Raw genomic sequence first — 57,671 nt, 5'->3', positions numbered from 1 at the left:
ATTTATAATGAATTTTATTCAGGGCTGGACCTACTAAAGATTGATGTGTGAGGTTTTTAACTAGCGCTTTGTGGTATTTGCATTGACCAAATTTATGGAGGGGGAAAGCTTCGGATTACGAAGCTTTTTTAGAGTTGAAAACGTAATTAAACGTTAAAAGCTATAGCCAACATCTAAACTGAACGAGCGACCTGGGGCTGGGACTTTTCCTGCAGGAGATACATCTAATCCTCTAAAGAAGTACTCATTATCAAACAGGTTGTTGACCGATAAGCCGAGCTTTAGACCACTGTTATTTTGCTTAAATAGTTCCGTGGCGATATTGAAGTTAACCACAGTATATTCTGGTATTTCACCCGCTGTGCCTGAGACGTTTTCTTCAACGGTATTGGCTAAATCGGCAAATGATTCGCTGTAGTAGAAAGCCATCAGCCCTAGATCAATATCTTTGATGCTGTATAGCGCACTCGCTGACAGTTGATGCTTTGAGGCGAAAGGCAATTGATTACCGGCGTATTGCCCTTCTAATTGTTCGGTATCTAGGTAGTTATAAGCACCTGTTAACGTCAGATCGGGCAATGACATCGGCGAGTAGGTACCCTCGAGTTCGATACCTTGGTTTTTGGTTTTACCGATATTAATGAACATACTGATATCTCGGCTGTACTCCGCTTTGTTCTCAAAGTCGATTCGGTAAGCAGCTAAGTTTAGGTTGCTACGCTCTGTTGGGGTAAAACGCACACCTGCTTCATAGTTCCACGATAATTCAGATTCCAGTGTTTGCCCTTTAGGCCACAGCTGTGAGATTTGCGGCGTTCGCAGCGAGCGCTGTGCATTGGCGTAACCAAACCAAGTATCGGTGAACTCATAGCCGACGGTAATACCCGGCAGCCACTCTTGTACATGGTTATCTTGGCTGTAGTCTTGTCCTACGTTGGTGAAGGTCATACGTACATCTTCAAAGCGGATCCCTGGGGTGACAGATAATTTATCATCAAGGAAACCAATTTTGTCACTGATGTAATATGCCATGGCATTAGTGTCCATCTGCCAATCTCGAGGACGGACAGCGATTTGAGTCGTTTTGTCGATTTGATTAAGTTGGTAGCTAATGTCTTCATTAACATAACGAACGCCGACAATGATGTGTTGGGAAATATCGCCATCAAGTAACAAACTTGCTTTGGGTTCAATACCATAAACGGCAAACTCACGCGGTGAGTTACGTAAGTGTGTCGCTGTTTGCGTGGTATCAGCCCAATGTGAACCTAAGTTGCCATCAGTGTCACTATTTTTGTTATAGAAGTCCCATTGAAAATTACGCTTACTTTTATTGCCGAACACGGTTAGGTCGAGTTCACCGTAGTCAATGGTTTTTGAGTCATCAAGTACATGGTTATAGTTAACCGAAACACGCTTGGTATCAGCTTTAAACTCATCATTAGGACGCAGTGATTGATTACGGTCTTCATCATAGGCCGCTGAGTTCAGCGCCCCTGGGAGCTCGGAGAAAGCATCGTAATATTGTAGTGTGGCATCGAGGCTATTTTGCTCATCGATGTTCCAAACCGTTTTTAGTATAACGTTGGTAACGTCGGTTTCGGAGTGCTGCCTAAACGATTCACCTTTAATAACGTTGGCGTCCAAACGCATAGAAACATCGTCGTTAACAGCGCCACCAGTACTGATATTAGTGTCATACAGATTGCGACTATCACCAAAGAAGGTGATGCGCTCATTAAGGCTGGTTTGCCAATCTTCGGAGATAGGCTTGGATACTAAATTAATCACCCCGCCGACATTATTTGGGCCGTATTGAATTGAGGCGCCACCACGAGCAACATCAATTCTGTCAATCATAGACAGTGTTGCAGGAAACAATGATTGACCGGTATGACCGTAAGGCGCAAGCGTCATCGGGATGCCATCTAGCAAGATCTGAGCATAACCACTACGGCTGCTATCTAAGCCGCGTACCGAGATATTGGGCAGCACACCTGTACCACTTTCATCTTTGATTTTTAGCCCAGGTATCTGTTGCAGTGCGGTATCAATCGAGCGCACTGCAGTACGCTCTAATTGCTCTGAAGTGATGATAGAGCGGTTGCCGGTGTAGGTTTTTAGATCGGCCACTTCTGAGTCACCCAGTAAGCTACCTGTGACAACAATAATTTCTGTTTCTTGTTTGGTTTCAATTGTTTCTGCAAAGACTGTTGAGCAGTACAAGCTGCTTGAGATGGCGACAGCAATTGTACTCAAATTGAATAATTTCTTGTGGTTTAACATATGTATCCTTACGGGTTGCCTAGTACTTATTCGTTAGCTGGATTTGCTGAATAAATACACCGAACTTTTTTGGGGTGAAAATAATGTACTGGCCTGCTGGTTAAATCTGTTGCTGATTAGCTTCAAAAGTAAACTAAGCTAGTCGATCACTTGGTAGATTTAGCTTATGGCCTTAACATGCATTTAATGAGGTTGATAATTATTATCACTTGTGGCGGCGAGTTCAAGTAGCGGAATGTAAAGCTTGATATCTTTTTTAATGGCTGCATTGTGTTTTTTATCAGTCACTTATGGCGTCTGCTGCTTTTTCTATGTAAATAGTAATTAAAAACCTCTACTTGAGGTCGGGTCATTTTTTACTATTTGGCTTTTTTAGCCATATCTACAGCTTTAACCTGCATCAATTGATAACTGCTTATCTTGGGTGTTAATTGTTTTTATTGGTGAGCAATGGGTAATCATTCAATCGTGCCTAAATGGCCTAAGTGTTTATTTTATTGGTTAACATGGCTCAGCCAATATTTGAAGTGGCTGGGAAGTTGCCCTGTCCAGCGTTTGAAAGAGCGCCTAAAGTTATTGCTGTCGGCAAAATGGAGTTGCTTGGCGATAGTTAAGTTACTTGCACCAGATACGGCTAACAGGAAGATAGCTTGTTGCATATTGGCTTCATCCTGTATCTGCTGAAAACTGATATCGTAAGCCTTTAGTCGACGTTTTAATGTTGCTGGACTTAGCGCCAGCTGTGCAGCTACTTGTGGCAATGTATAGTGGCGTGTTTTAGCTCGAGTCAGTAATGAGCGAATCGCTGCAGGAAGCCCTATTTGATACTTGGCCGCTTGTCTTTGTTGATTAACCTGTTGCCTAGCGAGCTTTAGTCCCTGTGAGTTTGCTAGCTCGAATGGAGCTTGTCTTGTGGTCGCATTATAACTAATGACGCAGATAGGTTGGTTAAATGATAAGTCATGACCTAAGTATTTGTAGTATTGGTCTAATAATTTAGGCTCGGTGTAAGGTAGGGCAAAATGACCTTGCCACGCTTGATGAGTCAACCTCTTATAGGTTGATACTAGGCTTGAAAGTGTTAATTCAGTAAAGAATCGCCGCTGGCGCTGGGCACCGATATCTAGTTGCAGCAGTAAGTGTTGCATCTGCTTTGTACGCCAATGCCAGCCTTGAAGCCAAGGTTGGCTGGACCAGTGATACCTATGCCAAAAGTGCTGCATTTGCGTAAGGCTATTACAGCAAAAAAGGCCATTAGTGAGTGGGCCGCTTTGGACAGGTAACCATTGCTGGCCAAGTAAAAATGCTAAATCATCTCCCGGCCAAAGTGCTATTGCATTGTCGATTAAACTCATGAGTTGAAGAGGGCTGATCATGTGCTCTATCAGTTGCAAATCCTGCTTGAAAATTCCAGTTCCTTTCAGTAAACGGTCTACATTAAGCCGTCTATATTCGAACATCGCCACAATACTGGCCGCAAGTAATTGGCTATCAATACACTTGTCTTGGGCATAGGCGATGGGTTGCATCTAAATAGCCTGAGGCCAAGTTCTTGCTTGTTTGACGCGCTCCATCTGTTGATTAATCTGATTGATCAATCCGTCAGTATCCAACGGATGCTGCTCTGTATCTGGGTCGAAATGAATATAAGCACTGCTGGCATGGCAACCAAAATGTGCGATAACGCGTTGTAGCTCAGCTGCCATCGCTTGCGAGAATGGTGCAGAGCAGTTAGGCAGCAATATAATGAAACGGTCACCAGCAAAACGGCATACCAAGTCTTGGGAGCGTAGTTGGCAGGTGAGCATCTGCGCAATATTAGTAAGTAGCTTATCCCCTTGATTAAAGCCGTCGCGCTGATTTATTTCAGAAAAATTATCGATGTCTAACATGATTAAACTTAATGGCTTACTGCTGTTGAGCGCAATTTGTTGCCTTAGTGCCCGGGCATCATAAATCTTAGTTACTCGATCAACGAGTTTGTGCTGGCGGAAAAACTGTTCTCGAGTGCGTAGCTGTTCATTAATGGTGATCTGCTCTTCGCGCCACAGCCATAAGCCAGCAGTTAGCGTAAGCAGGCCGATAGGTGTCGGCAGCTTTTCAATCAATGCGAACCAAGAAGGCAGACTGTGGTTGATAAAAAACTCATCGAGCAGATCCATATAGCAGCCTAAGCTGTATCCCAGTAAACCGAAGATGAGCAGTTGAGTGACCTTGCCTCCAGGGCGAGCTTGCAACACGAGTGCAAGCCAGCTTAACCCTAGCAGCAGCAAAGCCCCCTCCGCCGCGACATCAAGCCAATCGATGCTGTCGCTCGCTTTTGTATCTGCCTGCAACAAGCAGAGGCTGAGTAGTATGCCGCTAAGCAAAGCTATGCCAAGGGTAAACTTTGAGCTAACAAATTTATGCATGCTGTGTTTGTTGGTGAACGAAGTATTATGCTTAACGTACTGCAATTTTATGACGACTTTATGATCCTTTAAGTAGTCAAATTGGCTCAATGGATGTTCAGCATAAGGGGGACTTTTTTGATAGAACGACTACTCGAAGGTTGCTGTATAACTACTTGCTTGAATTTATTTTGTTTAAATACAGCTGGTTAACTTCTGTTTTTCTTTTTATTACTTGGCTGCTATTCGGCGTTTGCGACTGTTACTCGCAGTCAAATAGGCTCAGTTGGCGGTAAAGTAATTGAAAACCCCGTCTTTTTTGTCCGATCTAAATATCGGCGTCACCTTACTGTCATCTATCTATTTTAGTTTTGCCTGCAAATCACCCATATAACGCAAACTAAAATAGGAACTCAACAACATGAAGCAGCTTGGTTCGCTTTCACCGCTCTACCTTGCACTTTTTGCCGCCAGCTTGGCTTTTCCATCCACTTCATGGGCTGGAAAGGTCGAGGGTGCGATTACTGATGAAGCGACCCAAATGCCATTGGAAGGTGCGCTCGTCAGCATTAAAGAGCTTAATCTGAAGCAGGAGTCGACTCGAGACGGTCGCTTCTTTTTTCAGGAAGTACCGCAGGGCGAATATACTTTGGTGGCAGAGTACTTAGGCGGAGCAACGTACACTCAACGGATTAAAGTAGGCGAAGTGAGCCTAATTAATGCTCAAATCGAGTTAAAGGGGCAAGGGATTGAACATATTCAGGTTGTCGGCCAACGCGGCTCATTGAGTAAATCTTTAAATCGCCAACGGGCGGCCGACAATTTAGTGAGTGTGTTGTCTGCCGATGCTTTAGGTAATTTTCCTGATACCAATATAAGTGAAGCACTACAAAGAGTACCAGGGATCTCTATTGAGCGTGATCAGGGGGAAGGTCGCTTTGTCAGAATTCGGGGGATGGCGCCAGACTATAATGCGGTATCCATGAACGGAACCCGATTACCGTCACCCGATAGTGATCGCCGCGCGGTGGCATTGGATGTTGTCCCGGCAGACTTACTGCAATCTGTTGAGGTGACTAAAACCTTAACACCAGATATGGATGCTGACTCTCTGGGCGGTGCGATTGAGGTTAAGAGTTTATCTGCTTTTGACCGTGATGATACCTATGTGAATGTCAGTGCTGAGGGTAGTTATGACGCAATGACTGACAGTGTTAACCCTAAGCTAGCGGGGAGTTATAGCGATATTTTTGACGATAATATTGGTATTGCCATCGCGGCTAGTTGGTATAACCGTGACTTTGGTTCTGACAATGTTGAAACAGGAGGCAAGTGGGACTTTGAAGATCCGGCTTTGCTCGAAGAAGTTGAACAGCGTGATTACCAAATTAATCGAGAGCGTGTTGGCTTGGGAGCCAATTTAGACTTTAGACCCAATGACGACAATGACCTATTTATCCGCACACTTTATAGCAGCTTCGTCGATACTGAAACCCGAAATGGTAACGAAATTAAGTGGGACGAAGGTGTCTTACCTAATAGCCCTGCAGAGGCTGAAGCGACCCGCTCATTAAAGTCCCGTGAGGAAGACCAGGCTATTTATTCGGTTGTCTTTGGCGGTGAATCTCGATTCGATACTTGGACGCTAAACTATCAAGCTAGTTGGAGCCGCGCCGAAGCCGATAAGCCGCGCTACATTGGTGGTGCGGACTTCGAAGGTGAGTTCGATGATGTTGCATATCAAGATAGCGCAGTCCCCAAAATTTCTGCAAACGAAGATTTTTACAGTGCTGACAATTACCTGTTAGATAAAGTTGAAATTGCCGAATCCAATACCGTTGATACCATGGCATCAGCCAAATTTGATTTGAGCAAAACTTGGTTGTTAGCAGACAGACCTGTCGCGCTTAAGTTTGGCGCAAAATACAGCGCTCGTGCCAAGGAAAATCGAGAAGATATTTGGATATTTGAGGATTTTGACGAGCAAGGTATTACCGAGTCGCAGTTGCTGATGAGTCAATTTTCAGCTGCTGAACCTGATTATAATTTAGGGCGATTTGGTCCATCAATTAACGCCGCACCAGTGTGGGATTTAGTCAATGGTATGGATAGTGACGCAGCCAAAGACGAGGTTGAGTCACGGATTAATGACTTTAATATTGATGAAGACATTACCGCTGCATATGTCATGGGGCACATTGATATTGATAACTTGAGACTGCTAGCTGGGGTGCGATTTGAGCACACCGCAATGCAGTCGCAAGGCTCAGGTTTTGATGAGAGTCAGGATGATTTTATTGCCAACAATACTGACCGCGATTATCAGCATTGGTTACCGGGTTTGCACCTTAACTATAAGTGGAGTGATAAAACCGTGGTGCGAGCATCTTGGAGCAATACCATTGTGCGACCTACTTTTGGTCAGCTGGCGCCTGGATTCCTTATCGAGCAAGATGATGACGAGCTAGAAGCAAGCTTTGGTAACCCAGATTTAGAAGCACTTGAGGCGATGAACTGGGATATCAGCATTGAGCATTATATGGGAGGCTTGGGGGTTATTTCTGCTAGCGGTTTCTATAAAGATATCACTAACTTTATCTATGAAGCTGATCTAGGCGGACGGGGTAACTATCAAGACTTTGATAAAGCTGAGACATTTGTAAATGGCGATGACGCCGATATTTTAGGGCTAGAACTTGCGTATGTGCAAGAGTTTGGCTTTATGCCTGAAGGCTGGCGTGGCCTTATCTTTACCAGCAACCTAACGCTGAGTGATTCTACTGCACACATCAGTTGGCAAGATGATGGTGTACAAGGTCGTGATATTCCACTGCCTAGCCAGTCAGAGCTCACCGCAAATGCCTCTTTTGGCTATGAGAACCCTTACGTAAGCGTTCGCCTCTCTGCGGCCTATAAGTCTGAATATCTGGTTGAGGTTACCGAACTCGATGATGCCAATTTTGATATTTATCAAGATGCACATACTCAATGGGATTTCGTTGCTAAAAGCTATCTAACTGAAGATATTACCCTCTATTTCAAAGCGATAAACATTACTGATGAACCTTTCTATGCCTATACCGGACAGAGTCGCTATAACGCTCAATACGAAGAGTATGGTCGTACATTTCAACTCGGTATTCAGTTCATCAACTATTAAGCTTAGGGACTCACATGATTAACAATAAAAAAATAATAGCGTTAGTGGCTCTTTTTAGTTGCCAGCTAGCGGCACAAGATAACTTTGATACGCAGCAGAACAGAACGGTTTTGCAGGGGCCTATAGCGGCGAGCGAAATGTCAATTTGGCAGCAAAGAGCACTGTTTGCCAGTGAACAACAGGGATTGGTGTTGGCAGATAGGCAGCAGTTAAATGTCATCGTCCCTGGGCAGTTTGAGTATCTGGCTGTGCATGGCGATATTGCACTGACTTACGATACTCAAATTGATCAAGTGCAGGGGGTTAGCTTAAGTCTCAGCAATACTCAGCGGATGTCACTGCTGCCTAAGCGCGCATTCCAAGTGGAGTGGCTCTGTTTACAACCTCGACAAGCAGATAACAATCTCTATGCTTGGATAGGCGATGATGCAGGTCATTCCGAGCAATGGTTATTATCATCTGCTGGTGAGTGGCAACCACAGTTGGTGCGTAGCTTGGCGGTATCAATGGGGGCGTTAAAGTGTGCTGTCGATAATAACGAGCAGTTGTATGTACTGGATAATCAGCACGGTTTATGGCGTTATCCTGCTGCGCCGCATATGGCTGCAGAGTCTGAGTTGGTAACTTATATCCCCGATAACAAGCTATCAGGGTTAGCATTCAACAGCGGCAGCATCTTGATGATGGATGAGGTTGGACAAATTTATGATATTGAGGGAGCTAAAGTCGCTACGCCCTTTAAAGGTCACGAGGCGCTCGAAAGCTTATATGTGGCAGATACACAGCTTTGGGCATATTCTGATGATGACGATCAATTCTATCAAGCTCAATGGCAGCCAAAACAGAACACAACCGTAAACTCCACTGCGCTCATAACAGAGATCCCCACTGCAGTTGAGAGTGATGTTTCAGATAGATCTGGCGATACTATGGATGATCCCGCGATATGGGTCCATCCCACTGAGCCAGAAAAAAGCCGGGTACTAGGCACCAATAAGCGCTGGGGGTTACTGAGCTTCTCAATGCAAGGTCAGCAGCTGCAAGCGGTGGCCGCTGGGCGGGTCAATAATGTTGATATTCGACAGCAAGTTTTGTTGGGCGGTAAATATCGTGACATTGCCGTCGCCAGTAATCGTGACCGTGATAGCTTGAGTATTTTCAGTATTGATAGCGATGGTTTGCTGACGCAACTACCAGAACAAGAGACCATATTGACTGATATTTACGGCCTTTGTATGTATCAACCGAGCGAAGATGAGCTGTATGTTTTTGCCAATGAAAAATCGGGGAAAGTGAGCCAAATACAACTGAAATGGCAAGATAACCATCTTAAAGCGACAGAGGTTAGGCAATTTAGTGTGCCAAGCCAGCCAGAGGGTTGTGTTGCTGATGACGTCAATAAGCAGCTGTTCTTAGGCGAAGAAAATGTTGGTATCTGGACATTTAATCTTGATGATAACTCTGCCGAATTAAACGGTGACATGATTATTAAAGCTGGTGGGCCGCTAGTGGCTGATATTGAGGGAATATCGCTGTATCAAGCCAATAGTGAAGCGGGTTACTTAGTGGTCTCGAGTCAAGGTAACGATAGCTATGTACTGTATAACAGCACACCGCCTTATGCTTACGTTGACCGCTTTAGGATAGGGATCAATGGTAAGCGAGGGATGGATGGCAGTGCAGAAACTGACGGGTTGGATGTTACCGCAAGCTCAGTAGGTAAAGGCAGGTGGTCACAAGGAATGATGGTGGTGCAGGATGGTCGTAACCGCATGCCTGATCAGAACCAAAATTTTAAGTGGGTACCTTGGAGTGAGATAAGCCAGCAACTGCAGCTAGAATAATTGCAGCTTGAGCGCACAACCACTAACGAGCTTATGCTTGTTAGTGGTTGTTTAGACTATTTAAGGTCTTTCGAAACTTAAACTATCATCAATTTCGTCATCACCATCTTCATCGAAACTTAGTGTTAAAATATCGTCATTGATAGATAAGAATAACCCTAGTTCAGAGTCAAGGCTAAAATCTGTAAGTCCTGTATCACCATTGGCATCAAAAGTAATATTTATGGTTACCTTGCTTGTGTCGCTATCTATATTATAGGTTCCCCACTCCATACCTGACTCTTCTGTTTCGTCTTCGAAATCTACTTCGGCGTGTACATAGGTGCCGTTGGCATAAAACACAAGCATGAGCAGATCATTTTCATTCTCTTCAATCGTTCTTACTTTCCAACTGCCGAGCTCGTTTGTCTTGGTAAGCCTTTCAAATACTAGCGTTTCATCTACTGTACCATCGGCATCTTCATCAACATCAAAACTTAAGTTGCCGTCGATGATTTGTGCAAAAAGTTGTGGGTCTTGGGTGTTTTTGCCGAAATCATTAAGGCCAACACCATCATTTTCATCAAACTCTTGGCTTGCGTAAACTCGATTAGACTCACTGTCGCGTTCATATGAGCCCCATTCCATGCCTGATTCTTCGTCTGAATCATCAGCATCGACCTCAAAGAGTACGTATTTCCCATTATTAAAGAACACGATGCTCAATAGGTCGTTGTCATTGTTGATTGCTTGCCAACTTCCCACTATTCCGATCTGTACATCTGCCTCGCTGAGTTGTTCAGCCAGGTGGGTAATAGCTTGGTGCTCATCGATTAACTCCGTAACTGCGTTATCCTGCCCACCGTTTTGAATTGTTGCTTGTACGGCATTAGCCGCAGCAAAATCTGCGGTCGACATATTGAAGTCGACCGGTTCAGCACTATCAATTGCGGTTTGGGTGATAGTGATACCATTACTTGGGTCACCATCTTGATCCAAAGTCTGCAGCAATCTTGCCATATTGATAACGCTAGCATTGGTGACATCTTCGCTATTAGCTAAACTCATCGGAGTGACTACGCCTGTCGCTGCCGTAGCGGGAAACTCTAACCCTCCAATAAAGAAGGTAACAGTTTCACCCGGAAGGTACTGGTACATCCCATCTGCATCGGTTACGCCATTGAGTGTTTCGGTGCGATAGCCTATGCCGATAACGGCACTATCTAGAAATACACCTGTGTCCGGTGTAACGGTGACAGGAATGGGCTGTGGCAGTACTTCTGGCTCAGGATCATCATCACTGCTGCCACAGGCAACCAGAGTTAATGAAATTAATAAAGCGGTAGTGGCCGAGTAATTAAAATTGGAATTACAGGCAAGACTAGACTTAAACATATCAAGCTCCTTTACAGATCTAGTTAGACGATTTGCTGCTGTGCCTCATGCTTAGAACATCCATCTCAGAAGCGACAACATAATTGAGTTCGCTCTAGGTTTAACACAAAATTTTCTCGACAAAATTATGTCATCACCGAATTCAAGACATTTCAGCAACTTTCATATTTATTGCTACCGCTGTAATTGTGAATCAATAGCTTAGGGGGTATTTAGTCTTTTCTGGCAACCTCGGCTTTGGCTTTAACTATTTTCATGATCGCTAATTGACAACCTAAATAGGTGCCGATGACCACTTTCTCTGCTGCTCCCAGTTTTACTGTCAGGTTTTATGCCTTCTATGAGAAAGCCTATTTTTGCGCTGTGTATTGCCGAAAACTGTCTTATAGCGAAATTTTTTGCCTGAGCAGGCGGGAGATCTTAACGGATGTGGATATTGAGATATTACTTATGATGTTTACCAGCTAACAATATCGACTGCCATGAGATTTATTGTTGCATCTCTGATGCTTTAAAATAACTTTCTGATGATTCACTTTTAGTGAATATATATTTAGTTATTGGGTGAGGTTAAAGCAAGAGGTTCTCTGAGGAAGTATCGATAATATTTTAACAGTGGCTTAATCTATAAAGAGTATGCTGGAAATGAGGAGTTAAACATGAACACTTGTTTTAAAACCGCCTCAATAGTTAATCTTTGAAGCGGATTTTTGCTTAATTGTAACCAAGAATATAACTCGGTGTTTCATCCTCCTGTTCGTAGGTGTATAGCTGGCTTTCATGCAGTGTTGAATCCTCTTCTGTGGTTTTTGAATGTTCAATTTCACCCTGTTTATAGTTATTAATGATATATTTTTCCATTACAACGTCCTTTAATTTAACTAGCGCTCTCCTTATATATAGTTTAAATAATTTACTTTGCTTGTTTCTATGCTAATTAATTTCATATTTGCTAATTTAAAATATAGCTTGGGTAATAATTAGTCTTGTTTATGACGAAATATTCACTACGGAATGATATGAATTTTTTTGTGGTTTTAAGTTTATTATTTTTATTAAATGCCTGTTCAAGCGCGCCTGAACGTAATGAAAAAGGCTCTGTTTACTCTGGAGGAAAGGGTAATCTAGAAAACATTAGTGCAGTAAAAAGTCAATTAATGCAATTACATAAAGAATGGAAAGGTACACCTTATCGACTGGGTGGCCTGAGTAAGCAAGGTGTTGACTGCTCTGGTTTTGTGCAAGTAGGCTTCCAGCAAAAATTTGGCCTAACATTGCCGCGCACCACTGATGAACAAAGAACTGTAGGCAAAAGTGTCAGTAAAAATAACTTGAGGCCAGGGGATCTGGTTTTTTTCAAAACAGGTTGGAGTACACGACATGTTGGGATCTACATAGGCAACCATCAGTTTTTACATGCTTCAACGAGCCAAGGGGTGATGATCTCCAGTTTGGACAATAGCTACTGGAAGCAAAAGTACTGGCAGTCGAGAAGGCTTTAGTTGTGTGGCTTTAGCCATTGCTCTAACGCATATTCTGATTACTCTCAAAGCTGCATCCTTAAGTTGGATCGGTAACTATTAGATATTTATCAAATCTCGCTAGTTAACTTTATGCTACTTTAAAGCCATTCTTGCTGGCATCTATTTAGTCAGAGTTTATGCACGCTTAGTAAGAACTGATATTATAGCCTCAACAGATTTATTACATTCGAAGCAGGTTGGCGGCGGATGTACTCGCAACAGATTAAAGTGAAAGGATTAAGCAATGAGCAAAGCAAAAATAGGTATTGTTACTGTCAGTGATCGCGCTAGTGCTGGTGTGTACGAAGATCTATCAGGTAAGGCAATTATTGACGTACTTAATGAGTACCTTACGTCTGAGTGGGAGCCTGTTTATAAGGTCATTCCTGACGAAACTGATGCGATTGAAGCAACGCTAATTGATATGGCGGATGTGCAAAACTGTAGCCTAATTGTCACCACTGGCGGCACAGGTCCTGCTAAGCGTGATGTTACCCCTGAAGCAACTGAAGCGGTATGTGATCGCATGATGCCAGGTTTTGGTGAGTTGATGCGTGCTGAATCATTGAAGTTTGTACCGACTGCGATTTTATCTCGTCAAACAGCAGGTCTTCGTGGTGACTCTTTAATTGTTAACCTACCAGGTAAGCCAAAGTCTATCCGTGAATGTTTAGATGCGGTATTCCCAGCAATTCCTTACTGCATTGACCTTATGGATGGCCCATTCCTTGAGTGTGATGAAGCGGTAATTAAGCCTTTTAGACCAAAAGCAAAGTAGCTCGCTTAAGCTGGTTTTAAATACACATAAGCCCGAATCAACTCGGGCTTTTTTGTGTCTAGCCATAAATGTTCCAGACATTTAATGGCATTTCCTCCATCCTTGGAGGTCAGAACACTTATGCCAAAACCCATGGATGGGTAGTTTTGGTATTTGTGTCTGGCCATAAATGTTCCAGACATTTAATGGCATTTCCTCCATCCATGGAGGTCAGAACACTAATGCCAAAACCCATGGATGGTTAGTTTTGGCATAAGTGTCAGGCCATAAATGTTCATTCGGTAACTGCGTCCTGCGTTACTCTATTTGCTGCGTTCACAAAGTTGCTAGCATTTGTTATTGCATAAGCTGGCGGCATTAAGCCCAGTGATGAGTAGCAAAGCAGGGATCATTACGAAGTGCACCATCGCATTGGGCTCGATACTAAAATTGAGCCAGACCAATAGTGCCCAGCTCAATAGCCAATAACTGACGCTGAATAGATGTTTAGTAGAGAATGACTTCATAACGAACTCCTTGTTTTGTCGCTGGTGCCTGTTTGGTTGGACTCATAACAACTTGGATACAGTTTAAATTCTGGACAATGAGTAGATAAGTGGCATTATTGACAAATTAAAGGTGATTAATGACAGGTGAGTTGCTATGAAAAGAATCGTAGTGTTAGCTGCAGATAATGCAGTTGCTGGTGGCATCATCAGTTTTATGGATGTATTTAGCTTCTGTAATACTTACTGGAAGATGACACAAGCCAATGCTGAAGAGGATCTGTTTGAGTGTAAAATTCTGTCACCTAACGGAGAACCAATTCGCAGTGACTATGGTTTATCGTTGCCTGTCGTGCCTCACGCAGATGCCGAACATTATTTATCACACGCCGATGCGGTAGTCGTTGCTTCATCCACCATCACCAACCGCACAGAGTTAGAAAGTTACTTAAAAGCATTTCATCCACATATGTCGAGCCTGCATCAGTTCGCTCAAACGGGTAAACCAATAGCTGCCTACTGTTCCGGTACGTTGGTGCTAGCGGCAAGCGGTTTACTCGACGGTAAAACCGCGACTTGCGTCTGGTGGTTGGCTGAGCTATTTAAACGTCGATTCCCCAAGGTTAATTTATGCATGGATCACTTAGTCATTAACGATGGTCAGCTGCATACAGCGGGTGCCACGACAGCTAACCTGAGCTTGGCGTTACAGCTAGTTAAGCAGTTAGTGGGTGAGCAAATTGCCATGCAAATGGCTAAGGTCTTGCTCATTGACCCTAACCGTATCTCGCAACAACCTTTTATGACTTTAGATGCTGAACCACAGCATAAGGATCAACTCGTGAGTCGCATTCAAGATTGGATGCAACTGCATTTAGCTCAGAGTTTTTTATTGGATGATATTGCCGATAAGTTTGCCATAGGTAAGCGTACTTTAATCCGCCGCTTTAAAAAGGCACTCAATGAAACGCCCGCAAGCTACATGCAACGACTTAGAGTGGATGAAGCCAAGCGCTTACTGGAAACCACTGAGTTAGCATTAGAGCAGATAGTGATTAAGGTCGGCTATGAAGATGTAAGTTCTTTTAGAAAGTTATTTATTCAGTTAACCAGTGTGTCGCCCAGGGCCTATCGGCAAAAGTTTAATACTCACAGCTGCTGTGAGTATTAAATTCATTCACTGGCAAGAAAGTGAGCTCAAGCTTGCTTCTGACTCCGATTGGCGTACTTATCGATTGCTTTTCCTGTGGTAGCCCAAACCAGCACGCCACCCCAAGCAATCAGTGAAAAGCCTGCAGGAATACAAGCGAGTAATATTAATTTGAAATGTTTGCGGTTGAATACTAGTGCCAGTAGCGCTGGCAGGAACCAGATAAATACCACTACAACGGCGAGAATTGCTAAGAATAAATAGTTATCACTAGCTAAAATATTATCGATAAATTCCATTTTATTCCTCCTGATAATGGGCCTCTTAAACGATTGTGTTTAAGAGGCATTCCTTTTATCTAAGGCTATAATCCAAAGACTATTTTTTCGCTTTTCAGTGACTTTTGCATACCCATTGCTAAGCCTGCCGAAATCACCAATGTGGTAATGGACGACACTGCGAGTTGCACGACAGGTAACTCACGGCCTTTGATAAACTCCATCAAAGCCTGTAGCTGGCCTGATACTGGTAGCCACTGCAAAGTATCGGGAGCAATATCATAGCTGGCTGCCATTGCTAACATCATGGGTAAAATGAGCACTATGGTGAGGTACGACTGGGCTTCTTTGAAGCTCTTAGCCATAAACGATACAAACAGCTGCAGGCAGGCGGCCATAATAGCGACGGGCAGGCCGATCACCATCATCATACCGATAAAGCTACCGTTAACGCTGACGCTAAAGCCAAGTTCCTGCCAAGGTACAAAGCTGTAAGCAAACTTCGACACAATTAAGGTCAGTAGTAGACCTATCATGGCAAAGATGGTCACGGCGAGAATCTTAGATAGCACTATCTGTCCAGTTGATACTGGATGACTGAGCAATAACGCTAACGAGTTACGCTCGCGCTCACCCGCACTGGTATCAATAGCGAGGTTCATGCCTGAAATAAACACTGCGTAGATCATCGTCATCGTCGCAATGCCTAAAATCATGCCAGCTTTTGAATCCGGGGTGGCTTGATCTTCAACATTGAGCTTAATCGGTTGCATCACTCTCGGGTCAATACCGCGAGCAATTAGTCGTAAACTGCCCATCTCTGAGCTGTAGGCTTGCAAACGTTTCTCAAGGCGGCGAATTGATTTCTGTAGTTTCTCATTGGAAGCATCGGCGATAAGGGTAACGTCGGCGCTGATCCCTTTAGCCATATTGCTGGCGTAATCATCACTGATGACTAACAAAATGTCCTTGGTATTCTCACCGTCGGTTTGGTTAATCCCTTTGCTAGATAAGTACTTCACTAGATCAGGAGCACCTTGCGGATTGTCGATGTTAATATTTAAATCTTCTGGACTCGTCAGCTGGCCGATCAACATAAAGAACATGCCGCACATCAGTAGCGGTGCCCCCATTGCGTAGTAAAGCCCTGCCATTACCGAGCGTTTGTCGCGTGCGGCATCAATAAGCTCTTTGCGGAGCATGGTGATTATTTTATTACTCATTTCAATATCCTTTTGTTGCCGTTGCGCTGTGCTGCATAGAGTGTTTCGATTGATGACTGCATCATGCGGCAATCCCTTCATCAGTACCGATAAGCTGAATAAAGGCATCCTCGAGTGAGGCTTTGCCCGTTTGTTGGCACAAGGCGTCAGGGCTACCGACGGCAACCACTTTACCTTCAGCCATCACAATCACTTGGTCGCAGAGTGCGGCAACTTCCTGCATCACGTGGCTGGAAAACAGTACACAGTGACCTTGGTTTTTAAGGTCTCGCAATATGTCACGCAGCACCCGAGTGCTCATGACATCTAGCCCGCGAGTAGGCTCATCGAGAATGATATTGGTTGGCTGGTGGACAATGGCTTGTGCCAGTGCGGTTTTCATTCGTTGCCCTTGAGAAAACCCTTTGCATTGCCTGTCTGCAATATCAGCTAAGTGCAGTTTATCAATCACATTGCTGGTGGCTTGTTTGGCATCTTTACGTGATAAACCATTGAGCTCGGCAAAGTAACTGATGTATTCCCGTGGGGTTAAGCGTTCGTACAGTCCAAATGGATCTGGAAATAATCCCAGTTGTTGTTTGGCTGAAACCGGTGATTTGGCAATGTTAATCCCATCGATTTCAGCGATGCCATTGTCGGGCTTGAGCAGGCCAAACACAGTGCGTAAACAGGTTGTTTTACCCGCGCCATTTGGGCCAAGTAGCCCGGTAATTTGGCCATCGAGAGCAGAGAAGCTTAAATCATTTAGCGCCTGCACATCTCCGATGCGTTTTGACAAGTTTGATACGTTAATCATCAGTGTTTCCTTACTTATTCAGGGCTTGTTGTGGGCTCAAAGCTTTATCTGCATCGGCACTTAATGTGGTTTCTTGCTCATTACCATTGGCTGGAATGGCTTCAACAGTACTGGCATTCAAATAGAAATTACGGCGAGTATCCTTGCTTAAACACTCAGCGTCGATGTCGGTTACCGCACCTTTTTCGACAAGTTCGGCAATTAAGTTATTGCCACAAGATTGGTAGGCAACCCCATGAGTCGCATAAGGGGCGATAAAGTGTTTGGCATTGGTTAATTTTTCCATCGCCATCTCTCCCCAACTTGGCGGTGTGGCAGGATCTAATTCTCCAGATAACAACAGAGTCGGAATATCACTGGCGATGGCTTGGCTGAAACTGTCGTCAACGGCAGGCATGTTCCATACGGCACACGACTGCTCAAAGGTCTTGAGCATCTCTTTACCGAAATAGTTAGTTGCGGTTGTAGCACGTAGTTCAGGGGTTAATCGCTGCCAGTCTTCGCCACATACCACCGAGGCATGCATGCCCATAGCGATGCCTGTACTGTCCATTGACATGGCGTAGAGACCGGTAATGGGTTGGAAATTACCTTTTGAAGCTTGGTGAATGGCGTGGGGGATCAACGCACGGACGCTGGGTGAGTAGAGTGCCATGCGCAGCGCGCCTTTGAACTTACTGCGCGTCATGGTGAGTTGGGTTGCTTCACCAGTGGTGGGATCGGCAATGGTGCTTATTTTCGGCGCTTCAGCCAGTTCGCTATCTACCTTTTCCAGATCGGCGGCTAGCTGTGGAAATTGCTTATGACATAAAGCGTTGTTACTACAATCTTGGAGCATCAGTTCAAAAGCTCGGGCAATCGCATCACCAATCGCTAATACACTTTGCTGCATCGGCACGACACCATCTAAGGTGACCGTGGCTAAATGTTCAGGGTAGTGACGCATATAAAGCTGTGCCATGCGCGTACCGTACGAAACGCCGTAAAGATGCAGCTTTTGATAGCCTAGATGGGCTCTTACCGCTTCAAAATCTTGCAGTGCGGGTAGGCTGCCATATTGGGTAACATCGGCGTCTAATTCATCTAAACACTTTTGGGTTTCGACTCGAGTATCAAAATCACTTTCGTTAATCGCTAATGCACTATCAAAGCCGTCACCGATACATTGCAGTTGGTTTGATTGCCCAGTACCACGCTGATCGATCAAGATAACGTCTCGGGTTTGACGCACTTTACTCAGCATTTGATCAAAGCCCTTGGCGTTCTCTATCGCTGATTGCCCTGGCCCGCCTGCAATAGCTAACAAGGCTTCACTTTTACCACTGCTCTTAATTGCAGGCATGACCACGTAATGTATTTGAATCTGTTTGCCGTCTGGCTTGGCATAGTTTTCCGGTACGCTGACCGCGCCGCAGTTCATCTGCTCTGATAGCCCGTCAACATAACAGCTGCTCGCAGTGCTTGAGGCTGACGTTGTCGTTGTCGTTGAAAGCGTAAGTGGCTGCGAATGAACAGAAGGAAGCAGTACAGCTGCCCAAATGGCAACTGCGATGGCAACTTTTTTACGGCGTGTCAGAGTTGGACAAACTCCTGCTCGTAATTGCGAATACATTCCGTGGTGCATGATACTGATTCCTTTTTGCAATTTAGCGGGTATATGTTAACTTGTTACTGTATCGGTGTATCAATGTATTAATACAGTGACTAAAGGCTAATGTTAGAGCAACTAAATGTCAACCCCAGTAGTGGTGAACCAATTTATAAACAATTAAGCGAGCAGATCGTGCGCTTGATTGTGGGCGGCCAGCTACAAAGTGAACAAGTATTGCCGTCAGTGCGGCAGATGGCAGAGCATTTAACGGTAAACCCAATGACAGTGAGCCGAGCAGTGCAACAGCTGGTGGAGCAAGGTTGGCTGGAGCGCCGCCGTGGCCAACCTACTCGTGTGGCACAACGTGAGCAAAGTGATGTCACCTCCAATGAACAATTATTACACCCGCAGATTGACGCGGTTGTTGAGCAGGCTAAACAACTCGGTATCAGCTTAGATGCGCTAAAAACACTGCTTGGTGATCGCTGGAAGTAACATTTAAAGGATTTTTTTCGATGGATATGAACGAAACACCAATTTTAGTCTGCAAGCAGCTGACAAAAAAGTTTGATGATAAAGTCGCGCTTAATGGGTTAGAGATGGCGCTGTACCCTGGAATGGTTGTGGGTTTACTGGGGCAAAATGGCGCGGGTAAATCGACCTTAATGCGCTGCGCTTTAGGGATTATACAAGCCAGTTCTGGCAGTATTGATGTGCTAGCAACGCCCGTTGAGCAGATGACCTCTGAGATAAAAACACAAATAGGTTATGTGCCGCAGCAACCTTTTGGTTATGAAGGCTTTAGTGTATCTAAAGCGCTGGATCTGCATCGTAGCTTTTATCCTGAGTGGGATACATCGCTAGAAGCTGAATGGCTACAACGATTCGATCTTGATGCTAAACAGCAGGTGCAGCGTCTATCCGTTGGCCAGCGTCAGTCGTTAGCACTGATTATGGCAATGGCTTATCGACCTAAACTGCTGATCCTTGATGAACCTGTTGCCAGTCTAGATCCTATCGCTCGACGTAAATTTATGGCCGATCTATTTGAATTAGCACTCGAGTCAGGCTCTTGTGTGCTGTTCTCTTCTCATATCACTTCCGATCTTGAACGGGTTGCTAGCCATCTCGCGCTGATTAAGCATGGCGAGCTGGTGATATTTAAAGAGATAGATGAGCTGAGAGAACAAGTGAGACTATTAAAGCTGAGTGAGTCTGCCACGCTTCCCGCTGAGCTAAATATACTGCATCGCGCTGGCAATAATGTGCTGGTTGATAACTATCAACAGCAACAGTTTGATGGGCTTATCAGTGCAAACTCATTGAATTTAGAACAGCTGTTTATGGAGCTACACTCATGAACTGGGCATTTATAACCTCGGGTAAGTGGTTAAAAGGCTCTGTTCGGCTGTGGTTATTTGATCTTGGTTGCGCCAGTTTTCTGGGGGTTGGCTTACTGGGATTAGTTATGGCATTAGCTATGCCTTTTATGCTCCCTGATGACGCTGAGCGCAAAGTCGACACACTAATGCTATTGATGAATATGTTTGTCGCTTCAACTTGCGTGGCTATCGGTTGGCAGATGAACCGCTTAGCCGCCACAGAGTGGGCCGCTATTGTGCCCCAATATCGGCAAAGTGTAATGCTACAAGCACTTGGCTTATTGATAACCAGTCTTCTAATCGCAACCACTTTTCTGGCTGCACATAACGCATTTGATAAGTTTGATGAGCTACTGCTGACACTATTATTTGGGCTCGGTTTTCTCTATTTTAGCTTGAACAATAGCAGTGCTTTCCATCTGTCATTTGTATTGTTTATCTCTTTGCCCATGCTGCCTTATTTGGCTGATCTGTTGCCTGCAACAGGGAGTGCTTTGTTATTGTTTACAGATCTGGTTTTGGCAGCGCTTTTATGGCGCAAGCTATCAAGGTTTGGTTGGAATAGTAAAGCGCGCATTGTTTACCTAAATGGCCTGGAGATGGGCTGGTTTTGGTTGCCATCACTTAAGTCTTCCAAGCTGCTTAACCGGTTCGAGCGTTATCTGCACCCTGCCAACTATTTTATTGGACCGATGCTAACAATGATGTTGTTGGCTATGCCGCTAGTAACGCTGTTGTTAGCACTTGGGGCATATATGCTCGATGTGCAACTACCTGTGCTATTTCTGTTGATTCAGTTTAGTAGTATCGCTTGCGCCATGTTGCACTGGAGCCGTATTCAACGTTGGCGCGCGGTAGAAAGTTTATTTGTATTACCGGGTTTTGATGGCAAAAAGGGCATGATCGATGCCTTTATGTTAGCCCAGTACCGTTTACTGGCTATATTAACGGTTAGCATGATGGTGACTGCAGCATTAGTTAGCCTGTTATCACCACTGGTGAGTTTGTCGGTTTGGTCGCACATCGTTTTGAGTAATGTGATTGGTTGCGCGGCGATATTAGGGTTAGGGTCTATGTGTCGTACTTCAATGCAGATCTCCGCCACAATCTTTTTTGTCGCGTTGCAATCTGGTTGGGTATCATCTTCGCTTTCTACTGTGCAAAGTGGCGGAGATATTTGGCACTGGGTAGCTTGGGACGTTCCGTTGCTAATATTAGCGTTTTTCTGCCTTTGGTACGGCAAATATCGCCTATGGCGTGGTGACCTATTGTCTAGCTAACTGTTTGAAACTGTTATCAACCTGCTGGTTTTGTTGTGTTGCGGATGACAGGTTTTTATTGCCGGGCACTTAACGGTTATGTTTGAAATCAATATTGAATCAATTAGCCAGCCTCTATATGACTCAGTTAGGTACACTTGTTGCTAAGGTGTTTCTGTTTTAATTGAGCTGGTTAGCTTAAGACAATTTTTGTTAATCGAAGGCTGTTCATCACCATGGGCAGCCTTTTTTGTGTTTGACTTAACACTAATAGAGCAAAAGCTCTTAGTTTTTGAGCGAACTTCGAGTAAACTTACTTTAAAGCGGAACACTTGTAAGCTAAAAGGTAGTTATTTTATGTCACTCGAGTCATTTCACGTTATACGTCTTATACAGCAACAGAGCCAAGCACTTGGCGATGCGATAGCACTCGAAGGATTCGAAATGGCCGCGCCTTGGCATCAAGTTAGTTGGGGCCAGTTTGATGTTATCACCTCAAAAATTGCACGGGTGTTAATCCAGTTTGGCATAGAGTCGCAAGACCGTGCGGTGATCCTTTCACAGAATTGTCCGCAGTGGACTTGCGCAGATTTAGGCTTATTAAAGGCTAAAGCTGTGGTTGTGCCTATCTACCCAACTAGCACTTTAGAACAAGCTGCTTACATCGTTAACGATGCTCAGGCTAAACTTATTTTTGCTGGCGATGCCGAACAATACGCTATGGCGTGTGATTTAGTTGCCCAGTGTGACTCTGTATCGCGCATTGTGGTTTTCGATAAGAGTGTGCCGCTGCAAGATAGCCATAATCACTTTTACTTAGATGCACTACTTGAGCGAGAGCTCGATAAGGTCGCCGATACTGAGTTGCAAAAGCGACTCGCGGATACCAGTCTTGACGATCTACTCACGCTTATTTACACCTCTGGCACCACGGGTGAACCAAAAGGGGTGATGTTAGATCACCGTAATATTGCATCAACTGTGCGCCAACACGATCAAAAGATGAACTTTGAAACTGGCGATACTTCATTGGCATTTTTGCCATTAAGCCACGTATTTGAGCGTGGCTGGAGCTTCTATGTGCTTTGTCGCGGTGGTCACAATGTTTACCTGCAAGATCCAATGACGGCAAAAGACGCCATTACGGCTGTGCGTCCGCATACACTGTGTGTTGTGCCGCGTTTCTTAGAGAAAGTTTACAGCGCTGTACAAGATAAAGTGAGTAAAGCACCCAATGCACGACAGAAAATGTTTGCTTGGGCGATGTCAGTGGGTAAGCGCCAGTTTGAAGTTAGCCAAGGCCGAACTAAAGGCTCTGCAATGTTGAATTTGCAGTGGGCAATAGCCAACAAACTCGTTTATAGCAAGCTGCAACAGGTATTGGGTGGTCGTCTTAAATTCATGCCCTGTGGTGGTGCAGCGTTAGACACTAAAGTGGCTAGCTTCTTCCATAGCATTAATGTACCTGTGCTGTGTGGTTACGGTATGACTGAAACCACTGCAACAGTGACCTGTAATACGTTGGGTAACCGAGTGACTGGCTCAAATGGACAAGTATTACCTGAAACCGAGATTAAGCTTGGTAAAGACAACGAAATTTTGGTTCGTGGTGATACCGTTATGCGTGGTTACTATAACCGCCCGCAAGAAACTGAAGAAACCTTTGAAGATGGCTGGCTTAAAACCGGCGATGCGGGTCATATCGACGCAAACGGTAACCTGTTTATCACTGACCGTATTAAAGAGCTAATGAAAACCTCAAACGGAAAGTATATTGCCCCGCAGCGTGTTGAGGGCAAAGTCGGCTGTTGTCCATTCATCGAGCAGGTGGCGATTATTGCTGATGCGCGTAACTATGTTACCGCATTGATTGTGCCTGCATTTGAGTCTTTAGAAGTATGGGCAAAAGAGAAGGGCGTACATTATGAGTCACCACTTGAATTGTTGCGTCATTCCCATGTTGTAGAGCATTTTGAAGAACGCTTAAAGTCCTTACAAACAGAGCTTGCAGGGTTTGAGAAGATTAAAAAATTCACCCTACTGCCAGATGCATTTTCAATGGAAGCGGGTTTAATTACGCCAACAATGAAGCTACGCCGTAAGGTTATTTACAATAAATATGCGCGTGAAATCGATAAGATGTATGCTCGTTAAATTGAGCTAATACATCAACACAAAAGGGATGCCATGCATCCCTTTTTGTTATCTGGCTTAAAGCAAGTAGAACGGGTATAACTCAAGATGAGCAAATACTGCGTTGAAATAGAAATATCGGTAGAATAGTGGCACTGCTGTGAATAACAATAAATAAAGGACAGATCCCGTGAAGGAAAGTGAATTTAGCTTAACCATACAACCGCGTTTTTGTGAAACCGATGCCCTAGGTCATATCAATAACACGGTGATCCCAGTTTGGTTTGAAGCGGGCAGAGAGCCGATTTTTAAGATCTTTAATCCACAGCAAGACTTGTCGAAATGGAATCTCATTGTCGCAGGTTTTACCATCGCCTTTAACGCACCAACGTACTTTGCCAGTGACGTGACGGTAAAAACGTGGGTCAGTCGCATTGGCAATAGTAGTTTTGAGCTCACTCAGAGTTGCTGGCAAAACGGCAAAAAAACCGCAGAGGCGCAAACTGCGATGGTGCATTACGATTATGCCACCGAGAAAAGTGTGCCCTTGAGTGAAGAGGTGCGGCAGCAGTTAGCAGCACTCACTGGTGCACCTAGTTAGCGACAAATTACTCTGCTTCTATGATAATAAAGTGACAGTTTAACGGGGTAAACTCGACTTCTTTTAATGGAGTGAATAGTTGCGCGGGGCTATCGCCTCGCCATGTGGTTCGAGTTATATCGCTCCGACTATAATGTTGTTCCTGCCCTAGCAACGCAATGGATAGTCGCTCACCATCAAACTGCCACTGGCCTTGATAGCTATCTAGCTGCTCTAATTCTGTATCTAACGCTTCATGTTCGAGGGTTACATTTCCGCCCGGGCTTAATGCTAATAGCGTGTCCCCCTCTTTACAGTTATCGCTCCTTAGCCAGTTGGGTGGCATTACTGCGGGCTGACTGCCACGGATATAGAGGCCGATATTATCGATACTGTAAAAGTGTTTTCCCTCAGCAAATTTATAGGTTTGCGGCTGGTTAAACCCAAGCTGTTGTAACAGGGTTATCAACTGCTCGATAGCATCTTGATTTTGTTGGGCGGGGTTGATGGCGATACTGGTATCTGAAAATTCCGCAGGGATCTCCAGTTGTGTCAAGGTGATCTGCCAGCCCTGCGCTTCAAGTTGTTGACTTAGGGCATCAAGTTTAGTCGGCTCAACCCCATTAGCACTGATAAAGGCATGCCGCTGCACGCAGCCCGTTAGCAAAACAAGGCTGGCTAAACTAATCATTACTAGCTTAACGAATCTAAAGGAATTTCTGTACATACCAGCAACTAGCTTCTATCTGTAATCCTTGCGATTTTGCCCACGCTATACCATGTCTAACCAACTGCTCTGCGAGTCCTTTACCGCGCAATTCGTTGGGGACAAAGGTATGAGTGAAGTTGCACAAACCTTGATTATTTAGCGCAGCGTTATTGGTTAATAACTCGTAAGTGAGCACTGCTTGCGCCGTACCAATATTAATCACAAATTGTTGCTCATCAGGCAGATGGGTAATGTTTTCAGACATTTCAAATCCTTTGAATTTACTTAAACTTCAAAAGAAAACCATACAGATATATCGGGCTCGGAGCTACTGCTGATAAGTTTTTAGCGCGTCCAATAGCTGCGGCGTTAGCTGTGCTTTTTGCCCGGTTTTGAAGTTAAACATCACCACTTGAGATGAACCCATTGTTGTAATTGCTTGCTGAGTTTGACTGAAAACATGATAGTGCATCATGAATCGGTCATCATTAATGTCACTAATGCTGACACCAACGACTAAGGTATCAGGGAAGGTCACTGGTCGCTTATAGCGGGCTCGGTTTTCGCTTATTACAGGACCGACAGCTGTTTTTTGCAGATCTTCGAGCAGATTGATTTGGTTAAAAAAGTCGATTCTGGCGGTTTCGAAATAGCGAAAATAAACCACATTGTTGACGTGTTGTAGGGCATCCATTTCGCCCCAGGCAACGTTTATTGAAGTATTTATCGGGTATTGCTCGAGAAATTTATCCATCATGCTCTCTTATTTCGTTAAATCGACATTCAAACGACTGTTTGATTAATAGCCAGCATAACAGCATGTTTTAGTGACAACAAGCATTGATAAATGGATTTTTAGGCATAAAAAAAGGCATTCAATGAATGCCTTTTATCTGCTGAGAGTGAGTTAGATCTCTAGCTCTGCAAAGTTGCTAATCTGCTTAAAGTCGCCTGTACGTTGGCTATCATCACGCACCATTTGTACCACATTTAAACCCGCTTCGCTGGCGGCTTTCAGCTCTTCCAGTACATCTGAAACAAACAGGATCTGCTTCGGACTAAGGCTAATGGTATTGAGGATATTGCAGTAGGCTTGCTTAAAGCGTTTGTTACCCGTGCGGGTGTCAAAGTGGCCGTTAAACTTATCAGTTAAATCGCCAGCATCGCTATTACCAAATAGTAATTTCTGTGCATCAACAGAACCCGATGAAAAGCTATATACTCGCAGGCCTTGCTGCTTGTAACCGTCTAGCGCTTCGATAAAGTCTGGGAAGATATGCCCTTTAAACTCACCGTTAGCGTAACCTTGCTTCCAAATTAAACCTTGAATGGTTTTAAGTGGTGTCGCTTTGCGGTCTTCTTCAATCCACTGCAACAATATTTCGGTGACTCGAGCCAGATCGGCATCAGGCTCTAGTGCGATATCTTGTACATCACAAATGCAGTTTTCAACTAAAACATTGTGTTGATTTTCTTCAAGAAAAGCGGGTAGTACCTTAGCAGAATAAGGAAACAGAACGTCCTCAATAAAGTTAAGATCGGTAGTTGTACCGGCTGTATCTACGACAATGGCTCTGATACCCATGATGTTTGGTTACTCCGCAATGTGCTATTGATCTGTTTATTGCTCAGATCCTAAGCTGAAACGGCCTGTTTGGCTAGTTTATTTGGACTGCAAATCGTAGTTAATTTTCAGTCATGTAGCCTAACGAAACTTTTCGACGATATAGCTATCGATTTTTTCTAAAGTTAAAAGAGATGTACGGTTAAATTTTGGTTAGTTTTTCCGTGGTTTGGTTTGCAGGTTAGGGATAAAAAATTGATAAGATTTATGCTTTGGGTAATGACAAGAGTAAGCAGATAACAAATAAAGCCTTGCTTACTCTAGTCATCAATAACCGGGTTATTCAGTGATAAAACCAAAGAAGCTGAGCAGCTTTGCGGTATCTTGCCTTACACTCAAGGTGACAGAATAGTCATCAAGATCATCGGGGCCTAAGTTTGCTTTAAAACCTAATAAAAATGGCTTGTCTGCAACCAGTTGATATTGTGCTTGTATCACCCAAAGATTAACGTCTGTCATTGCTCCATGGTTTGTTGTTCTAACAAAATAGCCGCCAACTCTAGCTCGAGGAAGCGCATTACTGTTTTCTTCTACACCCGTGCTGTAAAGGTTGAACTCTAGACCACCGCCGTAATACCTTGCTAACTCATTACCTTGGGTTGCTTCATCTAAACTACGAATACCAGCTAATGCAGCAAAACTAAGAACGGAATCTCCACTAGCGGTTGCCATAAAATGACCTGGCGAATATAAATACTTCATGTAACCATCAATAGTATCGGTGACGTCGTTAAATCCAGCAGCGTCGGGATCAGGTTTTTCTTCATTAACAGTTGGGTTCTGGCCAAATGCGACTCCAACTTCAAAGTTAGTGACTGCGTCACTCCATCCCCAGCCATTCTTCCAACGACCATTTAGCTTGAGTGAGCCGGTAACCCCGCCTTGATCAAAACCAGTACGTTTGCCGTCATCGTCATAGCCATTTTGTTGTTTATAACCTAGCTCGAATGAGCTGATCCAACGCTTGGTAGTATCATTTTTTTCCTTAGCTGTTTTCCCTTTAGTTATTTGGCTTCTAGTTGCTATTTTGCTGGCTGTTAATTGCGTAAGAATAGCATTGTCTTGGGAAGTCAACGCTACTCCTGAAGCCGCTATCTCAGAAAGGCAGTTAGCGAAAACATTAGCAGCGAGACCATCATTCTTGAGTTTTACCTTATCTATACCGTCAATACCGACATTGTTCGATGACGGACAGTTAATGATGATTTGTTTGGTTGGATCTTTAGCATTCAGGCAAGCATCGATAGTTTTTGTGCTATCTAATGCACTAATACTGGGTTTGAGTGTGCTGAGTGAGTTGTAGCAAGTTTGAGTTTGTGTTGCTCCTGCGCTATTTAGCGTTTGCCCTGCAAATACTAGTGGCGACAAACCGCAAAGTAGCAGCGGAGTTATTTTTAGTAAGTTCATCATCAGTCCTTTGTGTGGTTATTTTTATTAAATAAACCAAGACTGCTGGAGAGGCCTCCACTTTGGCACAGACAATTTACACGTGAGAAAAAACCAGTAAAGTGAGAAATGACTTTTAATTGTTTAATCAGTCTTTAGTGCTACTCGGCTGTAGCTGTATTGGTGGTTGATAATTGAATTTTAATTGTCATCGCACTAACTTTTACCTTGGTATCGCGATAGTGTCTTGGAATGCTTCGTCATATCGTTCTGTGTCTGCTTGTAATTTTGTGAGTATATCAGGCCATAGTCGTCACAGTTTCCTCTTAGTAACGTTGATGAATAGCGACTTGAATTATAAAGCGCTAACACTGCGCTGTGCCGCAGTGTCCGGTTTGTTCTAATCGGTTACTACTGATGAGTGGAGAAACGATCCACCTAATACTGAAGCTTTTGACTCATTGGTTTGAAAGTAACTATTCGGGTTACGACTGTTAGGAATTAATATAATGGTGCTGTTTAATATATTGCCATTTTTCCTAATAGTATTTAGGTTTTGTCGTACTAAATGATGGCGGTTGGCTGTAGATCCTAGCTAAAAGAGCAGTAGATAAGTGAAGTGATAAAGATAGAATGATAAATGCTAGAACATTCTATTAAAATATAAGGGATAGACAATGAACATGAAAAAAGGACTTTTAGCTTTAATAGCAACTGCTGCAGTAACCACAGCGGTACAAGCTGCCTATTGGGAGTTTTCAATCTACGCTTACGTTGATAGCAATGGCGCCGAAGTTGGCAGGTTGTATATCCCATGCTTTAACCGTCAAGCGGTTAGTCAAGGCACAGTAACAAATAAAAAGGTACTGGTTGAACGAGGCACCTGTAAATAAAAGTTAACTTGAATCGCCCGCAGCATCGGCGATTTTTATTTGCTGACAACCGCTATTCTATTAACTAAACGTTATCGGTTTAGTGCGCTAAATAACCTCTACAATGATATAGATCTTAAGAGAGACCGCTGCAAAATTTGACAGTTTGGGAACCATTGGTTTTAGCTGCATCAGGCTGGTTGTCGTACAAAATCAAATAATCCCTATCTAACTTTAATATCGAAAGCGATTAGCTGCAACCGTTAAGCACACTCTGCTTTGTGGCGGAAGTCCAATGCTGAGCGATGACAAAACATCATCGCTTTAGGCATCCAACTCTTGATAGAAAGCTACTGATGTACCAAGCGGCCATTTTTAACCACTTCGATACAAGAGCCGACCCCATAGGTGTAGGAAAGCTCTGCCGGGGTACTGATATTCCACAGGCAGAAATCGGCGGTCATGCCCGCTTCGATAATCCCAACCTCAGCATCAATCCCCAAAGCTTTAGCGGCATTGCGTGTCATGCCGGCGAGTGCCTCTTCTGGGGTTAAGCGCATTAAGGTACAAGCCATGTTCAGCATCAAAAGGCTAGAACACATTGGCGATGAGCCTGGGTTATAGTCACTGGCAACCACCATCGGAACTTGGTATTGGCGTAGCAGCTCAATAGGAGGTAGCTGGGTTTCCCGTAGGAAGTAAAAAGCACCGGGCAGTAAGGTGGCACAGGTGCCGCTTTCGCTCAGGGCTTTGACGCCGGCTTCATCAAGGTATTCGATATGGTCTACAGACTTGGCGCCTAGCTTGGCTGCCATGGCTGAACCGCCTAAATTTGATAGCTGCTCAGCATGCAGTTTAATATCGAGGCCAGCATCTTTAGCTGCAGTAAGCACGCGTTCGGTCTGCGCTAAGCTAAAGGCGATATTCTCGCAAAACACATCGACGGCGTCAGCAAGGTTCTCTGCAATCACTTTAGGCAACATCTCATTGATCACTAAGTCGACATAAGCATCACTGTCATTTTTATATTCTGGTGGGATCGCATGTGCACCTAAAAAGGTCGTTTTCACCTCTACATGATGGTGTTTACCTAGCTCGCGGGCGACCCGCAGCAGCTTTAATTCGGTTTCAATATCTAAGCCGTAACCCGATTTGATTTCAACTGTGGTCACACCTTCTTTGGCGAGTGCATTCAGGCGTTGGCGACCAAGCTCAAACAACTCGGCTTCATCGGCTTCTCGGCAGGCTTTTACGGTTGAAATAATACCGCCACCACTGCGAGCGATCTCTTCATAGCTAGCACCTTGCAAGCGCAGTTCAAACTCATTGGCGCGATTACCAGCAAACACGAGATGAGTGTGGGCGTCGATGAGCCCTGGGGTGATCCAGCCACCTTTACCTTTGTAAATTGGCGTGGCGAGTACATCAAATTCTGGCAGTTCACTGCGTTTTCCTACCCAAGCAATTTTGCCATCTTTAACCGCTAACGCAGCATCTTGTATCGCACCGTAAGGCTCTGAAATGCTTGGTGACATAGTAGCGATATTGATATCAATCCAGACTTGATCCCACGACATACTGCACTCTCTTTTTGTTGTTTTAGCTAGTGGCTGAATACTAACACTAAGCATCGTCACTAAAAATATTTTGTGAGCTAGCTTGTATTTACTTGTATATACAAGCTAGGATTGTAGCCGAGTTTTTGATCATTATAAATAGCAGACCGTTGCTAAATGGCCGCAAATACCCAGCATAGTGTGTCGGTCATCAAAAATGAAAATCGCGACAGCAAAGCAACCAATAAAGGTAAATAAACCTGATATGGCAACGCCAAAGTTTGAAGAGATTAAGCAATATATTTTAGCGCAGATTGAATCTGGACAGTGGGCGGAAGACAGCCGTGTGCCGTCGGAAAATCAGCTGGCTGAGCTGTTTAGCTGTAGCCGAATGACCGCAAGACGCGGCTTAACTGAGCTAACAGAATCTGGCGTATTAGAGCGTTCTCAAGGGTTGGGCACTTTTGTTGCGGGGCTTAAAAGTCAATCTTCGATGATGGCAATTCGCAATATTGCCGATGAGATCAAAGACCGTGGCCATGGTTACAGCGTGCAGCAAGTGTCCTTAACGCAAACAAGTGCCACAGGTGCTATAGCCATTGCATTAGGACTAGAAGAGGGTAGTGCTGTCTATCAGTCGGTGCTGGTGCACTGCGAGCAGGGGACACCGCTGCAATTAGAGGAGCGTTTTGTGAACCCCAAATTGGTGCCTGAGTATTTAGCGCAAGATTTTACCCAGCAAACGCCGCACGAATATTTATCTATGGTGGCACCGCTAACGGAAGCCAAGCACACCATTGAAGCCAAAATGGCCGATGATGCGCAGCTAGCACTGCTCAACATCGAGGCCTCAGAGCCATGTTTACAGATTACTCGCCGCACTTGGTCACGCCAAGGTGTGGTGAGTTTTGCACGTTTAGTGCATCCAGGAAGTCGATTTAGATTAGGTGGTCATCTGACCTTTAACTAGAGGTTGGTTTGCTACAGCAGTACAAGTAAAACGCTCAAACAAATGAGCTGAAAACGATTTAAAAAACAAAAAGACAGTTATAAAAACAAGCATATAAAAACAAATCGAACGAGGTAGACCCATGGATAAGAGACACGATCCAAGCCGCCGCATCATTGCGCCGACAGGAACAAAGCTAAGCTGTAAGAGTTGGTTAACCGAAGCGCCAATGCGTATGTTAATGAATAACTTACACCCAGATGTTGCTGAGCGCCCTGAAGACTTAGTGGTTTATGGCGGTATCGGCCGCGCCGCACGTGACTGGGAGTGCTACGACAAAATCGTTGAAGTACTGCAGCGCCTTGAAGAAGACGAAACCTTAATGGTGCAATCGGGTAAACCTGTCGGGGTATTCAAGACCCACAATAATGCCCCGCGAGTGATTATTGCTAACTCTAACCTAGTGCCACATTGGGCTAACTGGGAGCACTTTAACGAGTTAGATAAGAAAGGTTTGGCGATGTACGGCCAGATGACAGCAGGTTCTTGGATCTACATCGGTTCGCAAGGCATTGTGCAAGGGACTTACGAGACGTTTGTCGCGATGGCTAAGCAACACTTCGGCGGTTCGTCTGCTGGCAAATGGATCTTAACCGGTGGTTTAGGTGGTATGGGTGGCGCACAGCCTCTTGCAGGCACTATGGCCGGTTACTCAGTACTGACCTGTGAAGTGGATGAAACCCGTATCGATTTTCGTCTACGTACTCGCTACGTAGATAAAAAGGCGACCACTTTAGATGAAGCATTAGCGATGATTGAAGAAGCTAATGCGAGTGGCAAGCCTGTATCAGTCGGTCTACTTGGTAATGCAGCCGATGTTTTCGCTGAGCTGGTTGAGCGTGGAATTACACCAGATGTGGTTACCGACCAAACTTCAGCGCACGATCCGCTAAACGGTTACCTGCCACAGGGCTGGACGCTAGAGCAAGCGATTGAAATGCGTAAAACTGACGAAGCGGCAGTGGTTAAAGCAGCTAAGCAATCAATGGCAGTTCAAGTTAAGGCAATGCTAGCGCTGCAAGCTGCAGGCGCCGCGACAACCGATTACGGTAACAACATTCGCCAAATGGCATTTGAAGAGGGTGTAGAAAACGCATTCGACTTCCCAGGTTTTGTACCTGCTTATGTGCGCCCACTATTTTGTGAAGGTATTGGTCCATTCCGCTGGGTAGCGCTATCTGGCGATCCTGAAGATATCTATAAGACCGACGCTAAAGTTAAAGAGCTTATTCCTGATAACCCCCATCTGCACAACTGGTTAGATATGGCGCGTGAGCGTATCGCGTTCCAAGGCCTGCCATCGCGGATCTGTTGGGTAGGTCTTAAAGATCGTGCCCGTTTGGCTTTAGCCTTTAACGAAATGGTTAAAAATGGCGAGCTTTCTGCGCCAGTGGTTATCGGCCGTGATCACTTAGACTCTGGCTCTGTAGCCAGTCCTAACCGTGAAACTGAATCTATGCTTGATGGCTCAGATGCGGTATCTGACTGGCCACTAATGAACGCACTACTTAACACTGCAAGTGGTGCAACTTGGGTGTCGTTGCATCACGGTGGTGGTGTCGGTATGGGCTTTAGCCAGCACTCAGGTGTAGTGATTGTGGCAGACGGAACCGATGACGCCGCAGCGCGCTTAGGTCGAGTGCTGTGGAATGACCCTGCAACAGGCGTGATGCGTCATGCTGATGCTGGATATGAAATCGCCAAAGATTGTGCCAAAGAGCAGGGTCTAGACCTGCCGATGCTTGATACCGCCAACACAGAGGGTAAGTAGAACATGAGCCATTTAGTATTAACGCCGGGTAGCCTTACCCTTAAGCAAGTTCGTGAAATTAGCCGCGGAAAAGTTACCCTTGAGCTGGCTGAGAGCGCTATTAGCGACATCAATAGCAGTGCCGGTCTTGTACAACAAGTACTGGATGAAGGGCGTACCGTTTATGGTATCAACACCGGTTTTGGTTTACTAGCTAACACTAAAATTGCCGCTGAGGATTTACAACTGTTACAGCGCTCTATTGTACTGTCGCACGCTGCGGGTACCGGCCAATACATGCAAGACGCTACAGTGCGTTTGATGATGGTATTGAAGATCAACTCGCTAAGCCGTGGATTCTCTGGTATTCGTTTAGAGGTGATTAACTTCCTTATTGCATTGGTGAATGCTGAAGTTTATCCCTGTGTACCAGAAAAAGGCTCTGTAGGTGCATCTGGTGATTTGGCGCCACTATCTCACATGTGTTTACCACTACTTGCCGAAGGTGAGATGAGCTACAAAGGTCAGCTGATCACTGCTGCGGAAGGTCTTGCAATCGCAGGTCTTAAGCCGCTTGAACTAGCGGCTAAAGAAGGCTTAGCACTACTTAACGGTACGCAAGCTTCAACCGCATTAGCGCTAGAAGGTTTATTTAACGCAGAAGACCTGTTTGCGGCAAGTTCTGTTATTGGCGCCATGAGCGTTGAAGCTGCGATGGGCAGCCGTAGTCCGTTTGATCCGCGTATTCACGCTGCTCGTGGCCAAAAAGGCCAAATTGACTCAGCAGCTGTATTCCGTCATCTACTGGGGGATGAGTCAGAGATCAGCCTTGATCATGTTAACTGTGAAAAGGTGCAAGATCCTTACTCACTGCGTTGTCAGCCACAAGTATTGGGCGCTTGTTTAACCCAAATTCGTCATGCAGCAGAGGTGCTAGGCACTGAAGCTAACGGTGTTACCGATAATCCATTAGTGTTCCAAGATACTGGCGACATTATCTCTGGTGGTAACTTCCACGCTGAGCCTGTGGCAATGGCAGCAGATAACCTAGCGATCGCGATTGCAGAACTGGGCTCTATCGCTGAGCGTCGTATCGCACTGCTTATCGATTCAAACTTGTCAAAACTGCCACCGTTCCTTGTCGAAAATGGCGGTGTAAACTCAGGCTTTATGATTGCTCAGGTAACGGCTGCGGCATTGGCATCTGAAAACAAGACTTACGCGCATCCAGCGTCAGTTGATAGCTTGCCAACTTCTGCTAACCAAGAAGATCACGTGTCTATGGCTACGTTTGCGGCGCGCCGCTTGCGTGATATGTCTGAAAACACCCGTGGCGTGTTAGCAGTTGAACTACTAGCTGCGGCGCAAGGCTTGGATTTCCGTCGTCCACTGCAACCTGCAGTCGCTGTGGCGAAGGCTAAAGCTGAGCTACGTGAACTGGTGACATACTACGATAAAGACCGTTTCTTCGGCCCAGATATCGAAGCCGCGACCGACCTGTTGATCACTGCCAGCTACAACGCTTACTTGCCAGCAGATATTCTGCCGAGTCTGTAAGCTACCTCTGTGATTAGGTATTAGTTACAAATACTAAAAGGGCTATCTTTGATAGCCCTTTTTTAATAGTACAATTAAGCATTACGATTGTGACTTGGAGTAGAGAAATGCTCTATGCATATGTGAAACGCCACAAGCACCTCCATGTGGGCTCGACGATGGCATCCATGCCATCAACGTCCACAAATGCACTAGAGCATTTTGATTGCCATTAATAGCTGTTATTAAAAAATGAAACCTAATACTTTTCAAATACACTGTATCGATCCTTTAACGCATTGCGCAAAAAATTCTTTAGTCTTAAGCCTAATGTCTGCATTGTTGAAACTGTTAATGTGTAATAGCGTAGTTTGGAGTTGATGGTCGTTGAAGCGAATTTAAGGTGCAGTAATGCAAGCATTTCAAGATTTATACCCAGAAGATCTCAGCCATTGTTATGGTTGCGGCAAAAATAATCCTCACGGGCATCAACTCAAAAGCTATTGGGACGATGATGAAACTATTGCCTTGTTCACTCCTAAGCCTTTTCATACCGCTATTCCCGGATTTGTTTATGGTGGACTGATTGCTTCATTAATCGATTGTCATGGCACAGGTAGTGCCAGCGCCGCCGCTGCACGGGCTTTTTCGGATAACACTCAAGCGCCACCAAGGTTTGTTACCGCGGCGCTGAATATTGATTATTTGGCACCCACTCCAATGGGCATTGAGCTCGAACTGCGTGGCGTTATTCGACAGGTAAAACCTAAAAAGGTATTAATTGAAATAAGCTTGTCAGCACAAGGCAAGGTGTGTGCTAAAGCGCGTATGGTGGCAGTGAAGATGCCTGAGAGCATGATGATTTAACCTACGCTTTTTAGTTATCGATTATCGCTGCTTCGAGCAGGTTAAATTATTTTTTATAAAGTAAGAGTAATGTTAAGCTATTGATTTTTGGCTTGGGGTTGTGATGATCTGTTGTAAGCTAAGTCGCCAGAACTTTTTTATTCAAGTTTTCGTTACTTTATTTTTTATCGCAATAGGTATTGAATTTTACCTAAATATAGAGACACTTCGCTCTAGTGAGACCTTTGGAAAAACCCTAATAGTTATAACGATGGTGCCTTTATTCGTTTTATATTTATTGGTTATTATCGTGAGTTTTATAGATAGCCCAAAAACAATAAGGTTAGACCTTGCTTCAGAAATGCTCTTTATTGATGATAAGAAACTGGAGCTAAGTGAGCTAGAAAGCCTCTCTTTTAGCTATGAAAAAGAGCGAATTTTTATTGAGGTAATTCTTCTCAAGGGTAATATTTTGCTTAAAAGCAAAATAAGCTACCTATGCAATATGTCTATTAATGAGATAGACGAGAGCACGTCAGAAATCGAGAATGTTGCAGTCTATCGTCATTAACAAGGCCTAGTTACAAGAAGAGCTGTTACTCTGTGCATCTAGGCCTTAACAGTTAGATTCTCTAGCCATTAAAGTGTTAATTTTTATATTTTTTCCAAGACAAAAAAATGGTAGCCAAACTCTGCGGCAAACTGGCTGCAAATATCCACTTCATGTTTGATATCTTTCAGCGCTGCGGAATTAGGCATTGCTGATTCAAGCTCTTTTGCTCGCTCACCTAACGGGCCGTAATAATCTAACCAAGCCTGTTTGCTCTGAGGGAAATGCGCTACAACACGATAGCCAGCGTGCTTCATTTGCTCGATTCGGGTTGCGACAGGCTGAATGTCTGGATAGTTATGCTTCCAAAACTCAACAGATTCACTGTTTGGATTATCCGTTTTCCAAACCAAATCACTAATCACTAAGCAGCCTTGCTTTGGTAGTAATGGTCGCCATTGCATGAGAGCTTTCTCGATCCCCATTATGTAGGCACTGCCTTCTGCCCAGATAAGATCAAAGCTCTCATCAGAGAAAGGGAGTTCTGTCATGCTGGCGCAAATTGTTGCGAGTCGTGCCGAGAGACCTTGCTGTTCAAAACGTTGTGCTAGTCTATCTAGTGCAACTTGTTCATTGTCGACGGCGGTAATACTCGCCTCGCTATGTTCTGCTAATACCTGAGTCGCCAGTCCCTTACCGCAACCCACTTCTAGTATGTTAACTGCCGTGCTAGGCACTAATGACAAAGCTTTTTGTGTATCAACTTCACTGCCTGGACCCCAACGTTCTAAGGTTTCGAAAACCTTCATAAAGTCTGCGATGTATAAATCATGTTCGTTCATATCTTTTGATAACCATTTCAGTCGCAAGGCTTCTTTCTCATTGAATCCTTGCTTTATTAACCACTCGAGATGAGCATCTGGCGCAAGTTTATCCAAATTTGCGTGCCATGCTTTAAGGTCACCCTCACCGAGCATGGATGCAAGCAACTGTCTTGACTGCTGCTTTTGCTCTATCTCCTCGTCCAGCGCTTGTAGGCGGCTTTGCAATAATTGCCTATCAACTTTAGCTTCTAGGCATATTTTGCACTCTTGTAGTGTTAACCCGCCGGCAAGTAATTGCTGGATTAATCGCAAGCGTTGCAGATCTTTATCGCTGTATATTCGATAGCCATTATCAAGCCGATGCCCAGTGATAAGCCCTTGCTTCTCATAATAAAGCAGCGCCGTTCGAGATAGCCCAACCTTTGCTGCAAGCTCAGATATTTGATACATGATCACCAGCCTTATATCCGTTGATGGTTAAGTACCTTAAACTATAAAGCTATAGACAGGTCAAGTTAGTGTGTTGAAGATAGTCAATAAAACACCGAGAAAAGGTAGAGAATGGAGGCTAGTGTTACAACACTATCTTTATGAGTCGGTAGCCTTATCTGTATACTATTATCCTGATTATAATGGAAATAATGCTCTTTAATTATCAGGAAGGGCAAAGCACAAGGAAGAAATACAGATCATGATTAAGTTTTTTTTATTCTGTTTGCTGGCAGTAATTTTTGTTGGCTGTAGAGCTACTGAGCAGATTTTAACTGTTAAAGCTGGTGAATGTTACGGCGTAGAATACACCGTCAAGCCGCAATACAGCCCTAGTGTTTCTCGTAAAATAGTTGTCGCTATAAATAGACTGAATAACTGTGATTTTGTAGAAGCACAGACAACTCTAGCAGCAGCCGCGCCACAAACAGATAAAGATAGGTATCTTGTTGCGTCATATAGAGCGCAGGCTGGAGCTGCTGATATGGTGAGGAGGAGTTTGCATAATGGCAATTACCAGCAGGTGGTGGATTCTGCTTTATTGTGGAGTAATTTTGTAAAAGTAGACAATGATCCGCTTATTAGTAAAGAGCTATACATTGCTTACAAGATGCTGGGAAATTTTGATAAAGCTGAACATTTGGCGGTTATTGCTTTTGAGTCACACGCTGCAGCAGAGCTACATTTTACTCAATGGCATCAAAAGCAATTCCCCGAACGATATAAACAAAAAGACAACGTTGATTATGCAAAGCTGAGCCGAGATCTGTTATTACTGGAAACTGAGCAGTCTATAAGTGACAGCTTAAACTTCCGTCGTCGGCAGGGTGTCGATCCCGTCGTGACAACAAGAACAGATTTAAGTGTTCCCTTTTCAATCTATCGAGTCGCACCTACTGCTGTGCACCCAGGCTGGGTAGTATTAAGCTATTCGGTTAATAAAGAGGGGCGAACTGAAGATATAGAAATCATTGATGTGAGTCCTGAAGGTGCTTTTGAGGCAGATGCCATCAATACATTATCGAAATGGTTATACCTTCCTGCTCAATCTGAAAGCGGTACACTCATCAAAACAGTAAACCTCAAGGTTAGACTTGAGGTTTCAGTGGCTGATTAATCCAGTTGCAGCCTCTCAAACCGATTTATCATAGGCTGCTGTTAACCAATTAATGACTTCATCATCAATGTCAGCTAACGTTTTAAGCTGAATTCGATGAGTACACATGGCGCCGAAGGGGCCTGAATCTTCTAGCCGCCCTTGTACATCAACACCTTTGAGCTTTAAGCCCAAGTCTATTCTCGTTTTAGTAGCGGGTTTGATTAGTGCAAACTGGTTTTTTCTTATTAAGCTGACGCTGGCTTTTTTGGGCGTTATAGTGACATCATCACCGAAGCTATCGGCGATAGCGATTAGCTTTTGGTAGATCGGTTTAAGGCTTTCTTTCCCGGTATATTGAGAGGCAACTAGATCTTCTGTTGGCTGATCTTTTTGTTGCGATAAGGTCACAATGGTATTGGCAAATCCATGGGTCACGCTATGCTCAGTTTTGAGGTACTTGACTGCCGCGCTATGTTTATCGAAGTTCTCTTTTGCTAATACTTGAATCCACTGCTCGAGACTTTTCCCTGTTTTTTCAGGCATATTGTTAATCATGGTCTGTAATGCTTTATCCATATTATTCAACCTTTATCCATAGCGTATGAATGTTCATTTATGCATTAGTTTAGCAAAGAAGCAATCTACTATTGTTTTGCTGGGGGCAGAACAGCAGGCATTATTTAAATGATTATTGGATTTAAAAAGGGAAATGACTTCGGCTTTAGGGGGGAAACAAAAAGACCTAGCTTATCGCTAGGCCTCTAAAGCGGGAATTAAACTAATGAGGTTACATACGTGAGTCCATCTCTTTCATCTTCAGGCTCATTAGCTGCTTAGTCCATTGCGCTTTGTCGATACCTTCAATCCAGAATACTCGGCTTTCGCGGGTTTGGCCTTTACGCAAGTATGTATCAGGCATTCTGAATATCGCTTGCCACACCTGTACGGTTTCGCGCTTTATCAGCGAGCCGGAATCGGCAAATAAGCTGACTTCAAGCTCAATCATCACGTAGTGCTCTGAGCTATTGCTTGAGAGCTCAAAGGTTAGCCCTAGTCGACCATCATCATCCCACTGGCTGTTTAGGTAGCTGACTTTTACGCCGCTTTTTCCAGTTGATTTTAATAGTGCGGACTGAGCGATAGCACTTGAGGTGAGGGCTTCGCTAGTGTTTGTTGTAGCAGGTACGTTTGCTGGAGCTGCACTCTCTGCGGCTGTTACTGCGGCTACCGTAGCTGGTAGGGTCACAGGTGTTGCTGTGTCCGGTTTAGCCTGACTTTCTAGGATCACATATTCCCAGGTGAAGTCATCGTTAAGTTTAACTGTTGCGCCATTTTCTAAAGTAACTCGCGCCACTTCATCGGCATAGGCGGGGATTGAGAGCGAGAATAGAGCAATGCAGGCATAGGCCATTAGCGTTTTGTACATGATTGTTAACCTTGTAAAGGAGATTGCCCTAGCATAGACAAACTCCTGTTAGATTAACACTGACAAGATCAAAATTAGTGTACTTATCGTCGTGGGTTTACATGGTGTAACCGATACTAAATACCGCTGACTCAGTGGCGCTGTTGTAGCCTGCAGCCATTGTGAAGTTAGGCCCTAACACATATCGAATACCTGCCTCGGCTCCCCAAGTGGTATCTTTGTCGGTTTCCCATACAGGCTCGGCGCCGACAACATAAGGGACAATATTGGTAGTAGAAGAGACTTCGTGGATATAGGCCGTCGCTCCGCCATAAAGGCTTAAGCCCGCAGCGAGTGGGTAGGTTAAACCAAAGCGCCACAGTGAACTTTGTGAATAAGCCTCGCTGGGCTCTTCAACCACTAAATCATTTTTTTTGCTCTGTGCGTAGCCAATGTAATAACCCCACTGGGCATAGTCAGTATCGTAGTGGCTGGGAGCAATGGTGATGCCGTAGAGATCGTCGATTGCCGGAATATAGTCTACGGTTATAGCAATTGTCGGTTTTGGTAAAACTGGCGCATCTTTGCTGTAATCATTGGCAAGCGCGCTAAAGCTACAGAGGGAGATAACACAGGTAAGTATGTATTTGGTCATTTTGATCTCGATGAACTTCAGGCAATAGAAAATGGATTGTTGTGAATCTTTAGATTACAGTCAACTGTGTTAGCTCAAATTGCTGTTAAACTTGATTATTGTGATTAATTTGTTTGCCACTTGATTGTGGCTTGTTAACCCTATTTTGCAAGCTTGAACGGATTGTTTATGTCTGTTCACTATCGGAGATATCTATTTTGGATCAGGAATTACGTGCAAGTATCACTCAATGGTTGGCAACTGTCGGGATCGACAGCCAACCAGCAGACGGTGTTTCAACCAGTATTCTTGTTATAGCCTGTTTCATTGTTGCTTTTATTGGCTACGTTTTTGTGAAACGTGGTGTTGTCAGTACCATGAATATTGTCATCACTCGCTCGCGCGTCCATTGGGACGATATCTTCATGCGCTATCGTGTATTGGAGAAGTTGGCTAAGTTGGTTCCGGCTCTTATTCTCAACATCATTCTGCCACTGGCCTTAACCGAGCATCCTGTGCTGGAGAGTTTGGCTGATCGGCTACTTGACGTCACTATTGTTATTTTATTTGTGCGAGCAGTTTATAGCGCCCTTGATGCGGCGAATGAAATTGCTGACGTGAACTTGATCAGTCGTCGATTGCCTATCAAGAGCTTCGTGCAGCTATTTAAGCTATTTATGTTTTTTGTCGCCATTATCATTTCGATCTCGGTACTGGCTGATCAATCGCCGGTTTATTTCTTAAGTGGTTTAGGTGTAGCAACCGGTTTGGTGATGTTGGTCTTCAGGGACACTATTTTGGGCTTTGTGGCTGGTATTCAGCTAGCGGCTAACAGAATGGTCAGCCCAACAGATTGGATCCAAATGGATAAGTACGGCGCCGATGGTGCGGTTGAAGAGGTATCGCTTACAACGGTTAAAGTGCGTAACTGGGATCAGACTATTACCATGATCCCCGCCTATGCTTTGGTGTCGGATGCCTTTAAAAACTGGCGTGGAATGTCTGAATCTGGTGGCCGTAGAATTAAACGGTCAGTACAGATTGATATTAGTTCTATCGGTTTTTTAACTGAAGAGGACCAGCAGAGATTATCGAAGATCAATCTTCTTAAGCCCTATTTCGCTGCAAAATCGCAGGAGATCAGTACGTTTAACGCCCAGATAGAAGATGCCGATATGCCTGTAAATAGTCGACATTTGACTAACGTGGGGACCTTTAGAGCCTACATGTTGGCTTATTTAAATCAGCATGAGAAAGTTCATAAAGATATGACCTTGTTAGTACGTCAGTTGGCGCCAACATCGAGTGGTGTACCGATTGAGCTATATATCTTTACCAATGACATAAGGTGGGCGGCTTATGAAGATATCCAAGCGGATATCTTTGATCATGTGTTTGCAATAATGCCAGAATTTGGCTTAAGGGTGTATCAAGGGCCTACAGGCGCGGATGTGCGTAGTTTGCAAAGCCATTAGTCACAGTAGCTGAACCTAGGAAGGCACCTTATTAGGTGCCTTTTTTAATATGATTAAACCAAGTGGCGGCCACCATCAATTTTCAAGGTTTGACCGGTAACATAGTGACTTTGTAATAGGTAATTGACCGCATTTAAGATCTCTACCTCACCCCCCTCCTTGGCCATCAGTGCTTTTTTGAGTGCCTTTTGCTTGTATTGCTCGTCATCATCGGGATTAAACATGAGTAGTGCAGGGGCGATACTGTTGACCTTAACCTCAGGTGCATACTTCGCGGCAAAAGATAGCGTCAGGTTTTGTAACGCTGCTTTACTGGCAGCATAAGCTGCATGTTTTTTACTGCCTTTTTCTGCTACATAATCGGTGATGTGGATAATGTCAGCCATGCCGTTATTGGCTTTGAGCTGCTCCGCAAGTGCCAAGTTGATGGTATAAGGCACACTCACATGAATGCGCATCATTTTGTCCATAGTTGATAGGGCAGATGCGGTATCGCCGTCTGGCAACCAGTCAGATGCATTATGGATTAGAGCTTTAAAGGCTGACTGTTGAGCAAGCTTTTGTAGCAGTTCATTGAGTTGAGCATCTTGATAGAAATCACACTGATGCAGCTCAACACCTAAGGCTTCGAGTTCTTGCAGTTGTGGGTATTGGCTACGATAAGTGCCAATGACTTTATAGCCTTGTTGGGCTAAATGCTTGGCAAGGTAGAAGCCGACACGCTTGCCGACTCCGGTTATTAAAATAGCGGCTGTCATCAAAATCCTTAATGGCTGACTAGCGGAAAAACTCTGCCCGAGTTGCGGCGCTGGTTTTAAACTCGCCTCCGAGGGCTGTGGTTTGCGTTTGCGATTGGGTATCCATTACCCCTCTGGATTTTACGCAGTAGTGGGTGGCATCAATGCTGACCGCGACGTTATCGGTTGCCAATAATGTTTGTAGGGCAACTAAGATCTGCTTGGTTAAACGTTCCTGCACTTGTGGACGCTGGGCAAAAAAGCGCACGATACGATTGATTTTAGACAGACCAATAATGGTGCTGCTGGGGATATAAGCCACTTTTGCTAAGCCATCGATGGTAACGAAGTGATGCTCACAGGTGCTGACGACGCTGATATCAGTGATCCGCACCATCTCATCGATCGCCATCTTATTTTTAATTTGAGCTATTTTAGGAAAGTTGTCGTAGTTTAGGCCGGCAAAAACTTCGTTGACATACATCTTAGCTATACGGTGCGGCGTCTCTTGTAAGCTGTCATCGCTGAGGTCGAGGCCTAAGGTTGATACGACTTCCGTCATTAAGCCCTTAATGCGCTCGTACTTCTGTTCGGGGGTCATATCCGACGGAATTAGAGGGGTCTCGAGCCCTTGTTTGATTAGTGCATCTCTCACTTGTTGAGCCTGAGGTACGTCCATAATTGACTCCTGCTGAGATTGAATGAGTTGACTGTGGGACATTAAGATTTTCGGTACTCTAAAGACAGTGATACGGAGTCTGCGAACCTTAATGCATGGGGTTTATCAATGGTCACTCGTGCATATTGCACCCACGGGTGCTGGCTACTGATATCGAGTACATCTGACACCAATTTTTCTAACAGTAGAAAGCGCCCCTCTTCGACATGCTGAATAACGGCCTTAGTTACCTTTTTATAATTGAGTGCCTCATCGACGTTATCTTCGCGAATGGCATTACTCGCGGGATAGTGGATCTCGATGTTAATCACCACATCCTGCATTTTTTCGCGCTCTTCGATATTGAAGCCGATGAATGTGCGCAAGCGTAAATTGGTGACTTTGATAATGGCGTTGCTTGTTGTCATTTATAGTCCTTTATCGTTCTTTTAACTAACTATAGGCAAAGATACGGATAATTCAGCAATTTAGATCATCCCTTTAAGTACCAATTTACACCAAGCAGAGATCTAAAAGTCAACTGACATCGTACAAATTGATAATGTTTGTTGGCTGAGCTGAGTGAACTATGGAGCGAAATGAACGTATTTGGCAAGGTTTGGGTTATGCCGGGTTGTTACCTTTTATTATAGCAACAACAATGGCTTGGACTGGATTGCAATTAACTTGGTTAAACGCTGAGTTTGCCTTTATTAGTTATAGCGCAGTCATTCTTAGCTTTATATCAGGCACCTTGTGGGGGCGTGCTATTGCACTATCAACCAGCAGCACGACTGGGCGTTTGCTTATACAGAGTAATCTGTTTTCGATTTTGTCGTGGCTGGCGCTGTTACTGAATCAACAAGCCGCGAGTTTAGTGTTGCTCTTGCTGGGTTATTTATGGCTTTTTGTCATTGAAAAAAAGGCCCAAGAGCTATGCCTTAACCAAGATTATATATCAATGAGACTCAGATTAACCCTGGTGGCGGTAACTATGCATCTACTGATGTTAATCCATCAATTGTTCGGAGGTTAGTAATGAAACTACGTATCTTTTATGACTCACTCTGTCCGCTGTGTGACGCGGAAATGCAACACATCAAATCTCTAGATAGTCACGATAACATTGAGTTGCAAGATCTCAATCAAGATGATTTTTGCGTTAAATTTCCTGAGATAGATTTCGCTTTAGCGAACAAGATTTTACATGCACAGCGTGCTGATGGCTCATTGATTACAGGACTAGATGTGACCTACGAGGCTTGGGCTGCAGTGGGTAAAGAGAAGTGGGTTTCACTACTGCGTTGCTCGTTAGTTAAGCCACTTGCTGATAGAGGCTACCTGTTTTTTGCTAAGCACCGTTATCGTATATCTTACTTATTAACGGGTAAGAAGCGCTGCGAAACAGGCACTTGTTACCGCTAAAATACGCTGTTGAAGTGATTATCAACTAAAATTAATTTTGTTCGTAATGCAATCAATCCGGTTGCTTAATCGTTTACGGGTTGAATGTGTTATCTATCAAAAGGAATAATCGATATGAAATCTTCAACAACTGCACTTGGTGTTACGGTCGCTGGTATTTTGGCGGCGAGTTTATCTATGGGAGCTCAAGCGGTACCTGACCAACCTAAAGAATGGGAAAAGTGTGCCGGGATTGCTAAAGCTGGTGCTAACGACTGTGGTGCGTTAGACGGAAGTCATGGCTGCGCTGGGCAAGCTAAAGCTGACAACTTACCTACTGAATGGGTCTACGTGCCTGCTGGCACTTGCGACAAAATTACTGGTGGCGAAGTAAAAGCGGTTAAACCGGCCAAAAGCTAATGCCTAATTTTGGCATCGCTGGCGCAGGCATCGGCCTGCGCACTCCCCATGTGCAGCAGATATTAGCTGATGAAAGTCTTGCTATCCCTTGGTTAGAGGTGTTGGCTGATAACTGGCTGGTGGACGGAGGCTTAAATCAACACCTGCTAAGACGTATCAGCGAACGTTTTCCCTTGGTATTTCATAGCGTAGGTTTATCACTCGGTGGTGCTAATACGCTCAATGTTGATTACCTCAAGCAGATCAAATCTCTCAAGCAAGCTTGTGGAGCCCACTGGTATTCTGAACATGCTAGTTTCTCCGGTAATGATGATTTCAAAGTGGCAGATCTGTTGCCGTTGCCCTACACAGACGAAGCCGTCATGCATATCAGCAATAGGATCAGACAAACTCAAGATCTGCTGGGTGAAAGGATCTTGCTGGAAAACGTGTCTACCTATATGAGTTGCCAACATAATGAATTGAGTGAGGGGGAATTTATTGCTGCTATTGCCGCAGAAGCTGACTGCTACCTGTTGCTGGATATTAATAATGCTTTTGTAACCAGTGTGAATCTTGATCAGCAGTTGCAAGCATTTTTAGATGCCGTACCTGCCAAGCGGGTAAAGCAGATCCATTTGGCAGGTTTCCATCAAAAAGACGATTATCTGCTGGATGCGCATAACCATCCAGTCGATCCACAAGTTTGGCAGGCTTATCAAAATTACATTCAGCTCAATGGCAATATTCCCACTATGATTGAGTGGGACAGTGAGATCCCAACACTAAACTGGTTATTACAGGAGCGGCAGATTGCCGCTGATATGATGCAGCGTAATGCCAAGCCTGTCGCTGGAGTGGAACGATGCGCTTAGCGGACTGGCAAGGGGCATTTATGCAAGCGCTGCAAGCTAATGGTGATGACAACGCACTATTAGCCTTGGTCAATCAGCGCGAGCAATCGCGGTTAAAAGTTTATCAAAACAATGCTTTTCAAGCGTTGCTAAGTAGTCTGCAAAGTAGCTTTCCTGTTTGCCAGACGGTCGTTGGAGAGCATTGCTTTGAGCAATTCGCACAGCAATATTGCAACCGTTATCCATTATGTGATGCCAATTTAAACCATTATGGTGCACAGTTTCCTAGGTTACTTGGCGATGAGGTTAAGCAACATCAAGCATTTATTGGGCTTGAGTACTTACCAGAGCTGGCGATGCTTGAATGGACGCTAAAGCAGGGTTATTACGCTCAAGATCGTAGTGACTTTGTGCAACTGCCGCAAGTTCATGGCTTGGAAGAGTTGGCGCGACTTAGTGAAGCTTTGCAGCAGCAAACTGTGCTACTACTGCAACCTGATATTGAGTTGCTTAGTTGTCACTATCCGGTGCAACGAGTCTGGTTAAAGCATCAAGCCACAACAGAGCAAAGCCACACCGCTAGTTGCGATAGCGCAACGAACTATCTGCTGATCTTTCGGGAGCGTTTTAAGGTGAGCTTTAGGCAGATTTCAGCGCCACAAGCTCAGCTAATAATGGCGATACAACAGAGTTTGTCGCTCGGGCAGTTAACTAACACCGATGTGGGTTTGAGTGAACTACCTCAGCTTATTCAACAGGGCTGGATTGCGGGCTATAAGCTGCGGGAAACGGCCGATGGATAGGGAGTTGCTGCAGAGCCTATATCGTTACTGTTTATGCCTTACTCGGCATAGCGCAGCAGCGGAAGATCTGTTGCAAACCGCAATAGAGCATTGGTTAAAAAGTGCTGCTAAACCTGTCCACGCTAAAGCCTACCTGCGCACCGTGATTCGCAATCAATTTATTGATGATTGCAGGCGACAAAATCGTATCGACTTTGAGCCACTAGACCAGCATGCGCCGGCGTTATTGGATGAGACCAGCATGGAGCAAATTGCTCTGCAGCACGACTTAATCGAGTACCTATTTTTACAGCTTAATGCCGCCGAAAGAGAAGTGTTGTACCTATGGGCTGTTGAGGGCTTTAGTGCTGCTGAAATTGCTAGTGATTTGGGGCAGCCTCGCGGCACGGTTTTGTCGAGGCTACATAGAATAAAGATTAAGTCGGCGGATATTATGCAAAATGAAGCCGTGAAAGCAGCGGGTGCAGGTCAGGGGAGCGAGTAATATTATGACTAAAAAACACGATGCCACTGACAGCAATTTTAGACAATCAGTGAAGCAGTATGTTGAAGCGCAGCAACTTTCAGAGCAGGCATTAACGCGCATGCAAGCTTTGCTGATGAGTGCTGGGGCTAATACTGACGAATCTAAGGTTGAGGCTTTGCTTGAGGAAAGCTATAGGGCAGCAAAGCAACCGCTTCAAACAGAACCAGATGCCGACAGCGTCGAAGATGCTAGTTTGCTGGCCAATACCAGTCAAACACGCAAACCTATCATCAAACTTATTTATGCGCTTGCTGCCAGTGTTTTTGTGCTGGTGGCAGCATTTCAGCTGTATTCCTATAACCAAATGCAGCAGCTAATTAATAGCGGCTCAAACAAGCTAGTCATGACTAGCATCAGTTGGAAGATTGCCGATGAAGTGGCACGCAATCATGTCAAGATGAAGCCGCTTGAGGTGCAAACCCAGCAATTAACTCAGCTGAGAGATTACTTTAGTCAGCTAGATTTTACCCCTGTTAACTCAAGTTTTCTCACCAATAGCGGCGATAATGATAGCAAGATGCTTGGGGGCCGCTATTGCTCTATTCAGGGGTTAACTGCCGCACAGATCCGATTTAGTCAAAAAGATAAACAACCGATTACCCTTTACGAGGTGCAATATGACCCTAGCCTCTATGGTAAGCAGCCAATATTGGAGCAGGGAGATAAGCCCACTGAGCTGATAGTTCGTGGTGTGGCGGTGTCTATTTGGGTCGAGAAAGGGCTGTTAATGGCCACAGCCCGTTCGATCGATTAGCAATATATTATTGCCAAAGCATATTGATCGTTTGGTTCGTCGTTAGTTGGTTCCAGGCTTTTTCTAGCATCGCTCGACCCGTTTCAACGGCTTCAGCACCAAAGTCTTCAACTAGCAGTTTGAAGTATTCATCAATAGTGGTGGCCGATACGGCTGCAGTAATGATATCAGCCATAGAGTCTCCTTCAATGGTAGTCGGGACCCAGCGGTGTTTTACCATGTACTCAACAATCTTGGATATCTCATCTTCAAATATCGCATCAGGCAACACTTCTGTCATCAATTGTGCTGCTTCTGAGCGGGTGGAGGAGTTAATCATTACCGCGAGCACTAACCTAGACTCGTAATCGGTGATGCCTTTTCTTAGAAAGTTGAGTTGTCGCCTGTAATGTGTGAGCTCTGTCACCGCGATTATTTCAGCAGCTTCTTGCTCTCCATATAGGTTAATGAGCACTTCTTTGATAGCGCTATTATTTTTCTTTACTAGCATGGGGATTAGCCGGATAAGTTGGAACTTTTCCAGATCTACAAATAGCTGTTGGTAAAATTCTTTATCGAAAGAAAATAAACGCCCGGCATCAGCATTAACAATTGCTGCGAGTTTATTCGCTTCCGCTCTTTGATAAAAACATTCTGAAGAAAGTGAAGGCGCGTGATAATCTCTTTGCGCTGGGTAACTCTCCTTACTATGAGTTCGAATAATTAGGGTGATTGAAGGAGACTCGATATGGAATAGTGAATGTATGTATCGGTTGCCGCCGTTGATTTCGCAAGTATCACCGACTTTAAGATGGCGTATGCGACGCTTGGTTAAGCTGCCACTTTGGGTTCGCTCCGCAGTATCGTCGTTAGTCTCAAAATCATAAGTGGTTTCGATGCTAGATCCTTTAAGCACCTTGAATGCACCATCAAAGCGGTGGTCATGAATGCTGGTTGAAGCTTCATACCAGTGTAGAGCTTGAATGATAAAGTCATCATTCTTATATAGTATTATGGGGAAATCACTAAAGTTTTCTTTATTATGCGCTAACCTAGATATGTCATTAAGCTGGTATGCCAATAGCTCGTTGCCGCTGATGTCATATTTAATATTCGACTTTTTGAGTTCTTCGAAAGCAATTTTTGAAAAGTCCGCTTCCTTGTAAGCTGCTCCTTGGGTGATTAGGCTTAATTTTTTCCCTAGAGCTTCAGCTTTGCTAATTAAATTATCCATTATTCATCCATGCTTGGTATTAATGTTAGAGGCTAACAATTTGGCATTGATTTAATAATAGGTTGATTTTTATGACAATTGAATTGTGTTCATAGACACTAAGTTAATACTATAGGTTTACTCTCCTTTGTTTGAGTTTAGTATTTAGTTAAACGCACACCTGGTTACGGCCTTTTTTCTTAGCGCGATACAGAGCTTGATCCGCTTTTTTCAATGTTTGCTCGAAAGTTTCACCATGTTGATGTTCTGAGACTCCAATAGATATGGTGACATTAACGGTTTTACTTTGGTTTTGCGCTTTACCGCGTTTAGCCTTGGTTTGCTGTTTGCGCTGTTCATTGCGCAGCACAATGTCGTAATCCTGTATTGTCTCTCGTACCTCTTCAAGGCAATGTAAAATCGATGAGGTATCTTTGCGAGAGAAGACGATGGTGAACTCTTCGCCGCCGTAACGGAAGGCTTTACCGCCACCGCGCACTTGAGAGATCTTACTGGCGACCAACTTAAGCACTTGGTCACCAACATCATGGCCATAGGTGTCGTTGAACTTTTTAAAGTGATCGATATCGAGCATGGCTACGCTGTATTTTCGCCCCAATGACAGCACTAAGTTATAAAGGGCACGACGAGAAGCAAGGCCGGTGAGCTCATCTCGATAGGCTAGAAAGTATGAGTCGGTGAGTACTGTCAGTATATAAACAATCGCGAGGGCTGTTATCGACACTGAGGCGGATAGTAACTCCGGCATGAGCGACTGAATTGTCCATAGTACTAAAGTGATAAAAATCGAGGTGTTAACTAAGTTGCTTTGCCAGATCCCGCGTATAAAAACTAACATCGCCCCAAAGTAAAAGGGGGCAAGGGTGCGTATCTCGATGGTTATCATGCTGGGTAGGTAGCTATCGATAATGCTCTGGTATTGAGTATTGGCCCATATCCACCCAAACGCCGCGGCAAAGCATAGTGCTATACCGATAACCCTAATAACACCATGAGCGGAAAGCAGTCCTCTATCTTTAATAAAGGCAAACCAAGTAATGGTAAAAACACCGCTAAGAAAGATCTGTTGTGGGTATTTATCAAATAAGGTTGTAGACGAGCTTTGGTCTAGAAGGTAGTAATAGGTAAGCAGCAATAGTGCAAGGTAAGCTAGGCGACTGCGGTTAAACTGCAGCGCAATAATAACCACTACCGGTAGCAACCAGAATGGTAACTGCTCTATGACGCTGTGCCAGGTTTGCAGCTGTGGTAAGCAATATTGAGTGACAGCTAACAGCAAGCCTGTGAAAAAAAGAGGCAAGAAAAAATAGCGACAGCGATGATAAAAAGCGGACAAGGTTAACCTCAATATAAACGTATGTTTAACTACAACTCGGGTATTACCTTCTGTAAGTCGACATTTCTAACAAAAGATAAAGTCTTTCATGGCTACAAATCTGTAAAAAGTGCACGCAGACAATGTTGTGGGTTACAGAAGTTGATAATACCAACCGTAGTCAATAACTGCTCACCCTAGCTTGTTAAAGCGCTCGATAACGTCGTTAAAAATGTTGATTGGAGAATAACGACTTATCGAAAATTAACGCCTTGTTCTCAAGCGTTTTTCCTGCGCTATTGCTGAACACTTACTGCGATTGGAATAACACGTTAACTTAAAGAGGATTTTACCGAATAACCATTGAATCTGTCACGATCATTTGGTTGGTATTACTGCGGCTGTTTTGCAGTGTTAGCGCTAAGGGAAGCTCGAGTAGATAGTAGAGCTTCCCCCCACGTTGAAGACATTAATCTGCCTAAGCTTGGCGCGACAAGCTTAGGCGAACTTTGCAAACTAGGGCAATACTTGAGCGCCGCTATTTTGCTGCTGTAGTCTGGTATCGCTTTGCTGATGAGCCACCGCCCAAATACTGTCGGCCTCGCCGAAATAGGCTCTGTGATGTGCTTTATTGGCGGCGATAAAAAACAGCAGCGCGAATATAAGTGATATAGCTTCAATGGTTATTGATGCGAGATCTGTGGCCGTCCATATTGCCAGTTGGGGCAGTAATAGCGCGATTAAGCTCGTTACTGGAATCAACAAGCAGCAAATTGCTAGCAATCTAAGTAGCGAGATTGCGGCAACTGCAGCCCCGCGAGCAAAGCTGTAGGCTAATGCTGCAAAAAACGCGATATAGTAACAACTGAGGTAGTAACTATTTATTTGTTCGCTTAACAGGTAAAGCCATTTTGTCGCTAGCATCGAAACAGCGACACCTAACATAGAGCCTAAGCATACACCGATAGTCAGCGATGCCATTATCTTGGTTGCTTTGCGTTGCGCCGCTTGTTTCTGTCTGCGTTTTTCAAGCCAAAGTAAATTACCGCTGTAAAACAAAAACGCCCCGAGTAAGCCGAGGGCAAAATATAGCCAGCGGCCGAAACTACCTGCGTAATTACCAAAGTGGAGCGCAAATAAACTGTTGACCACGGGGCCATATAACCCTTCTTCGACTTGGTTAATCGTATTGTATTGCACAGCCAGAGTATAAGGATGCATATAGATGAAATCACTGTAACCGCCGCGCATGATTTTACCGCTAGCTTGCAGCTCTACCGCTAAGGAAGGAGAAGTTGAATTTAGCTGACTAAACTCCATAGATGCGATTTGGTAACCTTCGGCAAGCGGTGTGACTTCGGCAATATAGCTGTCAATGCTGTGCAGTTGGCTGACAGAATACTCAATGGTTGAGCGCTCTCTGGGCTCGAATAAAGGTTTATCACCATAAAGAATACTTAAGCCGCCATAGAACATGTCATGAAACGCAAAGACCACCACAGTCCATGCAATAATCAAGTGAAAAGGTAAGCTCACAACACCGACCAAGTTATGGCTGTCTAACCAAAAGCGATTCACACCTTTATGCTGTCTGAGCGCAAAGAGATTTTTAACTAACGTAGGCAATAAAACAATAACGCCTGAAATCAGTGCGAGAAAATACAGTGCTGCAGCTAGACCCAGAATGAGTACGCCGAGATCTTCATGGCCGATATTGCCGATGATCCCCGCGGTGCGGTGCAACTGATCGACCAATGTGCCTAACTCATTGGTACTGCTTGCTTGGCTGAACCATTCGCCATTCTCATTAAAGCTGGCATGGCGCAGGTGATCATCGAGGCGTAATCCACGCCCACCACCTTTTTCATACCATTTAATCGGTGAATCATCGTCGTTAAAGCTGATGATAAAGCCATCTTTGGCTTTTTCACTATTATTGATCGCTGCTTGAATGAGCTTATCCAATTGCGTGATAGGTACTTGCTGCAGTGTTTGTGTTGGTGGTGTTGCCCATTGCTCTATTTGAGGTTTGAACATGGTGAGGGCGCCAGCGAAAAAGGCGATAAACAACAGCAGGCCTGTGGTGATCCCTGTCCATGTATGGATCGACTGGTAAGTTCTTAAAATATCAGCTCGTATTCTCACTTAAGCCACCATAAAACCGCAAATAAACTGTAAATAACGAGGTTAGCCGACATGAGATAACCAAATGCACTGGCTGCTGTTTTGAATAAAAAGCTAAAAGCTATAATGGGTAACCAGATAAAACTGATAAGCCACATGTTCATTTGCACCTTCATTGGTGCATCAATTCCCCCTGGGCCAAACCATGCAAACACGGCAATGACACCATAAGATAAGCTCAGACCTAAAAAGCTTGCGGTGAGGCTTTTTCTCCACCAGTGCGATTGAATTTTTTGCGCTTGGGTTAACCGTGTCATTTATGTGGCTCTCTTGATTTAAAAATCGTGCTGAAGGGGACGCAAATCAATAGTGCGATAATAGTGAATAGCCAAGTGAAAACGGCTGCTGTGGTTGTTAGTAGTTGTACCCAACTCAATAATGCGAATAGCAATAGAATCAGCCCCACTAGAATGGCTGGCTTGGGTAGAGATTTTGCTAGTAACTTTTGATGCTTGCTGGTGGCATAGATCATAGTGACACCGACCAAAGTCAGTACCAACCCCGTGATTTGAAACATAACCATCAACTCCTCCCTAAACGTCTGATTAACTGTGATGAGCAACAAAACTAAATAGCGTATTAGCTTTATTACATAGGTATTAAATTTGTGTAAATGGTAATGTAAATGTGAATGATTCGCAATTGTATGTGGGTGAGGTTTAATGTAAATTGTTGCTGCTTTTAATCGGAACGATAATTTCTATTTACTGTGAACTTGAGGGATCCCATGGAATACAGGGTGTTTAACAAAAATCTCGTTGTGGCGGCAATATTATGTAGTCCTATATTTTCGACGGCTTACGCTGCTGTTGATGTTGAAGCTGCAAAATCGATAGAAAGAATTACCGTATATGGTGAAAAGGTCGAACGTAGCCTTAAAGATACCACCTCATCGGTCTCAATTATTGATAAAGAGACGTTAGACAGTGGTCAATATCAATCGGTATCCAATGCTTTATCTGAAGTACCAAACGTTGTAGTAACAACGGGAGCAGTGCCGGATATTCGAGGCGTCACTGGTAATGGATCAGCCACCGGGTTTAACTCTTTCACTGGCGGAGCTAAAGCACGAGTTTCAACGCTTGTTGACGGCGTAGCTGAGCCCTTTGTCGCGGACTTAACCGGTGACACAGGCCTGTGGGATATAGAGCAGATAGAAGTTTTTCGAGGACCGCAGTCAACCATTAATGGTCGCAACAGTATTGGTGGCGCAGTATTTATTAAAACGGCAGATCCAACCTTTGACTGGCAAGCAGCGGCACGTTTAGGTTATCGAGATCAAGATAGCTTTATCGATAGCGCTGTGATGCTATCGGGTCCGATTTTAGATGATCAGCTTGCCTTTAGAGTCACAGGCCAAAATGTAAATGGCAACACTTACAATAAGGGCTTGGTATATGACACTAATCCAAAAACCTTTGACCAAAATGAACTCATTACCAACCGATGGCGCGGAAAATTGCTTTGGCAACCTGCTGGGCTAGAAGACTTATCGGTGTTGTACAGTTTTTCATATAACGATGAGCAAGGTGACTCTGGGCGTAACTACTTTACCGGTGACGACCCTTGGGCGTATAAACCGTTGTTTCAACGCTATATCACCACTAAGTCAACGACCCATTCTGTGACATTTGATTACCAGCTGGCTGATGGGCAATCGCTTGATTTACAGTTTTCCTTTATGGATTATGATTGGGGTTTTGAATCCTATGAACCTTTGGCTGTAGCTGAAAGTACTGTCGACATGAATGACAAAAGTTACAACGTCGATGGCAAATATAGTTTTGGGCTGAATGATCGAGATCTAAATGGCTTTATTGGATTAGCTTATTATAAGCGTACCCAAGACTTTAGCAGTGTAGGTGGTTTTTCCTATGGGGGAGATGATAGTAGTACCTCTGCTTCTGTTTATGGAGAGATGACCTTTGCAATGGCCGAAAAGTGGTGGCTGACCTTTGGCGGGCGTGTGATGCGTGATGAACAGACTAGAAACTTTGCTATGCAGTTTAGAGGCGCTGCAATTGATGAGCTGTTAGATGAGGCTAAAACGGTGGCCTTGCCTAAGCTTGTGGTGCAATACGCCGTTACTGATACTACGACATTGGCGGTAAGTGGCCGACGTGGTTACAACGCTGGCGGTGGAGCAATGGCGTTAACCTCAGCTGGTGGCGATTACTATTACTATGATGACGAGTCTGTTGATACCTATGAACTAAGCTCCAGAAGTAGTTTTGATGCTGGTAATGTAAACCTAAACGCTAACCTGTTTTATAACGATTATGACGGCTATCAAGCGTCTAATAGTTTACGTCGGATCACCAATATTGATAAAGCAGTCACCTATGGTTTAGAGCTCGAGTTCACCAGCATGTTGGGTGATAGCTGGCAGCTGTTTTCAGGTTTAGGCCTGCTTCAAAGTGAAATTAAAGCAGCAGATCCTAGCTACGGCGATATTGTGGGTAATGAGCTAAATGCTGCGCCGAATGTTACTGCCAACCTTGGGGTTAAATATTGGTTGTCTGATGAGCTGACATTTGGACTATCAGCAAATTATGTTGATGAGTATTTTGCCGATATTGCTAATACAGAAGAGCGTGTTGCCGGTGATTATGTTTTGAGTCGCTTCAATGTTGATTATCAGAATGATAACTGGCGGATCAGTGCCTTTGTGAATAACTTATTTGATGAGCAAGCACTTACAGTGAATGAACCGCCAGGACGTGGTTATGAGCATGGCTATGCTGCGGTCGTTGATCCGAGAAATGTCGGTGTATCTGTGACTTATAACTACTGATATTAACAGAAGTGTGTCATTTGCTTTTGCCTATGACGCACTTCTTCAGAACGTAAAAATAACCTTGACGGACTGTGTCCATTTTTCGCTCTAGTACTCGATGTTATTCAAAAATCCAACTGCCAGTTATCCCCCATTGACGTCCAGGCATAATGTTTGCCATATCATCAGCGGTGGCGATGTATTTCTCATTGGATATATTATTGATACTAGCAGTGAGCTTGAATGAATCAGAGAGCCAGTAATGACCACTTAGATCGATAATATGGGCGGCATCTAATGCTTGCTCCCCAGCCGCTGGTTGGTTAAAGCTGTCTCGGTAGCGATAGAAAGCGGATGTTTGCCAGTTATCTTCAGACCAAGATAGTAACAAGCGACTTTCTGCTGGTGGGATATCTGCGAGAGGCTGATCGTCGGTATTGTGCCCTTTAGTGAGTTGATAGATCCAGTTTATAGATAGGTTTTCTGTGAGTTGGCTATTAATTTCAATTTCGCCACCATATATTTCAGCCGTGGTTTCATTGCGATAAGTTAAGGTTTCGCTATCGACTGCAACCTTCTCTATATAATTGTCGATGCTGTTGTAAAATCCCTGCAAGCTTAGTGAGAATAACTCTGTTTCTAGTTGATACGAAATGAGAGCATTTTTACTCTCTTCGGGTTTGAGATCTTGGTTGCCAATAAACTGAGCTCTGGCGGTGGAGCCATCGAAGAAGCGTTCTGTTAATGTCGGAAAGCGAAAGCCTGTACCGAGATCGATCTCAATATTTGAAGTTTCGTTGAGTGGTGAGGCTAACTTAATGAATCCAGTTGCATAGTGGTCTGAAACCGTTGTTTGGCTGGTTTGTTGTATATATTCCATTCGTGCACCCGCAGTGACTCTTAACGGGGCAAGCTCTAAATTTGCATCGGCATAAAGCGCACCACGATACTCATCACCTTCTAGAATCGTTTTGCTCCATTGCTGCTCGTTGGAGCTGCTGTATTGCGTTTCAGTGATCTCAACATTGGCACGATTATCACTGTCTAAGCCCACGCGGCCTGTCATTTCGCTTAGTTGCCAGTTTGTTTGAGCATAAAGTCCCCAGTCGAAACTGCGGTAATCATTTACGTTGCGTCTTTTTTCTATACGAACGGTATCAGCTTGCCAATCTTGTTGATGAAAATAGCCACCAAGAGCCCAGTTTCTAGCTTGAGATAGGGTTATTTTTCCCAGCAAATGTTTTTCAAAAGGGTAGGTACTGATCCGCGAGTCTGGATACTGATTATTACTTTTGCCTATATCCTTGCCATAGGAGCCTATGAGTGAGCTCTCTAATTGAGTTTCGTCATCAATATTGGCTTCATATGTAAAGTAACCCGAGAACTGTTCAAATTCAGAGAGTAATGCTTGCTGTTGCTGATTGTCATCATTACTTGCGCCACGATAAGCCAGTCCAGTGTAGAGTTCGTCAATGATTGAGCCGGTATATGCCAGGCTATTTTCATTGCCAAAAGACTGATAGCCAGCGGTTACAGTGCTGATATCATCTTGTTTTAAGTTGGCATTTATCACACCGCCTATGGCACCAGAACCATAATAGGTTGAGCTTGGTCCACTAATGACGTCAATACTACTGAGTAAGTTTGGGTCGATAAATGAAAGGGAGTTTCCTGCTCTTCTGTCTGTATTAATATTAATCCCATCAATAAGAGATTTTATTCTCCATTTAGACTGGCCGCGGATATTATAGGCTTGCCACAATCCCCCCTGACCATTAAGCGTGACTCCCGGGGTATAAAGTAATACGTCAGATATTTTTTGTAACGGAAAATCAATGGTATCTATATCAATGGTTACTTGATTACTAAAGCGACTTTGATCCTTGGTGAGATTCTTATTTCCGGTAACCTGTATTCGCTCTATATCGGTGTTAGCGAGAGCTAATTGATAGGGACTAAGATATAAAATAGTTATAAAAACCCCAGCAAAAACTAAACGATTCATGACTTTCCTTGTACGACAAATTATTCTTTTTCTTTGTTTTCTTTGTT

General features: G+C 44.3%; 55 protein-coding genes. 26 read left to right on the top strand and 29 right to left on the bottom strand.

Features of this window, described 5'->3' with window-relative positions; all coding sequences use genetic code 11:
- Positions 1–153: 153 nt before the first annotated feature.
- The 3 genes from AB4135_RS07655 to AB4135_RS07645 all read right to left on the bottom strand — a co-directional run bounded on the left by AB4135_RS07655 (position 154) and on the right by AB4135_RS07645 (position 4,697).
- Entirely contained in the window at positions 154–2,259 is a 2,106-nt protein-coding gene (locus AB4135_RS07655) for a TonB-dependent receptor family protein (RefSeq protein ID WP_371991739.1), read from the bottom strand.
- 521 nt (positions 2,260–2,780) lie between these two features.
- Positions 2,781–3,815 (bottom strand): helix-turn-helix domain-containing protein, encoded by a 1,035-nt coding sequence (locus AB4135_RS07650; RefSeq protein WP_371991737.1) that lies wholly within the window; start codon positions 3,813–3,815, stop codon positions 2,781–2,783.
- On the bottom strand, positions 3,816–4,697 hold the full coding sequence (locus tag AB4135_RS07645) for a GGDEF domain-containing protein (protein ID WP_371991736.1): 882 nt from the start codon (positions 4,695–4,697) through the stop codon (positions 3,816–3,818).
- Positions 4,698–5,097: 400 nt separating this feature from the next.
- Here AB4135_RS07645 and AB4135_RS07640 point away from each other — a divergent pair, with 400 nt between their 5' ends.
- Together AB4135_RS07640 and AB4135_RS07635 are read left to right on the top strand one after the other, a co-directional pair.
- On the top strand, positions 5,098–7,836 hold the full coding sequence (locus tag AB4135_RS07640) for a TonB-dependent receptor (protein ID WP_371991734.1): 2,739 nt from the start codon (positions 5,098–5,100) through the stop codon (positions 7,834–7,836).
- Positions 7,837–7,850: 14 nt separating this feature from the next.
- On the top strand, positions 7,851–9,680 hold the full coding sequence (locus AB4135_RS07635; RefSeq protein WP_371991732.1) for a phytase: 1,830 nt from the start codon (positions 7,851–7,853) through the stop codon (positions 9,678–9,680).
- A gap of 60 nt (positions 9,681–9,740) precedes the next feature.
- Here AB4135_RS07635 and AB4135_RS07630 read toward each other — a convergent pair whose 3' ends face one another.
- Entirely contained in the window at positions 9,741–11,054 is a 1,314-nt protein-coding gene (locus tag AB4135_RS07630; RefSeq protein ID WP_371991730.1) for a hypothetical protein, read from the bottom strand.
- Positions 11,055–11,768: 714 nt separating this feature from the next.
- Positions 11,769–11,915 carry a hypothetical protein gene (locus AB4135_RS07625; protein WP_371991728.1) on the bottom strand — a complete coding sequence of 49 codons (147 nt, stop codon included), beginning with the start codon at positions 11,913–11,915 and terminating at the stop codon, positions 11,769–11,771.
- A gap of 158 nt (positions 11,916–12,073) precedes the next feature.
- Between AB4135_RS07625 and AB4135_RS07620 the strand changes: the two genes are divergently transcribed.
- Positions 12,074–12,556 (top strand): NlpC/P60 family protein, encoded by a 483-nt coding sequence (locus AB4135_RS07620; protein ID WP_371991726.1) that lies wholly within the window; start codon positions 12,074–12,076, stop codon positions 12,554–12,556.
- Positions 12,557–12,821: 265 nt separating this feature from the next.
- The gene (gene mog, locus AB4135_RS07615) at positions 12,822–13,355 is read left to right on the top strand and encodes a molybdopterin adenylyltransferase (RefSeq protein WP_020910330.1); all 534 of its coding nucleotides are present in this window, start codon (positions 12,822–12,824) and stop codon (positions 13,353–13,355) included.
- Between the two features lie 326 nt (positions 13,356–13,681).
- On the opposite strand, the gene AB4135_RS07610 is transcribed toward mog, so the two are convergent.
- Positions 13,682–13,861: a hypothetical protein gene (locus AB4135_RS07610; RefSeq protein ID WP_220738274.1), complete on the bottom strand. Its 180-nt coding sequence runs from the start codon at positions 13,859–13,861 to the stop codon at positions 13,682–13,684.
- Between the two features lie 136 nt (positions 13,862–13,997).
- On the opposite strand from AB4135_RS07610, the gene AB4135_RS07605 reads away from it, so the two are divergent.
- Complete coding sequence (locus AB4135_RS07605) at positions 13,998–15,011, top strand: GlxA family transcriptional regulator (protein WP_371991724.1); 1,014 nt, start codon at positions 13,998–14,000, stop codon at positions 15,009–15,011.
- Positions 15,012–15,037: 26 nt separating this feature from the next.
- On the opposite strand, the gene AB4135_RS07600 is transcribed toward AB4135_RS07605, so the two are convergent.
- The 4 genes from AB4135_RS07600 to AB4135_RS07585 all read right to left on the bottom strand — a co-directional run bounded on the left by AB4135_RS07600 (position 15,038) and on the right by AB4135_RS07585 (position 18,911).
- The gene (locus AB4135_RS07600) at positions 15,038–15,289 is read right to left on the bottom strand and encodes a superinfection immunity protein (RefSeq protein WP_371991722.1); all 252 of its coding nucleotides are present in this window, start codon (positions 15,287–15,289) and stop codon (positions 15,038–15,040) included.
- Between the two features lie 65 nt (positions 15,290–15,354).
- Positions 15,355–16,491 (bottom strand): ABC transporter permease, encoded by a 1,137-nt coding sequence (locus AB4135_RS07595; RefSeq protein WP_371991720.1) that lies wholly within the window; start codon positions 16,489–16,491, stop codon positions 15,355–15,357.
- A gap of 61 nt (positions 16,492–16,552) precedes the next feature.
- A complete protein-coding gene (locus AB4135_RS07590; RefSeq protein ID WP_371991718.1) occupies positions 16,553–17,287 on the bottom strand; it encodes an ATP-binding cassette domain-containing protein in 735 nt (244 codons plus the stop codon).
- Between the two features lie 10 nt (positions 17,288–17,297).
- Positions 17,298–18,911, bottom strand: a complete 1,614-nt coding sequence (locus AB4135_RS07585) for an alpha/beta hydrolase (protein WP_371991716.1) — start codon at positions 18,909–18,911, stop codon at positions 17,298–17,300.
- A gap of 90 nt (positions 18,912–19,001) precedes the next feature.
- Between AB4135_RS07585 and AB4135_RS07580 the strand changes: the two genes are divergently transcribed.
- From AB4135_RS07580 to AB4135_RS07560, 5 genes are all read left to right on the top strand, one after another.
- On the top strand, positions 19,002–19,373 hold the full coding sequence (locus tag AB4135_RS07580) for a GntR family transcriptional regulator (protein WP_371991714.1): 372 nt from the start codon (positions 19,002–19,004) through the stop codon (positions 19,371–19,373).
- A gap of 20 nt (positions 19,374–19,393) precedes the next feature.
- Positions 19,394–20,239, top strand: a complete 846-nt coding sequence (locus AB4135_RS07575) for an ABC transporter ATP-binding protein (protein WP_371991712.1) — start codon at positions 19,394–19,396, stop codon at positions 20,237–20,239.
- The gene (locus tag AB4135_RS07570; protein ID WP_371991711.1) at positions 20,236–21,540 is read left to right on the top strand and encodes a hypothetical protein; all 1,305 of its coding nucleotides are present in this window, start codon (positions 20,236–20,238) and stop codon (positions 21,538–21,540) included. The genes AB4135_RS07575 and AB4135_RS07570 overlap by 4 nt, the downstream gene beginning before the upstream one ends.
- Positions 21,541–21,876: 336 nt before the next feature.
- Positions 21,877–23,673, top strand: a complete 1,797-nt coding sequence (locus tag AB4135_RS07565; protein ID WP_371991710.1) for a long-chain fatty acid--CoA ligase — start codon at positions 21,877–21,879, stop codon at positions 23,671–23,673.
- A 169-nt stretch (positions 23,674–23,842) separates the two neighbouring features.
- Positions 23,843–24,253, top strand: a complete 411-nt coding sequence (locus AB4135_RS07560) for an acyl-CoA thioesterase (protein WP_371991708.1) — start codon at positions 23,843–23,845, stop codon at positions 24,251–24,253.
- Between the two features lie 7 nt (positions 24,254–24,260).
- Here the strand turns inward: AB4135_RS07560 and AB4135_RS07555 are convergent, their stop codons facing one another.
- The 5 genes from AB4135_RS07555 to AB4135_RS07535 all read right to left on the bottom strand — a co-directional run bounded on the left by AB4135_RS07555 (position 24,261) and on the right by AB4135_RS07535 (position 27,972).
- Positions 24,261–24,923, bottom strand: a complete 663-nt coding sequence (locus tag AB4135_RS07555) for a hypothetical protein (RefSeq protein ID WP_371991706.1) — start codon at positions 24,921–24,923, stop codon at positions 24,261–24,263.
- A 16-nt stretch (positions 24,924–24,939) separates the two neighbouring features.
- Positions 24,940–25,206, bottom strand: coding sequence for a GNAT family N-acetyltransferase (locus AB4135_RS07550; protein ID WP_371991704.1), 267 nt, complete (start codon positions 25,204–25,206; stop codon positions 24,940–24,942).
- A gap of 63 nt (positions 25,207–25,269) precedes the next feature.
- Complete coding sequence (locus AB4135_RS07545) at positions 25,270–25,695, bottom strand: acyl-CoA thioesterase (protein WP_371991703.1); 426 nt, start codon at positions 25,693–25,695, stop codon at positions 25,270–25,272.
- 153 nt (positions 25,696–25,848) lie between these two features.
- On the bottom strand, positions 25,849–26,526 hold the full coding sequence (gene mtnC, locus AB4135_RS07540; protein ID WP_371991701.1) for an acireductone synthase: 678 nt from the start codon (positions 26,524–26,526) through the stop codon (positions 25,849–25,851).
- Positions 26,527–26,844: 318 nt separating this feature from the next.
- Complete coding sequence (locus AB4135_RS07535) at positions 26,845–27,972, bottom strand: hypothetical protein (protein ID WP_371991699.1); 1,128 nt, start codon at positions 27,970–27,972, stop codon at positions 26,845–26,847.
- 656 nt (positions 27,973–28,628) lie between these two features.
- Between AB4135_RS07535 and AB4135_RS07530 the strand changes: the two genes are divergently transcribed.
- Entirely contained in the window at positions 28,629–28,844 is a 216-nt protein-coding gene (locus AB4135_RS07530; RefSeq protein WP_371991698.1) for a hypothetical protein, read from the top strand.
- Positions 28,845–29,173: 329 nt separating this feature from the next.
- On the opposite strand, the gene hutI is transcribed toward AB4135_RS07530, so the two are convergent.
- The gene (gene hutI, locus AB4135_RS07525; protein ID WP_371991696.1) at positions 29,174–30,400 is read right to left on the bottom strand and encodes an imidazolonepropionase; all 1,227 of its coding nucleotides are present in this window, start codon (positions 30,398–30,400) and stop codon (positions 29,174–29,176) included.
- Positions 30,401–30,644: 244 nt separating this feature from the next.
- On the opposite strand from hutI, the gene hutC reads away from it, so the two are divergent.
- The 5 genes from hutC to AB4135_RS07500 all read left to right on the top strand — a co-directional run bounded on the left by hutC (position 30,645) and on the right by AB4135_RS07500 (position 36,091).
- A complete protein-coding gene (gene hutC, locus AB4135_RS07520; protein WP_371991784.1) occupies positions 30,645–31,349 on the top strand; it encodes a histidine utilization repressor in 705 nt (234 codons plus the stop codon).
- A 121-nt stretch (positions 31,350–31,470) separates the two neighbouring features.
- Positions 31,471–33,159 carry a urocanate hydratase gene (hutU, locus tag AB4135_RS07515; RefSeq protein WP_371991694.1) on the top strand — a complete coding sequence of 563 codons (1,689 nt, stop codon included), beginning with the start codon at positions 31,471–31,473 and terminating at the stop codon, positions 33,157–33,159.
- Positions 33,160–33,162: 3 nt separating this feature from the next.
- Entirely contained in the window at positions 33,163–34,695 is a 1,533-nt protein-coding gene (hutH, locus tag AB4135_RS07510) for a histidine ammonia-lyase (RefSeq protein WP_371991693.1), read from the top strand.
- 390 nt (positions 34,696–35,085) lie between these two features.
- Positions 35,086–35,541, top strand: a complete 456-nt coding sequence (locus AB4135_RS07505; protein ID WP_371991691.1) for a PaaI family thioesterase — start codon at positions 35,086–35,088, stop codon at positions 35,539–35,541.
- A 289-nt stretch (positions 35,542–35,830) separates the two neighbouring features.
- Positions 35,831–36,091: a hypothetical protein gene (locus AB4135_RS07500; RefSeq protein ID WP_371991689.1), complete on the top strand. Its 261-nt coding sequence runs from the start codon at positions 35,831–35,833 to the stop codon at positions 36,089–36,091.
- Positions 36,092–36,174: 83 nt separating this feature from the next.
- On the opposite strand, the gene AB4135_RS07495 is transcribed toward AB4135_RS07500, so the two are convergent.
- Positions 36,175–37,344, bottom strand: a complete 1,170-nt coding sequence (locus AB4135_RS07495) for a MerR family transcriptional regulator (protein ID WP_371991688.1) — start codon at positions 37,342–37,344, stop codon at positions 36,175–36,177.
- A gap of 241 nt (positions 37,345–37,585) precedes the next feature.
- Between AB4135_RS07495 and AB4135_RS07490 the strand changes: the two genes are divergently transcribed.
- Complete coding sequence (locus AB4135_RS07490) at positions 37,586–38,500, top strand: energy transducer TonB (RefSeq protein ID WP_371991686.1); 915 nt, start codon at positions 37,586–37,588, stop codon at positions 38,498–38,500.
- A 15-nt stretch (positions 38,501–38,515) separates the two neighbouring features.
- On the opposite strand, the gene AB4135_RS07485 is transcribed toward AB4135_RS07490, so the two are convergent.
- The 3 genes from AB4135_RS07485 to AB4135_RS07475 form a co-directional block, all read right to left on the bottom strand.
- A complete protein-coding gene (locus AB4135_RS07485) occupies positions 38,516–39,058 on the bottom strand; it encodes a DUF5655 domain-containing protein (RefSeq protein ID WP_371991684.1) in 543 nt (180 codons plus the stop codon).
- Between the two features lie 211 nt (positions 39,059–39,269).
- Positions 39,270–39,908, bottom strand: a complete 639-nt coding sequence (locus AB4135_RS07480) for a DUF3157 family protein (protein ID WP_371991682.1) — start codon at positions 39,906–39,908, stop codon at positions 39,270–39,272.
- A gap of 97 nt (positions 39,909–40,005) precedes the next feature.
- Positions 40,006–40,542 (bottom strand): TonB-dependent receptor, encoded by a 537-nt coding sequence (locus AB4135_RS07475; RefSeq protein ID WP_371991680.1) that lies wholly within the window; start codon positions 40,540–40,542, stop codon positions 40,006–40,008.
- A 197-nt stretch (positions 40,543–40,739) separates the two neighbouring features.
- Here AB4135_RS07475 and AB4135_RS07470 point away from each other — a divergent pair, with 197 nt between their 5' ends.
- A complete protein-coding gene (locus AB4135_RS07470; protein ID WP_371991678.1) occupies positions 40,740–41,996 on the top strand; it encodes a mechanosensitive ion channel family protein in 1,257 nt (418 codons plus the stop codon).
- A gap of 53 nt (positions 41,997–42,049) precedes the next feature.
- Here AB4135_RS07470 and folM read toward each other — a convergent pair whose 3' ends face one another.
- From folM to folX, 3 genes are read right to left on the bottom strand one after another with little or no spacing between them, the layout of a single operon-like run.
- On the bottom strand, positions 42,050–42,754 hold the full coding sequence (folM, locus tag AB4135_RS07465; RefSeq protein WP_371991676.1) for a dihydromonapterin reductase: 705 nt from the start codon (positions 42,752–42,754) through the stop codon (positions 42,050–42,052).
- Between the two features lie 19 nt (positions 42,755–42,773).
- Positions 42,774–43,412 carry a GTP cyclohydrolase I FolE gene (gene folE, locus AB4135_RS07460; RefSeq protein WP_371991674.1) on the bottom strand — a complete coding sequence of 213 codons (639 nt, stop codon included), beginning with the start codon at positions 43,410–43,412 and terminating at the stop codon, positions 42,774–42,776.
- A 41-nt stretch (positions 43,413–43,453) separates the two neighbouring features.
- Positions 43,454–43,819: a dihydroneopterin triphosphate 2'-epimerase gene (folX, locus tag AB4135_RS07455; protein WP_044555521.1), complete on the bottom strand. Its 366-nt coding sequence runs from the start codon at positions 43,817–43,819 to the stop codon at positions 43,454–43,456.
- A 161-nt stretch (positions 43,820–43,980) separates the two neighbouring features.
- Between folX and AB4135_RS07450 the strand changes: the two genes are divergently transcribed.
- The 7 genes from AB4135_RS07450 to AB4135_RS07420 all read left to right on the top strand — a co-directional run bounded on the left by AB4135_RS07450 (position 43,981) and on the right by AB4135_RS07420 (position 48,131).
- Positions 43,981–44,427 (top strand): DUF3429 domain-containing protein, encoded by a 447-nt coding sequence (locus AB4135_RS07450; RefSeq protein ID WP_371991672.1) that lies wholly within the window; start codon positions 43,981–43,983, stop codon positions 44,425–44,427.
- A gap of 2 nt (positions 44,428–44,429) precedes the next feature.
- Complete coding sequence (locus AB4135_RS07445) at positions 44,430–44,816, top strand: thiol-disulfide oxidoreductase DCC family protein (protein ID WP_371991670.1); 387 nt, start codon at positions 44,430–44,432, stop codon at positions 44,814–44,816.
- Between the two features lie 114 nt (positions 44,817–44,930).
- Entirely contained in the window at positions 44,931–45,215 is a 285-nt protein-coding gene (locus AB4135_RS07440) for a DUF2282 domain-containing protein (RefSeq protein WP_371991668.1), read from the top strand.
- Positions 45,215–46,069: a DUF692 domain-containing protein gene (locus AB4135_RS07435; RefSeq protein ID WP_371991666.1), complete on the top strand. Its 855-nt coding sequence runs from the start codon at positions 45,215–45,217 to the stop codon at positions 46,067–46,069. The genes AB4135_RS07440 and AB4135_RS07435 overlap by 1 nt, the downstream gene beginning before the upstream one ends.
- The gene (locus tag AB4135_RS07430; protein WP_371991664.1) at positions 46,060–46,851 is read left to right on the top strand and encodes a putative DNA-binding domain-containing protein; all 792 of its coding nucleotides are present in this window, start codon (positions 46,060–46,062) and stop codon (positions 46,849–46,851) included. The genes AB4135_RS07435 and AB4135_RS07430 overlap by 10 nt, the downstream gene beginning before the upstream one ends.
- Entirely contained in the window at positions 46,844–47,335 is a 492-nt protein-coding gene (locus AB4135_RS07425; RefSeq protein ID WP_371991662.1) for an RNA polymerase sigma factor, read from the top strand. Before AB4135_RS07430 ends, AB4135_RS07425 begins: the two co-directional genes overlap by 8 nt.
- Before the next feature lie 4 nt (positions 47,336–47,339).
- Positions 47,340–48,131: a hypothetical protein gene (locus tag AB4135_RS07420; protein WP_371991660.1), complete on the top strand. Its 792-nt coding sequence runs from the start codon at positions 47,340–47,342 to the stop codon at positions 48,129–48,131.
- Positions 48,132–48,138: 7 nt separating this feature from the next.
- Here AB4135_RS07420 and AB4135_RS07415 read toward each other — a convergent pair whose 3' ends face one another.
- From AB4135_RS07415 to AB4135_RS07395, 5 genes are all read right to left on the bottom strand, one after another.
- Positions 48,139–49,344 carry a hypothetical protein gene (locus tag AB4135_RS07415; protein WP_371991658.1) on the bottom strand — a complete coding sequence of 402 codons (1,206 nt, stop codon included), beginning with the start codon at positions 49,342–49,344 and terminating at the stop codon, positions 48,139–48,141.
- Positions 49,345–49,492: 148 nt separating this feature from the next.
- A complete protein-coding gene (locus AB4135_RS07410; RefSeq protein ID WP_371991656.1) occupies positions 49,493–50,680 on the bottom strand; it encodes a diguanylate cyclase in 1,188 nt (395 codons plus the stop codon).
- Positions 50,681–51,175: 495 nt separating this feature from the next.
- Positions 51,176–52,804: a PepSY-associated TM helix domain-containing protein gene (locus tag AB4135_RS07405; protein ID WP_371991654.1), complete on the bottom strand. Its 1,629-nt coding sequence runs from the start codon at positions 52,802–52,804 to the stop codon at positions 51,176–51,178.
- Positions 52,801–53,100 carry a hypothetical protein gene (locus AB4135_RS07400; RefSeq protein WP_371991652.1) on the bottom strand — a complete coding sequence of 100 codons (300 nt, stop codon included), beginning with the start codon at positions 53,098–53,100 and terminating at the stop codon, positions 52,801–52,803. Before AB4135_RS07400 ends, AB4135_RS07405 begins: the two co-directional genes overlap by 4 nt.
- Positions 53,097–53,366, bottom strand: a complete 270-nt coding sequence (locus AB4135_RS07395; protein ID WP_371991650.1) for a hypothetical protein — start codon at positions 53,364–53,366, stop codon at positions 53,097–53,099. Before AB4135_RS07395 ends, AB4135_RS07400 begins: the two co-directional genes overlap by 4 nt.
- Positions 53,367–53,570: 204 nt before the next feature.
- On the opposite strand from AB4135_RS07395, the gene AB4135_RS07390 reads away from it, so the two are divergent.
- Positions 53,571–55,637 (top strand): TonB-dependent receptor, encoded by a 2,067-nt coding sequence (locus AB4135_RS07390; RefSeq protein WP_371991648.1) that lies wholly within the window; start codon positions 53,571–53,573, stop codon positions 55,635–55,637.
- A gap of 103 nt (positions 55,638–55,740) precedes the next feature.
- Here AB4135_RS07390 and AB4135_RS07385 read toward each other — a convergent pair whose 3' ends face one another.
- A complete protein-coding gene (locus AB4135_RS07385; RefSeq protein WP_371991645.1) occupies positions 55,741–57,624 on the bottom strand; it encodes a TonB-dependent receptor in 1,884 nt (627 codons plus the stop codon).
- Positions 57,625–57,671 lie beyond the last annotated feature (47 nt).

It is taken from the genome of Shewanella sp. 10N.286.54.B9 (genome assembly GCF_041468565.1).
In the GTDB taxonomy this organism is placed as follows: domain Bacteria; phylum Pseudomonadota; class Gammaproteobacteria; order Enterobacterales; family Shewanellaceae; genus Shewanella.
This window is presented reverse-complemented; position numbering and strand designations above follow the sequence as displayed.

Coding starts and splice junctions, on each gene's coding strand:
- AB4135_RS07650 (WP_371991737.1), bottom strand. CDS start 3,815: ATGCAACCCATCGCCTATGCCCAAGACAAGTGTATTGATAGCCAATTA.
- AB4135_RS07645 (WP_371991736.1), bottom strand. CDS start 4,697: ATGCATAAATTTGTTAGCTCAAAGTTTACCCTTGGCATAGCTTTGCTT.
- AB4135_RS07640 (WP_371991734.1), top strand. CDS start 5,098: ATGAAGCAGCTTGGTTCGCTTTCACCGCTCTACCTTGCACTTTTTGCC.
- AB4135_RS07635 (WP_371991732.1), top strand. CDS start 7,851: ATGATTAACAATAAAAAAATAATAGCGTTAGTGGCTCTTTTTAGTTGC.
- AB4135_RS07630 (WP_371991730.1), bottom strand. CDS start 11,054: ATGTTTAAGTCTAGTCTTGCCTGTAATTCCAATTTTAATTACTCGGCC.
- AB4135_RS07625 (WP_371991728.1), bottom strand. CDS start 11,915: ATGGAAAAATATATCATTAATAACTATAAACAGGGTGAAATTGAACAT.
- AB4135_RS07620 (WP_371991726.1), top strand. CDS start 12,074: ATGAATTTTTTTGTGGTTTTAAGTTTATTATTTTTATTAAATGCCTGT.
- mog (WP_020910330.1), top strand. CDS start 12,822: ATGAGCAAAGCAAAAATAGGTATTGTTACTGTCAGTGATCGCGCTAGT.
- AB4135_RS07610 (WP_220738274.1), bottom strand. CDS start 13,861: ATGAAGTCATTCTCTACTAAACATCTATTCAGCGTCAGTTATTGGCTA.
- AB4135_RS07605 (WP_371991724.1), top strand. CDS start 13,998: ATGAAAAGAATCGTAGTGTTAGCTGCAGATAATGCAGTTGCTGGTGGC.
- AB4135_RS07600 (WP_371991722.1), bottom strand. CDS start 15,289: ATGGAATTTATCGATAATATTTTAGCTAGTGATAACTATTTATTCTTA.
- AB4135_RS07595 (WP_371991720.1), bottom strand. CDS start 16,491: ATGAGTAATAAAATAATCACCATGCTCCGCAAAGAGCTTATTGATGCC.
- AB4135_RS07590 (WP_371991718.1), bottom strand. CDS start 17,287: ATGATTAACGTATCAAACTTGTCAAAACGCATCGGAGATGTGCAGGCG.
- AB4135_RS07585 (WP_371991716.1), bottom strand. CDS start 18,911: ATGCACCACGGAATGTATTCGCAATTACGAGCAGGAGTTTGTCCAACT.
- AB4135_RS07580 (WP_371991714.1), top strand. CDS start 19,002: ATGTTAGAGCAACTAAATGTCAACCCCAGTAGTGGTGAACCAATTTAT.
- AB4135_RS07575 (WP_371991712.1), top strand. CDS start 19,394: ATGGATATGAACGAAACACCAATTTTAGTCTGCAAGCAGCTGACAAAA.
- AB4135_RS07570 (WP_371991711.1), top strand. CDS start 20,236: ATGAACTGGGCATTTATAACCTCGGGTAAGTGGTTAAAAGGCTCTGTT.
- AB4135_RS07565 (WP_371991710.1), top strand. CDS start 21,877: ATGTCACTCGAGTCATTTCACGTTATACGTCTTATACAGCAACAGAGC.
- AB4135_RS07555 (WP_371991706.1), bottom strand. CDS start 24,923: ATGATTAGTTTAGCCAGCCTTGTTTTGCTAACGGGCTGCGTGCAGCGG.
- AB4135_RS07550 (WP_371991704.1), bottom strand. CDS start 25,206: ATGTCTGAAAACATTACCCATCTGCCTGATGAGCAACAATTTGTGATT.
- AB4135_RS07545 (WP_371991703.1), bottom strand. CDS start 25,695: ATGGATAAATTTCTCGAGCAATACCCGATAAATACTTCAATAAACGTT.
- mtnC (WP_371991701.1), bottom strand. CDS start 26,526: ATGGGTATCAGAGCCATTGTCGTAGATACAGCCGGTACAACTACCGAT.
- AB4135_RS07535 (WP_371991699.1), bottom strand. CDS start 27,972: ATGAACTTACTAAAAATAACTCCGCTGCTACTTTGCGGTTTGTCGCCA.
- AB4135_RS07530 (WP_371991698.1), top strand. CDS start 28,629: ATGAACATGAAAAAAGGACTTTTAGCTTTAATAGCAACTGCTGCAGTA.
- hutI (WP_371991696.1), bottom strand. CDS start 30,400: ATGTCGTGGGATCAAGTCTGGATTGATATCAATATCGCTACTATGTCA.
- hutC (WP_371991784.1), top strand. CDS start 30,645: ATGGCAACGCCAAAGTTTGAAGAGATTAAGCAATATATTTTAGCGCAG.
- hutU (WP_371991694.1), top strand. CDS start 31,471: ATGGATAAGAGACACGATCCAAGCCGCCGCATCATTGCGCCGACAGGA.
- hutH (WP_371991693.1), top strand. CDS start 33,163: ATGAGCCATTTAGTATTAACGCCGGGTAGCCTTACCCTTAAGCAAGTT.
- AB4135_RS07505 (WP_371991691.1), top strand. CDS start 35,086: ATGCAAGCATTTCAAGATTTATACCCAGAAGATCTCAGCCATTGTTAT.
- AB4135_RS07495 (WP_371991688.1), bottom strand. CDS start 37,344: ATGTATCAAATATCTGAGCTTGCAGCAAAGGTTGGGCTATCTCGAACG.
- AB4135_RS07490 (WP_371991686.1), top strand. CDS start 37,586: ATGATTAAGTTTTTTTTATTCTGTTTGCTGGCAGTAATTTTTGTTGGC.
- AB4135_RS07485 (WP_371991684.1), bottom strand. CDS start 39,058: ATGGATAAAGCATTACAGACCATGATTAACAATATGCCTGAAAAAACA.
- AB4135_RS07480 (WP_371991682.1), bottom strand. CDS start 39,908: ATGTACAAAACGCTAATGGCCTATGCCTGCATTGCTCTATTCTCGCTC.
- AB4135_RS07475 (WP_371991680.1), bottom strand. CDS start 40,542: ATGACCAAATACATACTTACCTGTGTTATCTCCCTCTGTAGCTTTAGC.
- folM (WP_371991676.1), bottom strand. CDS start 42,754: ATGACAGCCGCTATTTTAATAACCGGAGTCGGCAAGCGTGTCGGCTTC.
- folE (WP_371991674.1), bottom strand. CDS start 43,412: ATGGACGTACCTCAGGCTCAACAAGTGAGAGATGCACTAATCAAACAA.
- folX (WP_044555521.1), bottom strand. CDS start 43,819: ATGACAACAAGCAACGCCATTATCAAAGTCACCAATTTACGCTTGCGC.
- AB4135_RS07450 (WP_371991672.1), top strand. CDS start 43,981: ATGGAGCGAAATGAACGTATTTGGCAAGGTTTGGGTTATGCCGGGTTG.
- AB4135_RS07445 (WP_371991670.1), top strand. CDS start 44,430: ATGAAACTACGTATCTTTTATGACTCACTCTGTCCGCTGTGTGACGCG.
- AB4135_RS07440 (WP_371991668.1), top strand. CDS start 44,931: ATGAAATCTTCAACAACTGCACTTGGTGTTACGGTCGCTGGTATTTTG.
- AB4135_RS07435 (WP_371991666.1), top strand. CDS start 45,215: ATGCCTAATTTTGGCATCGCTGGCGCAGGCATCGGCCTGCGCACTCCC.
- AB4135_RS07430 (WP_371991664.1), top strand. CDS start 46,060: ATGCGCTTAGCGGACTGGCAAGGGGCATTTATGCAAGCGCTGCAAGCT.
- AB4135_RS07425 (WP_371991662.1), top strand. CDS start 46,844: ATGGATAGGGAGTTGCTGCAGAGCCTATATCGTTACTGTTTATGCCTT.
- AB4135_RS07420 (WP_371991660.1), top strand. CDS start 47,340: ATGACTAAAAAACACGATGCCACTGACAGCAATTTTAGACAATCAGTG.
- AB4135_RS07415 (WP_371991658.1), bottom strand. CDS start 49,344: ATGGATAATTTAATTAGCAAAGCTGAAGCTCTAGGGAAAAAATTAAGC.
- AB4135_RS07400 (WP_371991652.1), bottom strand. CDS start 53,100: ATGACACGGTTAACCCAAGCGCAAAAAATTCAATCGCACTGGTGGAGA.
- AB4135_RS07395 (WP_371991650.1), bottom strand. CDS start 53,366: ATGGTTATGTTTCAAATCACGGGGTTGGTACTGACTTTGGTCGGTGTC.
- AB4135_RS07390 (WP_371991648.1), top strand. CDS start 53,571: ATGGAATACAGGGTGTTTAACAAAAATCTCGTTGTGGCGGCAATATTA.
- AB4135_RS07385 (WP_371991645.1), bottom strand. CDS start 57,624: ATGAATCGTTTAGTTTTTGCTGGGGTTTTTATAACTATTTTATATCTT.